General features: G+C 53.2%; 54 protein-coding genes, 1 other RNA gene and 2 pseudogenes (2 of these 57 only partly in view). 18 read left to right on the top strand and 39 right to left on the bottom strand.

What is annotated here, in order from left to right:
- From bapA to ssrA, 5 genes are all read left to right on the top strand, one after another.
- On the top strand, nt 1–10,704 hold the 3' portion of the coding sequence (gene bapA, locus QEN31_RS05845; RefSeq protein ID WP_001237668.1) for a biofilm-associated protein BapA. It extends 771 nt beyond the left edge of the window; 10,704 of the gene's 11,475 nt are visible here — the last part of the coding sequence; its start codon lies off the left edge, out of view; it ends in the stop codon at nt 10,702–10,704.
- Nucleotides 10,705–10,768: 64 nt separating this feature from the next.
- Nucleotides 10,769–12,178 (top strand): TolC family outer membrane protein, encoded by a 1,410-nt coding sequence (locus QEN31_RS05840; RefSeq protein WP_000533858.1) that lies wholly within the window; start codon nt 10,769–10,771, stop codon nt 12,176–12,178.
- Entirely contained in the window at nt 12,175–14,355 is a 2,181-nt protein-coding gene (locus QEN31_RS05835) for a type I secretion system permease/ATPase (RefSeq protein WP_000196159.1), read from the top strand. Before QEN31_RS05840 ends, QEN31_RS05835 begins: the two co-directional genes overlap by 4 nt.
- Before the next feature lie 7 nt (nt 14,356–14,362).
- A complete protein-coding gene (locus QEN31_RS05830) occupies nt 14,363–15,526 on the top strand; it encodes an HlyD family type I secretion periplasmic adaptor subunit (protein ID WP_010989057.1) in 1,164 nt (387 codons plus the stop codon).
- A gap of 71 nt (nt 15,527–15,597) precedes the next feature.
- Nucleotides 15,598–15,960: a transfer-messenger RNA gene (gene ssrA, locus QEN31_RS05825) on the top strand.
- A 70-nt stretch (nt 15,961–16,030) separates the two neighbouring features.
- Here the strand turns inward: ssrA and QEN31_RS05820 are convergent.
- From QEN31_RS05820 to QEN31_RS05775, 10 genes and pseudogenes are all read right to left on the bottom strand, one after another.
- Nucleotides 16,031–16,621: an ORF6N domain-containing protein gene (locus QEN31_RS05820; RefSeq protein ID WP_001668082.1), complete on the bottom strand. Its 591-nt coding sequence runs from the start codon at nt 16,619–16,621 to the stop codon at nt 16,031–16,033.
- A 284-nt stretch (nt 16,622–16,905) separates the two neighbouring features.
- Nucleotides 16,906–17,124 (bottom strand): ogr/Delta-like zinc finger family protein, encoded by a 219-nt coding sequence (locus QEN31_RS05815; protein ID WP_000972388.1) that lies wholly within the window; start codon nt 17,122–17,124, stop codon nt 16,906–16,908.
- A gap of 66 nt (nt 17,125–17,190) precedes the next feature.
- Nucleotides 17,191–18,291: a phage late control D family protein gene (locus QEN31_RS05810; RefSeq protein WP_080087206.1), complete on the bottom strand. Its 1,101-nt coding sequence runs from the start codon at nt 18,289–18,291 to the stop codon at nt 17,191–17,193.
- A complete protein-coding gene (locus QEN31_RS05805) occupies nt 18,288–18,773 on the bottom strand; it encodes a phage tail protein (RefSeq protein WP_099949622.1) in 486 nt (161 codons plus the stop codon). The genes QEN31_RS05810 and QEN31_RS05805 overlap by 4 nt, the downstream gene beginning before the upstream one ends.
- On the bottom strand, nt 18,770–21,577 hold the full coding sequence (locus tag QEN31_RS05800) for a phage tail tape measure protein (RefSeq protein WP_001677191.1): 2,808 nt from the start codon (nt 21,575–21,577) through the stop codon (nt 18,770–18,772). Before QEN31_RS05800 ends, QEN31_RS05805 begins: the two co-directional genes overlap by 4 nt.
- On the bottom strand, nt 21,570–21,689 hold the full coding sequence (locus QEN31_RS05795; protein ID WP_000763316.1) for a GpE family phage tail protein: 120 nt from the start codon (nt 21,687–21,689) through the stop codon (nt 21,570–21,572). Before QEN31_RS05795 ends, QEN31_RS05800 begins: the two co-directional genes overlap by 8 nt.
- 14 nt (nt 21,690–21,703) lie before the next feature.
- Entirely contained in the window at nt 21,704–22,006 is a 303-nt protein-coding gene (locus QEN31_RS05790) for a phage tail assembly protein (RefSeq protein ID WP_001280963.1), read from the bottom strand.
- Nucleotides 22,007–22,060: 54 nt separating this feature from the next.
- A complete protein-coding gene (locus QEN31_RS05785) occupies nt 22,061–22,576 on the bottom strand; it encodes a phage major tail tube protein (protein WP_001207651.1) in 516 nt (171 codons plus the stop codon).
- Nucleotides 22,577–22,585: 9 nt separating this feature from the next.
- Complete coding sequence (locus QEN31_RS05780; protein ID WP_000046109.1) at nt 22,586–23,758, bottom strand: phage tail sheath protein; 1,173 nt, start codon at nt 23,756–23,758, stop codon at nt 22,586–22,588.
- 102 nt (nt 23,759–23,860) lie between these two features.
- Nucleotides 23,861–24,082, bottom strand: a pseudogene (locus tag QEN31_RS05775) (helix-turn-helix domain-containing protein); the annotation flags it as partial.
- Between the two features lie 210 nt (nt 24,083–24,292).
- Here QEN31_RS05775 and sopE point away from each other — a divergent pair.
- Nucleotides 24,293–25,015 (top strand): SPI-1 type III secretion system guanine nucleotide exchange factor SopE, encoded by a 723-nt coding sequence (sopE, locus tag QEN31_RS05770; protein ID WP_000161708.1) that lies wholly within the window; start codon nt 24,293–24,295, stop codon nt 25,013–25,015.
- A gap of 197 nt (nt 25,016–25,212) precedes the next feature.
- Here sopE and QEN31_RS05765 read toward each other — a convergent pair whose 3' ends face one another.
- From QEN31_RS05765 to QEN31_RS05685, 17 genes are all read right to left on the bottom strand, one after another.
- Nucleotides 25,213–25,620 carry a tail fiber assembly protein gene (locus QEN31_RS05765; RefSeq protein ID WP_000006337.1) on the bottom strand — a complete coding sequence of 136 codons (408 nt, stop codon included), beginning with the start codon at nt 25,618–25,620 and terminating at the stop codon, nt 25,213–25,215.
- A 6-nt stretch (nt 25,621–25,626) separates the two neighbouring features.
- Nucleotides 25,627–27,246, bottom strand: a complete 1,620-nt coding sequence (locus tag QEN31_RS05760) for a phage tail protein (RefSeq protein WP_080087208.1) — start codon at nt 27,244–27,246, stop codon at nt 25,627–25,629.
- Nucleotides 27,243–27,848 (bottom strand): phage tail protein I, encoded by a 606-nt coding sequence (locus QEN31_RS05755; RefSeq protein WP_079970112.1) that lies wholly within the window; start codon nt 27,846–27,848, stop codon nt 27,243–27,245. Before QEN31_RS05755 ends, QEN31_RS05760 begins: the two co-directional genes overlap by 4 nt.
- Nucleotides 27,841–28,749, bottom strand: coding sequence for a baseplate assembly protein (locus tag QEN31_RS05750; RefSeq protein WP_001655641.1), 909 nt, complete (start codon nt 28,747–28,749; stop codon nt 27,841–27,843). The genes QEN31_RS05755 and QEN31_RS05750 overlap by 8 nt, the downstream gene beginning before the upstream one ends.
- Entirely contained in the window at nt 28,736–29,095 is a 360-nt protein-coding gene (locus QEN31_RS05745) for a GPW/gp25 family protein (protein WP_023232920.1), read from the bottom strand. The genes QEN31_RS05750 and QEN31_RS05745 overlap by 14 nt, the downstream gene beginning before the upstream one ends.
- The gene (locus tag QEN31_RS05740; protein ID WP_023232919.1) at nt 29,092–29,670 is read right to left on the bottom strand and encodes a phage baseplate assembly protein V; all 579 of its coding nucleotides are present in this window, start codon (nt 29,668–29,670) and stop codon (nt 29,092–29,094) included. The genes QEN31_RS05745 and QEN31_RS05740 overlap by 4 nt, the downstream gene beginning before the upstream one ends.
- 68 nt (nt 29,671–29,738) lie before the next feature.
- Nucleotides 29,739–30,185, bottom strand: a complete 447-nt coding sequence (locus tag QEN31_RS05735) for a phage virion morphogenesis protein (RefSeq protein WP_079970111.1) — start codon at nt 30,183–30,185, stop codon at nt 29,739–29,741.
- Nucleotides 30,178–30,609 (bottom strand): phage tail protein, encoded by a 432-nt coding sequence (locus tag QEN31_RS05730; RefSeq protein WP_079970110.1) that lies wholly within the window; start codon nt 30,607–30,609, stop codon nt 30,178–30,180. The genes QEN31_RS05735 and QEN31_RS05730 overlap by 8 nt, the downstream gene beginning before the upstream one ends.
- Nucleotides 30,575–30,820 (bottom strand): Rz1-like lysis system protein LysC, encoded by a 246-nt coding sequence (lysC, locus tag QEN31_RS05725; RefSeq protein WP_234826160.1) that lies wholly within the window; start codon nt 30,818–30,820, stop codon nt 30,575–30,577. Before lysC ends, QEN31_RS05730 begins: the two co-directional genes overlap by 35 nt.
- Nucleotides 30,705–31,133, bottom strand: coding sequence for an Rz-like lysis system protein LysB (lysB, locus tag QEN31_RS05720; RefSeq protein ID WP_079970108.1), 429 nt, complete (start codon nt 31,131–31,133; stop codon nt 30,705–30,707). Before lysB ends, lysC begins: the two co-directional genes overlap by 116 nt.
- Nucleotides 31,130–31,645 (bottom strand): lysozyme, encoded by a 516-nt coding sequence (locus QEN31_RS05715; protein ID WP_024242291.1) that lies wholly within the window; start codon nt 31,643–31,645, stop codon nt 31,130–31,132. Before QEN31_RS05715 ends, lysB begins: the two co-directional genes overlap by 4 nt.
- The gene (locus QEN31_RS05710) at nt 31,626–31,841 is read right to left on the bottom strand and encodes an HP1 family phage holin (RefSeq protein ID WP_000171568.1); all 216 of its coding nucleotides are present in this window, start codon (nt 31,839–31,841) and stop codon (nt 31,626–31,628) included. The genes QEN31_RS05715 and QEN31_RS05710 overlap by 20 nt, the downstream gene beginning before the upstream one ends.
- 3 nt (nt 31,842–31,844) lie before the next feature.
- Nucleotides 31,845–32,048, bottom strand: coding sequence for a tail protein X (locus QEN31_RS05705; protein WP_000868175.1), 204 nt, complete (start codon nt 32,046–32,048; stop codon nt 31,845–31,847).
- Entirely contained in the window at nt 32,048–32,512 is a 465-nt protein-coding gene (locus tag QEN31_RS05700; protein WP_079970107.1) for a head completion/stabilization protein, read from the bottom strand. Before QEN31_RS05700 ends, QEN31_RS05705 begins: the two co-directional genes overlap by 1 nt.
- A 93-nt stretch (nt 32,513–32,605) precedes the next feature.
- Nucleotides 32,606–33,259 carry a phage terminase small subunit gene (locus tag QEN31_RS05695; RefSeq protein ID WP_023184685.1) on the bottom strand — a complete coding sequence of 218 codons (654 nt, stop codon included), beginning with the start codon at nt 33,257–33,259 and terminating at the stop codon, nt 32,606–32,608.
- A 3-nt stretch (nt 33,260–33,262) separates the two neighbouring features.
- Nucleotides 33,263–34,345: a phage major capsid protein, P2 family gene (locus QEN31_RS05690; RefSeq protein ID WP_079970106.1), complete on the bottom strand. Its 1,083-nt coding sequence runs from the start codon at nt 34,343–34,345 to the stop codon at nt 33,263–33,265.
- Between the two features lie 16 nt (nt 34,346–34,361).
- Nucleotides 34,362–35,195: a GPO family capsid scaffolding protein gene (locus QEN31_RS05685; RefSeq protein WP_000216276.1), complete on the bottom strand. Its 834-nt coding sequence runs from the start codon at nt 35,193–35,195 to the stop codon at nt 34,362–34,364.
- 142 nt (nt 35,196–35,337) lie between these two features.
- On the opposite strand from QEN31_RS05685, the gene QEN31_RS05680 reads away from it, so the two are divergent.
- Nucleotides 35,338–37,104: a terminase ATPase subunit family protein gene (locus QEN31_RS05680; protein ID WP_079970105.1), complete on the top strand. Its 1,767-nt coding sequence runs from the start codon at nt 35,338–35,340 to the stop codon at nt 37,102–37,104.
- Nucleotides 37,104–38,156 (top strand): phage portal protein, encoded by a 1,053-nt coding sequence (locus QEN31_RS05675; protein WP_080087209.1) that lies wholly within the window; start codon nt 37,104–37,106, stop codon nt 38,154–38,156. The genes QEN31_RS05680 and QEN31_RS05675 overlap by 1 nt, the downstream gene beginning before the upstream one ends.
- Before the next feature lie 361 nt (nt 38,157–38,517).
- Here QEN31_RS05675 and QEN31_RS05670 read toward each other — a convergent pair whose 3' ends face one another.
- The 8 genes from QEN31_RS05670 to QEN31_RS05635 form a co-directional block, all read right to left on the bottom strand.
- Nucleotides 38,518–39,237, bottom strand: a complete 720-nt coding sequence (locus tag QEN31_RS05670; protein WP_060633252.1) for a hypothetical protein — start codon at nt 39,235–39,237, stop codon at nt 38,518–38,520.
- Between the two features lie 126 nt (nt 39,238–39,363).
- The gene (locus QEN31_RS05665) at nt 39,364–39,597 is read right to left on the bottom strand and encodes a DinI family protein (RefSeq protein ID WP_001217581.1); all 234 of its coding nucleotides are present in this window, start codon (nt 39,595–39,597) and stop codon (nt 39,364–39,366) included.
- An 11-nt stretch (nt 39,598–39,608) separates the two neighbouring features.
- The gene (locus tag QEN31_RS05660; protein ID WP_001154443.1) at nt 39,609–39,797 is read right to left on the bottom strand and encodes a hypothetical protein; all 189 of its coding nucleotides are present in this window, start codon (nt 39,795–39,797) and stop codon (nt 39,609–39,611) included.
- A gap of 161 nt (nt 39,798–39,958) precedes the next feature.
- Nucleotides 39,959–42,367, bottom strand: coding sequence for a replication endonuclease (locus QEN31_RS05655; protein WP_080087210.1), 2,409 nt, complete (start codon nt 42,365–42,367; stop codon nt 39,959–39,961).
- Nucleotides 42,358–43,215 (bottom strand): DNA adenine methylase, encoded by an 858-nt coding sequence (locus QEN31_RS05650; protein ID WP_080087211.1) that lies wholly within the window; start codon nt 43,213–43,215, stop codon nt 42,358–42,360. Before QEN31_RS05650 ends, QEN31_RS05655 begins: the two co-directional genes overlap by 10 nt.
- A complete protein-coding gene (locus QEN31_RS05645; RefSeq protein WP_000785509.1) occupies nt 43,212–43,439 on the bottom strand; it encodes a TraR/DksA family transcriptional regulator in 228 nt (75 codons plus the stop codon). The genes QEN31_RS05650 and QEN31_RS05645 overlap by 4 nt, the downstream gene beginning before the upstream one ends.
- Complete coding sequence (locus QEN31_RS05640; RefSeq protein WP_080087212.1) at nt 43,439–43,672, bottom strand: DUF2732 domain-containing protein; 234 nt, start codon at nt 43,670–43,672, stop codon at nt 43,439–43,441. The genes QEN31_RS05645 and QEN31_RS05640 overlap by 1 nt, the downstream gene beginning before the upstream one ends.
- A gap of 67 nt (nt 43,673–43,739) precedes the next feature.
- On the bottom strand, nt 43,740–44,081 hold the full coding sequence (locus tag QEN31_RS05635) for a DUF5347 domain-containing protein (protein ID WP_000963195.1): 342 nt from the start codon (nt 44,079–44,081) through the stop codon (nt 43,740–43,742).
- A gap of 219 nt (nt 44,082–44,300) precedes the next feature.
- Between QEN31_RS05635 and QEN31_RS05630 the strand changes: the two genes are divergently transcribed.
- A complete protein-coding gene (locus QEN31_RS05630; RefSeq protein WP_000166366.1) occupies nt 44,301–44,759 on the top strand; it encodes a hypothetical protein in 459 nt (152 codons plus the stop codon).
- Here the strand turns inward: QEN31_RS05630 and QEN31_RS05625 are convergent.
- From QEN31_RS05625 to QEN31_RS05615, 3 genes are read right to left on the bottom strand one after another with little or no spacing between them, the layout of a single operon-like run.
- Nucleotides 44,707–44,940, bottom strand: a complete 234-nt coding sequence (locus tag QEN31_RS05625; protein WP_000957775.1) for a phage filamentation protein Fil family protein — start codon at nt 44,938–44,940, stop codon at nt 44,707–44,709. The genes QEN31_RS05630 and QEN31_RS05625 overlap by 53 nt on opposite strands.
- 7 nt (nt 44,941–44,947) lie before the next feature.
- Nucleotides 44,948–45,457 (bottom strand): phage regulatory CII family protein, encoded by a 510-nt coding sequence (locus QEN31_RS05620; protein ID WP_001749756.1) that lies wholly within the window; start codon nt 45,455–45,457, stop codon nt 44,948–44,950.
- 32 nt (nt 45,458–45,489) lie between these two features.
- The gene (locus QEN31_RS05615) at nt 45,490–45,738 is read right to left on the bottom strand and encodes a hypothetical protein (protein WP_023225961.1); all 249 of its coding nucleotides are present in this window, start codon (nt 45,736–45,738) and stop codon (nt 45,490–45,492) included.
- A gap of 119 nt (nt 45,739–45,857) precedes the next feature.
- Here QEN31_RS05615 and QEN31_RS05610 point away from each other — a divergent pair, with 119 nt between their 5' ends.
- The 5 genes and pseudogenes from QEN31_RS05610 to QEN31_RS05585 all read left to right on the top strand — a co-directional run bounded on the left by QEN31_RS05610 (nt 45,858) and on the right by QEN31_RS05585 (nt 51,316).
- A complete protein-coding gene (locus QEN31_RS05610; protein WP_001749755.1) occupies nt 45,858–46,490 on the top strand; it encodes a phage repressor protein CI in 633 nt (210 codons plus the stop codon).
- Between the two features lie 3 nt (nt 46,491–46,493).
- Nucleotides 46,494–47,519, top strand: coding sequence for a site-specific integrase (locus QEN31_RS05605; protein WP_001585446.1), 1,026 nt, complete (start codon nt 46,494–46,496; stop codon nt 47,517–47,519).
- Nucleotides 47,520–47,847: 328 nt separating this feature from the next.
- Nucleotides 47,848–49,093 (top strand): annotated as a pseudogene (locus tag QEN31_RS05600) (integrase domain-containing protein).
- 1 nt (nt 49,094) lies between these two features.
- A complete protein-coding gene (locus QEN31_RS05590) occupies nt 49,095–49,733 on the top strand; it encodes a hypothetical protein (protein WP_000203581.1) in 639 nt (212 codons plus the stop codon).
- 389 nt (nt 49,734–50,122) lie between these two features.
- A complete protein-coding gene (locus tag QEN31_RS05585; protein WP_000248794.1) occupies nt 50,123–51,316 on the top strand; it encodes an SEC-C domain-containing protein in 1,194 nt (397 codons plus the stop codon).
- A gap of 334 nt (nt 51,317–51,650) precedes the next feature.
- Here QEN31_RS05585 and QEN31_RS05580 read toward each other — a convergent pair whose 3' ends face one another.
- Entirely contained in the window at nt 51,651–52,478 is an 828-nt protein-coding gene (locus tag QEN31_RS05580) for a hypothetical protein (RefSeq protein ID WP_001161781.1), read from the bottom strand.
- A 450-nt stretch (nt 52,479–52,928) separates the two neighbouring features.
- Here QEN31_RS05580 and QEN31_RS05575 point away from each other — a divergent pair, with 450 nt between their 5' ends.
- The 4 genes from QEN31_RS05575 to QEN31_RS05560 form a co-directional block, all read left to right on the top strand.
- Nucleotides 52,929–53,144: an AlpA family transcriptional regulator gene (locus QEN31_RS05575; protein ID WP_000701821.1), complete on the top strand. Its 216-nt coding sequence runs from the start codon at nt 52,929–52,931 to the stop codon at nt 53,142–53,144.
- A gap of 35 nt (nt 53,145–53,179) precedes the next feature.
- Nucleotides 53,180–55,249: a DUF927 domain-containing protein gene (locus tag QEN31_RS05570; RefSeq protein WP_001520307.1), complete on the top strand. Its 2,070-nt coding sequence runs from the start codon at nt 53,180–53,182 to the stop codon at nt 55,247–55,249.
- 502 nt (nt 55,250–55,751) lie between these two features.
- Nucleotides 55,752–57,035: an AAA family ATPase gene (locus QEN31_RS05565; protein WP_001520831.1), complete on the top strand. Its 1,284-nt coding sequence runs from the start codon at nt 55,752–55,754 to the stop codon at nt 57,033–57,035.
- Nucleotides 57,036–57,079: 44 nt separating this feature from the next.
- Nucleotides 57,080–57,671, top strand: the 5' portion of a protein-coding gene (locus QEN31_RS05560) for a DUF4435 domain-containing protein (RefSeq protein ID WP_010989064.1). Its footprint extends 227 nt past the window's final position; the window shows 592 of its 819 coding nt (coding positions 1–592); it begins with the start codon at nt 57,080–57,082; the stop codon falls past the right edge of the window.

The raw sequence follows: 57,671 nt of genomic DNA, 5'->3' as shown, positions 1-57,671 counted from the left end.
GATGCCGGCAATACCGGCCCATCGGCAACCATTGATGCGCCCAACATTCCTCTCCCCGATACACCGGTTATCACCGCCGCTATCGATGATGCCGCTCCCCTCACCGGCACGCTGAGCAATAATCAGTTTACGAACGACAATACCCCCACTCTGGAGGGCACCGGCAGCGCAGGCACAGTCATCCATATTTACGCCAATGGTCAGGAAATAGGCTCAACAACGGTTGATACCAGCGGAAACTGGCATTTTGCCATTACCAGCGCGCTAGCGGATGGGGAAAATCATTTCACCGCCATTGCGACTAACGTGAAAGGCGAAAGTAGCGAATCAGCCCGCTTTACGCTGACTATCGACACACTCATCCCCGATGCCCCACGTGTTGAACTGATTGCCGATAACACCGGTTTGCTCACCGGGCCGCTACAGAATAATGACCGAACTGACGAGGCAAAACCGCTATTTTCCGGGCAGGGAGACGCAGGCAATACCATCACGATTAAAGAAGGTTCAACCGTTATCGGCAGCGCTACCGTAGACGAAAATGGACGCTGGACCTTTACGCCGACTACGCCGTTAAGCGATGGCGAACATACCTTTACCGTCGAACAAAGCGACAAAGCCGGAAACACGAGCCGCGTGACGACAACGCCTACTATCATTGTGGACACCACGCCGCCTGACGCCGCTATCATTGATAATGTTGCGAAAGACGGCACAACCGTTAGCGGCACCGCTGAAGCTGGCAGTACTGTGTCGATCTATGACCCGGCGGGAAATTACCTGGGCTCCACGATTACCGGAGAAAATAACCACTTCAGCATCACGCTGAATCCGGCTCAGACCCACGGCGAGCGTCTGGAAGCGCGTATTCAGGACGCCGTCGGTAACATCGGCCCCGCCACGGAGTTTACCGCTTCTGACTCACAGTATCCTGCCCAGCCGACTATCCTTACCGTGACGGATGACGCTGGCGCCGTTACCGGGCTGCTGAAAAATGGCGATGCCACAGATGATAACCGCCCAACCCTCAGCGGTACTGCTGAACCAGGCAGTACGATATCGATTAACGATAATGGCTTTCCTGTAGCGACCTTTCCGCCCATTGTCGCTGACGCTGACGGCAAATGGAGCTTTACCCCCTCGCTGGCGCTTGCCGATGGCGACCATGTCTTTACCGCTACCGCGACCAACGATCGCGGCACCAGCGGGCAGTCCGTCTCCTTTACCATTGATATCGACACGCAGCCGCCGGTGCTGGAAGGCCTGGCGGTTAGCGACGTCGGCGACAGACTCACCGGCACTACGGAAGCTGGCAGTACTGTGGTTATCAAAGACAGCCTGGGAAATACGCTCGGGAGTGGAACGGCAGGCGACGACGGTACCTTCTCAATAGGTATTAGCCCGGCGAAAATTAACGGCGAAACATTAAGCATTAGCGTTACCGATAAAGCCGCGAATAGCGGTCCGGTAGAAACGCTGAACGCGCCGGATAAAACTGCGCCTGCGGCACCGGACGGTCTTACCGTGGCGACCGACGGTCTGTCCGTAAGCGGTCAGGCGGAAGCCGGGGCAACGGTCACTATCCGCGACAGTAGCAACACCGTACTTGGCAGCGCCGTCGCTAATGGCAACGGACAATTTATCGTTCCGCTGAATACGGCGCAGACTAACGGCCAGGCACTTATCGCTACCGCCACCGATGTCGCGAAAAACGAAAGCGCCGCCGCGACGGTTATCGCGCCGGACAGTACCGCGCCGGAAATGCCGAAAAACGTGGTAATTAGTGAGGATGGCACCAGTATCAGCGGCACCGCCGAACCGGGTAGCGCCATCACGATCGCCACGCCGGACGGCAAGCCGCTTGGCAGCGGCAAAGCAGATGGCGAAGGCCATTTTACCCTTCCCCTCGTCCCCGCACAGACCAACGGCGAACAGGTTACCGTCACCGCCACCGACAGCGCCAACAACGTCAGCCCGCCAACCACAGCGCAAGCGCCCGATATCACCGCCCCGGATAAGCCCATTATCACTCAGGTACTGGACGATGTTGAAAGCTTCACCGGGCCGCTGGTTAACGGACAAACCACCAACGACAACCGTCCCACCCTTAGCGGTACGGCGGAGGCCGGCGCGCGTGTCGAAGTCTTTGATAACGGCTTTTCACTGGGACTCGCCACGCTACAGCCCAACGGTGCCTGGACGTTTACGCCGTCGCAAAATTTAGGTGAAGGCGCGCATCGACTGACCGTAATCGCAACCGACGCTAAAGGCAATGCCAGTCAGGCCGCGTCATTCGACCTGGTGGTCGATACGCAATCGCCGCAGCAACCGGTAATCACCTTCATTACAGATGATGCGCCGGGTATTCTCGGTAGCGTCGCGCATCTGGGGCTCACTAACGACAGCACGCCAACGATTAATGGTACAGGTGAACCGGGTTCCACAGTACACCTGTATCAGAATGGCGCCCGGATAGCAGATATTATCGTCGGTAATTCCGGCGTCTGGAGCTACGCTTACACCACGGCCTCGCCACTGGCGGACGACACCTACACCTTTACCGTGACGGCCAGCGACAGTAACGGCAACACCACGCCTTTTTCGACCGATTTTACGATTACCATTGATACCCAGGCCCCTGCCGCCCCCGGCGTTATCGGCGTAGCTGACGGCGACGGAAATACGATTGATACCAATCAGATTACCCAGGAATCCCAGCCCCGGTTGAGCGGTAGCGGCACCGCAGGCGACACAATCATCCTTTACGATAATGGCAATGCCATAGGTCAGGCGCTGGTCGGCACGGACGGGCGCTGGCAGTTTACGCCGCCTGCCGCGCTGGGCGACGGCGACCACCTTCTGACCGCTCGCGCCAACGATCCGGCGGGGAACGAAAGTCCCGAATCCATCAGCTTTACCCTACGCATCGATACCCAGGCGCCGGATGCGCCGCAGATCGTGTCAGCCGCCATCACCGGCGGAGAAGGCGAGGTGCTACTGGCAAACGGCAGTATTACCAATCAGCGTATGCCGACCCTCAGCGGCACCGGCGAACCCGGCACCATCATCACCCTGTACAATAACGGCGTAGAACTGGCTACCGTCCAGGTCAATCCACAGGGTAGCTGGACCTATCCGCTAACCCGTAATCTGAGCGAAGGGTTAAACATCCTGACGGCCACCGCCACGGATGCCGCAGGCAATAGTAGCCCGACCTCCGGCGTTTTCTCCGTTACCCTTGATACCCAGCCTCCAGCGCAGCCTGACGCGCCGCTAATCAGCGATAACGTCGCGCCGGTTATTGGCAACATCGGCAATAATGGCGCAACGAACGATACCACGCCGACCTTCAGCGGCACGGGAGAGATCGGCAGCACGATAATTCTCTACAATAATGGCAGTGAAATTGGTCGCACAACGGTAGGCGATAACGGTAGCTGGAACTTTACGCCTGCGGCACTGACGCCAGAAACCTATACCATTACCGTCACGGAAACCGATAGAGCGGGCAATATCAGTCCACCTTCCGCCTCAGTCACTTTTACGCTAGACACCACTGCGCCCGCCAATCCGGTTATCACTTTTGCCGAAGATAACGTCGGCGAAGTCCAGGATACTATTGTCAGCGGCGCAACCACTGACGACAATACACCGGTCATTCACGGCACTGGCGACATCGGCAGCATTATTACGCTCTATAATGGCAGCAGCGTTTTAGGCGTAGTCACCGTCGATGAGACCGGCACCTGGACGCTGCCGGTGACCAGCGCGTTGCCGGATGGCGTCTACACCCTGACTGCCATTGCCGCCGATGCCGCCGGAAACAGCAGCGGCGTATCGAACAGCTTTACCTTCACCGTCGACACCGTTCCGTTGCAGCCGCCCGTCGTCAATGAAATCCTTGACGATGTTGCACCAGTGACCGGGCCATTAACCGATGGCGCCTTTACTAACGATCGGACGCTGACTATTAACGGCAGCGGCGAAAACGGCAGCACCGTCACGATTTACGACAATGGCGTGGCAATAGGGACGGCGCTCGTCACCGACGGGGTCTGGACATTCAATACGCCCGAATTATCAGAAGCCAGCCATGCGCTAACCTTCAGCGCGACTGACGATGCTGGAAATACCACGGCGCAAACCCAGCCGATCACTATTACCGTGGATATCACCGCCCCGCCCGCGCCAACAGTCCAGACGGTGGATGACGATGGCACGCGCGTCGCCGGAATTGCCGACCCTTACGCTACCGTTGAAATTCATCATATCGATGGCACCCTGGTCGGCAGCGCTGTCGCTAATGGCACCGGTGAATTCGTCGTTACGCTCAGTCCGGCGCAAACCGATGGCGGTACGCTGACGGCAATTGCTATCGATCGCGCGGGGAATAACGGCCCGGCTACGAATTTTCCCGCTTCCGACAGCGGTCTGCCCGCCGTCCCGGCCATCACGGCGATTGAAGATGATGTCGGGAGCGTACAGGGGAATATTGCGGCGGGCGGCGCCACGGACGACACCACGCCGACGCTGCGCGGCACCACGGATATCGGCTCTACCGTTGAAGTTTTCATTGATGGCGATTCGGCAGGCTTTGCCACCGTTGACGCCAGCGGGAACTGGATCTTTGAGATCGCGACGCCATTAAGCGAAAGCACACATTACTTCACCGTCCAGGCAACCAATGCGAATGGCCCGGGCGGCCTGTCCGCACCGGTCGGGATCACTGTCGATCTTAGCGCGCCGGCGCAACCGGTTATTACCAGCGCAACGGATGATGTCCCCGGCATGACCGGTACGCTGGATAACGGCGCGCTCACCAATGATTCACGCCCGACGCTCAACGGAACGGGAGAAGCTGGCGCCACGATCCGCATTCTGGATAACGGCGTAGAAATCGGTTCCGCCACGGTAGATCAAAGCGGCAACTGGCGCTTCACCCCGAACGCGCCGCTGGAGAGCAACGCGCACATCTTTACCGCCGTAGCGACCGATCCCGCCGGCAATAGCGGCCAGCCTTCGGACGGCTTTACGCTGAACATTGACGCGCAGGCGCCAGATGTGCCGGTTATCACCTCCGTGATTGACGATAACAATCAACCGACCGTTCCGGTGTTACCGGGGCAATCCACCGACGATCGGCAGCCAATACTGAACGGAACTGGCGAACCTGGCGCGACAATCACCATTTTTGATAACGGTACGCCGCTTGGCACGGCTCAGGTAGGCGAAAACGGTAGCTGGACCTTCCCGGTGCCCCGCAATTTGTCAGAGGGAAGCCATAATCTGACGGTTAGCGCTACCGATCCGGCGGGCAATACCAGCGCGGTCTCCGCGCCGTGGACGATCGTGGTCGATATTACGCCTCCGGCGATCCCGGTTCTCACCTCCGTCGTGGATGACCAGCCCGGAATTACCGGCAACCTGGTTAGCGGGCAGCTAACGAACGATGCGACGCCCACCCTGAACGGGCGCGGAGAGGCAGGCGCGACGATTAATGTCTATCTTGACGGTAATCCCGCGTCCATCGGTACCACGACGGTGAATAGCGACGGCACGTGGAGTTTCACGCCGCAGACGCCGCTTGCAAACGGTAGCCACACGTTCACCCTTAGCGCCACCGATCCGGCGGGTAATAGCAGCGCGGTGTCCAGCGGATTTGTGCTGACGATTGACGCCACACCGCCCGCCGCGCCGGTTATCGCCAGCGTGGCAGACAATACGGCGCCGGTAACGGGCATCGTCCCCAACGGCGGCTCGACGAACGAAACCCGACCAACACTCTCGGGTACCGGTGAGGCGGGTACAACCATCTCGATTTATAATGGCAGCGCGCTGGTCGGCACGGCGCAAGTTCAGGCCAACGGTAGCTGGAGCTTTACACCGTCTACCTCGCTGGGCGCGGGCGTCTGGAACCTGACGGCGACAGCAACCGATGCGGCAGGCAATACCAGCGCCGCGTCCGAAATACGCTCGTTTACTATTGATACCACGGCTCCCGCCGCGCCTGTTATTGATACGGTCTACGACGGTACGGGCCCCATTACCGGCAATCTGAGTTCAGGACAGATCACAGACGAGGCGCGCCCTGTCATTAGCGGCACCCGTGAAACCAACACAACTATTCGTCTCTACGATAACGGCACGCTGCTGGCTGAAATTCCCGCCGACAATAGCAGTAGCTGGCGCTACACGCCCGACGCCTCGCTGGCGACGGGCAACCATGTAATTACCGTCATTGCCGTTGATGCCGCAGGCAACGCCAGCCCCGTTTCGGACAGCGTTAATTTCGTCGTCGATACTACGCCGCCGCTGACGCCGGTAATCACATCAGTCAGTGACGATCAGGCGCCAGGCCTCGGCACGATCGCGAACGGCCAAAATACCAACGATCCTACGCCAACCTTCAGCGGCACCGCAGAAGCCGGCGCCACGATCACGCTCTATGAAAATGGTACGGTCATTGGCACGACAACGGCTCAGCCTGACGGCGCGTGGAGCGTCTCCACCTCAACGCTGGCAAGCGGAACGCACGTCATCACCGCCGTCGCCACCGATGCCGCAGGAAACAGCAGCCCGAACAGTACGGCTTTCACCCTGACGGTCGATACCACCGCGCCGCAAACGCCAATCCTGACGTCCGTGGTGGATGACGTCGCGGGTGGGGTCACAGGAAATCTCGCTAATGGTCAGATAACCAATGATAACCGCCCCACGCTGAACGGCACTGCCGAAGCGGGCAGCGTGGTCAGTATCTATGATGGCGACACTCTGCTTGGCGTCACCTCGGCTAACGCGAGCGGCGCGTGGAGCTTCACGCCGACGACAGGGTTAAACGACGGCACGCGCACATTAACAGTGACCGCCACCGACCCGGCAGGCAACGTTAGCCCGGCCACCAGCGGTTTTACTATCGTGGTCGATACCCTTGCGCCAACGGTTCCGCTTATAACCAGCATCGTTGATGATGTCCCGAACAACACCGGTGCCATTGGCAATGGACAATCGACCAACGACACACAGCCGACGCTCAACGGTACTGCGGAAGCCAACAGCGCGGTAAGCATCTTCGATAATGGCGCGCTGGTCGCGACCGTGAACGCCAATGCCAGCGGCAACTGGAGCTGGACGCCAACCGCCGCGCTCGGCCAGGGAAGTCACGCCTATAGCGTTAGCGCCGCCGATGCGGCTGGCAACGTTAGCGCCGCTTCGCCATCGATAACGATTATCGTGGATACCATTGCGCCCGGCGCGCCCGGCAACCTGGTCATCAATGCTACCGGTAATCGCGTGACGGGCACCGCGGAAGCAGGCAGTACAGTGACGATTACCTCTGAGACTGGTGTGGTACTGGGAACCGCCACCGCCGACGGTACAGGCAGCTTCACCGCCACACTCACGCCCGCGCAGACCAATGGTCAGCCGCTACTGGCATTTGCCCAGGATAAAGCAGGCAACACAGGCATTGCCGCCGGATTTACCGCGCCCGATACGCGCGTGCCGGAAGCACCGATCATCACCAACGTAGTGGATGATGTGGGTATTTATACCGGCGCTATCGCCAACGGCCAGGTCACTAATGACGCACAACCCACATTGAATGGTACCGCTCAGGCGGGCGCCACGGTGAGCATTTATAACAACGGGGCGCTGCTCGGCACCACCACGGCGAACGCCAGCGGAAACTGGAGCTTTACCCCGACAGGCAATTTGACCGAAGGCAGCCACGCCTTCACCGCCACCGCGACTAACGCCAACGGTACAGGCAGCGTCTCCACCGCCGCGACGGTGATTGTCGATACGCTGGCGCCCGGTACGCCGTCAGGTACGCTCAGCGCCGATGGCGGTTCACTTTCCGGGCTGGCAGAGGCAAACAGCACCGTAACCGTCACGCTGACGGGGGGCGTGACGCTCACCACCACCGCTGGCAGCAACGGCGCATGGTCTCTCACCTTGCCGACAAAACAAATTGAAGGTCAACTCATTAACGTGACGGCGACTGACGCTGCGGGTAACGCCTCTGGCACGTTAGGCATTACCGCGCCGGTTCTGCCGCTGGCGGCAAGGGATAACATAACCAGTCTTGATCTGACCTCTACCGCCGTCACCAGCACGCAAAACTATTCGGATTACGGCCTGCTGCTGGTTGGCGCGCTTGGCAATGTCGCCTCGGTTTTGGGTAACGATACCGCTCAGGTTGAGTTCACCATTGCTGAAGGTGGTACGGGCGACGTCACCATCGATGCCGCCGCAACGGGAATCGTGCTTTCGCTGCTCAGTACTCAGGAGATTGTGGTACAGCGCTACGACACCAGCCTCGGCGCCTGGACGACGATCGTCAACACCGCCGTTGGCGACTTCGCGAATTTGCTTACCCTGACCGGGAGCGGCGTTACCCTGAACCTGAGCGGCCTGGGCGAAGGCCAGTACCGGGTACTCACTTATAACACCAGTCTGCTCGCTACCGGGTCATATACCAGCCTGGATGTCGATGTACACCAGACCAGCGCAGGTATTATTAGCGGGCCAACCATCAGTACCGGCAACGTCATGGCTGATGATACCGCGCCGACGGGCACCACGGTCACCGCCATCACCAACGCCAACGGCGTCAGTACGCCGGTCGGCGCGGGCGGCGTGGATATCCTGGGGCAATACGGCACGCTGCACATTAATCAGGATGGCAGTTACACCTACACGCTGACTAAGCCCACGGCGGGATACGGACATAAAGAGAGCTTCACCTACACCATCACCCAGAATGGCGTCGGTAGCAGCGCCGCGCAACTGGTTATTAATTTGGGTCCCGCGCCTGTACCGGGCAGCGTGATAGCGACAGACAATAACGCCTCGCTGGTCTTTGATACTCACGTTAGCTACGTCAACAACGGCCCCTCGACACAAAGCGGCGTCACGGTATTAAGCGTCGGACTTGGTAATGTACTGAACGCGAATCTGCTTGATGATATGACTAATCCGATCATCTTTAACGTTGAAGAAGGCGCTACGCGAACCATGACGTTACAGGGAACCGTCGGCGGCGTCTCACTGGTTTCCACGTTCGATCTGTACGTTTATCGCTTCAACGATGCCATTCAACAATATGAGCAGTTCCGGGTTCAAAAGGGCTGGATTAACACCCTGCTGTTAGCCGGACAGTCCCAGCCGCTGACCCTGACGTTGCCTGGCGGCGAATACTTGTTCGTGCTGAATACCGCCAGCGGCATTAGCGTCCTCACTGGCTATACGTTGGCGATTTCCCAGGACCACACCTATGCCGTTGACAGTATCACCGCCAACACCACCGGCAACGTACTGACCAATGATGTCGTCCCTACGGACGCCCTCCTCACTGAAGTAAACGGCGTGGCGATTGCGGCGACCGGCACAACGGAGGTAAACGGGCTGTATGGCTCGCTCATCATTGACGCAAGAGGCAACTATACCTACACGCTGAAGAACGGCGTCGGCGCCGACAGCATTAAAACGCCGGACAGCTTTATCTATACGGTCAAAGCGCCAAACGGCGATACCGATACGGCCTCGCTCAATATCACGCCAACCGCCAGGGCGCTGGATGCGATTAATGATGTCAGCGATACCCTCAGCGTCGCCACGCTTCAGGATACCGCTGCCTGGCTGGACTCCAGCGTCGGCAGCGCCAGTTGGGGGCTACTCGGCAAATCGGGCAGCGGGAGCGGCACCTTTGACGTTGCAACGGGCACCGTACTTAAAGGCGCGTCACTGGTTTTTGATGTCTCCACGCTCATTACGCTGGGCAATCTGAATATTAGCTGGGCCATTCAGGAGAACGGGACCGTCATACGCAACGGAACCGTTCCGGTGGCGAATATCACGCTGGGCAGCGCGACGGTGACCGTTAACCTGAGCGGCCTGGAGCTGGATGCCGGAACGTACACGCTTAACTTTACCGGCACCAATACCCTGGCCGGGGCGGCGACGATCACGCCACGCGTCATCGGCACCACCGTCGATCTGGATAATTTTGAAACGTCCGGAACGCATACCGTTCTCGGCAATATTTTTGACGGCAGCGACGCGGCGGGGGCGATGGATCAGCTTAATACGGTGAATACCCGCCTGAGCATTAGCGGGTATAACGGCAGCGCCGCCACGCTGGACGCCGCGGCGAATACCACCAGCGCCACGATTCAGGGACATTACGGCACATTGCAAATTAACCTTGATGGCGCTTACACCTACACCCTGAATAATGGCGTCGCGATGTCGTCCATCACCAGTAAAGAGGTCTTTACCTATCAACTGGATGACAAGATGGGTCATACGGATAGCGCCACATTGACCATTGATATGGCGCCACAAATCGTCAGTACCAACCAAAACGATGTTCTCATCGGCTCCGCCTATGGCGATACGCTGATTTACCACCTGTTAAACGGCGCGGACGCGACCGGCGGCAACGGCGTCGATCGCTGGCAAAACTTCTCTACCGCGCAGGGCGACAAGATCGATATCCACGAACTGCTGACCGGCTGGGATCACCAGGCGGCGACGCTGGGTAACTTTGTTCAGGTTCATACCAGCGGCGCCAATACGGTGATATCCGTCGATCGCGACGGCACCGGCAGCGCGTTTAAATCAACCGACCTTGTCACTCTGGAGAATGTGCAGCTCACGCTAAATGATCTGTTGCAGAACAACCACCTGATAACCAGCGGTTGATAAAAAAGCCCCGAACGCCACGACGTTCGGGGCAACAAGCGGTGATATTTAAAAGGGATAAACTATGGGAAGAGTCGCGCCTGTCGCCATCGTACTGGCATTTGCTTTGTTTCATCACCAGCCCCGGGGCGCAGAAGCGCCGCCAATGATTACATCCGAAGGATTAGCAACGGACCAGATGCTTCCTTCGCTGGATGGCTCCGCCGCTGAGTTGCCGCTCAGCGCCGCCGCGCCGGGCAACCTGACGCTCAATGACGCGGTCAATCGCGCCGTTAACTGGCATCCTTCTATTCGCGAAGCCATCGGCAAACTGCTCGCACAGAATGAACAAATAGAGGTCGCCAAATCGAAATATTATCCGCAAGTCAGCGCTGGCGTGAACAATGGGTACAGCAATACCTACACCGATCACGGGTATAGCCCCTCGCTAGTGCTGTCGGTATCGCAAATGCTTTATGACTTCGGCAAAGTGGCAAGCCAGGTTCGCGCCGAAACCGCAGGCGCAGCGCAGCAACAGGCCAATGTGTTGCTCAGTATTGATACCGTCGCGCACGAAACCGCCAACGCCATTGTACAAACGCAGAGCTGGCAGCAAATGGTAGAAGCGGCGGAAGAACAGCTCGTCGCGCTGGACAGCATCGGTAAACTTATCCGGCAGCGCAGCGATGAAGGCGCTACGTCGCTCTCTGACGTGGTGCAAACCGAAGCCAGAATCGAATCCGCCCGCTCGCAACTGGCGCAGTATCAGGCCAATCTCGACAGTGCGAAAGCCTCACTGATGAGCTGGCTGGGCTGGAATTCGCTTAACGGCATCAATAATGACTTCCCGGCGAAACTTGCTCGCAGCTGTGAGACGGCGACTCCCGACGATCGACTGGTGCCCGCGGTACTGGCCGCCTGGGCGCAGGCCAACGTTGCGCGGGCGAATCTGGACTATGCCAGCGCGCAAATGACGCCGACGATTTCGCTCGAACCTTCTGTACAACATTATCTTAATGATAAATATCCCAGTCATGAAGTGCTGGATAAAACCCAGTATTCCACCTGGGTAAAAGTTGAGATGCCGCTTTATCAGGGCGGAGGGCTGACTGCCCGACGCAACGCCGCCAGCCATGCGGTAGACGCGGCTCAGTCGACCATTCAGCGCACCCGGCTTGATGTCCGCCAGAAACTGATGGAGGCGCGCAGCCAGGCAATGAGTCTTGCCAGCGCGTTACAAATCCTTCGTCGGCAACAGCAGCTTAGCGAACGTACGCGCGAACTGTATCAGCAGCAATACCTTGACCTCGGTTCCCGCCCGCTGCTCGACGTGCTTAATGCGGAGCAGGAAGTTTACCAGGCGCGTTTTGCCGAACTGCAAACGGAAAGCCAGTTGCATCAGTTGCAACTGAACTGTCTGTATAACACCGGCGCGCTTCGTCAGGCGTTCGCGTTAAATCATCGCAGCATTCAATCCGTGGAGATCCAGCCATGACCCGCGCCGCCCCCGATGTAGAAGAGGTACTCAGTGAGCGCGCGCTAAGCCAATGGGCGCAGGCCATCAGCTATGTCGCCGGTCATTATCGCGTTGCCTGTTCTCCCGGTTCAATTCAGGCCAACGCCCCGTGGCTTAGGGGTAAAAGCAGAACGACCGCCTTAACGCAGCTCGCGCGGCAGGCGGGTTTATCCTTTCATGCGCCGGACATAGACAAAACGGCATTTAGTCAGTGGCGATTGCCGTTGGTTGTCGAGCTCCGGGACGGGCAGTTATTGGTCATCGAACATGTTAATGGCGAAGAGGCGGTAGACGTTTTTGTGATTGAAGAAGAGGGTCAGCGTAACCGCCTGACGCTCAGCGAGTTATTGCCGGAGATCCTCTATGTTGCCGCGCTACGCCCGCTATCGGCGCTCAAGGATAGCCGCGTCGACCGCTATATCTCCCGCTTTAAACCCGACTGGATGCGCGAGCTGGTTCTGCAGGATATTCGCCCTTATTTACCGGTAATGGTCGCCGCCTTTCTGATTAACGTGCTGTCGCTGGCCGGGATTGTGTTCTCTATGCAGGTTTACGATCGGGTGATCCCCGCTCAGTCATATCCTACCCTGTACGTGCTCTCCTTCGGCGTGCTGGTAGCGGTGCTGTTCGGTTTTCTGCTGCGTGAAGCGCGTACGCACATTATGGACGTGCTCGGTAAACGCGCCGATATGCGCATTTCCGATCGGGTATTCGGTCACGCGTTAAGGCTGCGCAACAGCGCTATTCCCCGTTCCACCGGCAGTTTTATCTCGCAGTTACGCGAACTAGAGCAGATCCGCGAGATGATTACCTCTTCAACGCTGGCGACCATTGTCGATCTGCCTTTCTTTTTCCTGTTTATGATAGTCCTGGCGATTATTGCCCCACCGCTGGCATGGATAGCGCCCGTGGCGGCTCTGCTGATGATCCTGCCGGGCGTCGCACTGCAAAAAAAACTGGCTGTCCTCGCCAACCAGGCCGCCCACGAAGCGACGCTACGCAATGCAGTCTTGGTCGAAAGCGTTCAGGGGCTGGAGGATATTAAACTGATGCAGGCGGAGAACCGCTTTCTTCAGCAGTGGAATAGCTATATCCGTATTACCGGCGAGTCGGGTCTACGCACCCGCAAACTCACGCAAGGGCTTATCAGTTGGGGGATGTCGGTACAAAGTCTGGTGTATGCCGCAGTGATTATGTTCGGCGCGCCGATGGTTATTGAAGGCAGTATGACTACCGGCGCCGTGGTCGCCGCGTCGATGCTCGGCTCGCGGATGATCGCGCCAATGGCTAACCTGTGCGGCGTGCTGGCGCGCTGGCAGCAGGTGAAAGCGGCGAAGATGGGTCTCGACAACATTATGCAACTGCCCACCGAGACACAGCATGACGATAGCCTGATACACCGCGACATCCTCCACGGGCATTACCTCTTTGAAAACGCTCAGTTTCGTTACCATAACGACGATCAACGCATACCGTTGCGCCTCGTGCGTCTGGAGATCATGCCAGGCGAGCGGATTGCGATACTGGGGCGTAACGGTGCGGGTAAATCCACACTTTTACAGGCGATGGCGGGCGGCCTGGAGATGATTCAGGGAGATGCCCGGCTTGATAATCTCAGCTTGTCGCACATCGATATGGCGGATTTACGCCGCAACATCGGCTTTCTTAGCCAGAACGCGCGGCTTTTCTTCGGCACCCTACGAGAGAACCTGACGCTCGGCGCGCCGCACGCCAACGATGAACAGATTTTTGACGCGCTCGAAGTCAGCGGCGGCGCCGTCTTCGTCAGGCGGCTGGCAAAAGGGTTGGATCATCCCATTATGGAGGGTGGTAACGGCCTGTCCGGCGGGCAGCGTCAGTCCCTGTTGCTGGCGAGAATGCTGCTGCGCTCCCCCAATATTGTGCTACTTGACGAACCCAGCGCCTCGCTGGACGAGCATACGGAACGAGAGTTTATTCAGCGGTTACATCAGTGGCTTGGCAATCGAACCCTGGTCGTCGCGACGCACCGGGTACCAATACTGGAGCTGGTTGAGCGTGTCGTTGTCCTGAAAGAAGGACAACTGGTGATGGATGCGCCAAAAGCGCAGGCGCTTAACGCGGATCGGATGCAAAGTCACCGTCGGGAGTGGAAAAATGAAAATCAATCAGCATGATGCCGCGATGGACGATCCCGATATTCAGCGTGAACGGGCGTTTTCCGGCGCGGGTCGTATTGTTCTGATCTGCTCACTGTTATTTCTCATTCTCGGCATCTGGGCGTGGTTTGGCCGACTGGATGAGGTTTCCACCGGCAACGGGAAAGTGATCCCCAGTTCACGCGAACAGGTTCTGCAGTCGCTGGATGGCGGCATTCTGGCGCAGTTGACGGTGCGGGAAGGCGACAGAGTTCAGGCTAACCAGATTGTCGCCCGGCTTGATCCGACGCGTCTGGCGTCCAATGTTGGTGAAAGTGCGGCAAAATATCGCGCTTCACTCGCCTCCAGCGCACGGTTAACCGCGGAAGTCAACGACTTACCTCTCGCCTTCCCCGCTGAGCTGAACGGCTGGCCGGATCTGATTGCCGCAGAGACGCGTCTCTATAAAAGCCGCCGCGCGCAGCTGGCCGATACCGAAGCCGAGCTACGGGATGCGCTGGCGTCGGTTAATAAAGAGCTGGCCATTACCCAGCGGCTGGAGAAAAGCGGCGCGGCCAGTCATGTTGAAGTGCTGCGCCTGCAACGACAAAAAAGCGATTTAGGCTTAAAAATTACCGATCTGCGCTCACAATATTATGTGCAGGCACGCGAAGCGTTATCAAAAGCGAACGCTGAGGTCGATATGCTCTCCGCCATTTTAAAAGGACGCGAGGATTCCGTCACCCGCCTTACCGTGCGTTCACCGGTACGCGGCATTGTTAAAAATATCCAGGTCACGACGATTGGCGGCGTGATCCCGCCTAACGGCGAGATGATGGAGATAGTGCCGGTAGACGATCGTCTGCTGATTGAAACCCGCCTTTCGCCGCGTGATATCGCCTTTATTCATCCCGGCCAACGCGCATTGGTTAAAATTACTGCTTACGATTACGCCATTTACGGCGGGCTTGACGGCGTGGTGGAGACCATTTCACCGGATACCATTCAGGATAAAGTGAAACCGGAAATTTTCTACTATCGCGTATTTATCCGCACCCACCAGGACTATCTACAAAATAAATCAGGACGCCGTTTTTCGATTGTTCCAGGCATGATCGCCACGGTAGATATCAAAACCGGTGAAAAAACCATTGTCGACTATTTAATCAAACCGTTTAATCGCGCGAAAGAAGCGCTGCGCGAGCGGTAAATCGTTGAAGATAAGAAGATACGGGGGCTGGTCACGCGTGTCACAAGTCTGTTATACTTACCTTACACATTGGGGCTGATTCTGGATTCGACGGGATTTGCGAAACCCAAGGTGCATGCCGAGGGGCGGTTGGCCTCGTAAAAAGCCGCAAAAAAATAGTCGCAAACGACGAAACCTACGCTTTAGCAGCTTAATAACCTGCTTAGAGCCCTCTCTCCCTAGCCTCCGCTCTTAGGACGGGGATCAAGAGAGGTCAAACCCAAAAGAGATCGCGCGGATGCCCTGCCTGGGGTTGAAGCGTTAAAACGAATCAGGCTAGTCTGGTAGTGGCGTGTCCGTCCGCAGGTGCCAGGCGAATGTAAAGACTGACTAAGCATGTAGTACCGAGGATGTAGGAATTTCGGACGCGGGTTCAACTCCCGCCAGCTCCACCAAATAAAACAAGGGGTTACGTGAAAACGTAGCCCCTTTTTCTTTGGTAGTGGCGGCAAAATGGCGGCAGCCTTAGTGACCGCTTAAGATTTTCTCAGCTTTTCGCTTGCACTCCGCTCTCTCTTTCTTTAATAAAGAAAACATCATCGCCAATTTTACAAAAGTCTTATGATAGTCACTGTTCAGCCCGGGCAGAACAGCGCTAAGGTGGGGCCACATATCCAAGCGAAGATGCTCAACGCACGAGAACATGAGGTTAAGCTGCGTTATGGCCTCTCTCTCAAGCACCATAGTTTGCATCGCATGTGATTGGTTTCTATTGAAGTAGCAATCTTCCAGTTTCTCGAACACTTCCCACGCTCGATCGGTTTCAAGCATCTTCGCGTGACGAGCTGCCCCGCGTTCTGTCCAGAGAATTAGAGAGCGGGCACGTAAGCCAACTAACCCGAAGTTATCGGGTCTGTTCTTAAACTCACGCAAATCGTCTTTTTCAAGCTTAAAGAAGTGCTTCCCCACAACAAAGCGGCAAGTGTTGTTGAGATAGTTATCAGATATGTTTTTGGCTTTCGTGCCGTACAGATTAGCGAGGAAATCAGTTGTGATAACAGGGATATTATTGTGAGTTAGCAGAGAAAGATTTTCTGCAGAAATTTGAGTAGTCATAGCGTCACCTCATTAGGTTAACCATCACCACCTACGACGCCAATCGACTGGTGGTGAACTGTGTAGGGTTGGCGTAACCGGCTACTCAAACCCGGCGCTTCCGAAGAAGCCCCCACACAGCCCACCATAATATGAATGTGCTCGTGCTTAGCGCATAAAAAAAACCGCTAACGCGGCTATGCGTTGAGTAGTTAGCCGGGACGCCAATCCCGTGTGCCGATTTTGCGGCAACGATGAGAATATAGCCCCGGCATCATTAATAAGTCAAACAGAGATGTCTCGCGCTAAAAATTCATATGCCCCTGCCCACCAGGGCCGGGATGTGGCTGTACACTATTTATCTGGACCGGAGTGACAATATACCGCACTACCGTTTCGTGGGTTACAAACGTGCTACCGCAATTGATATTCTGGCACTGGCAGTAACGCTCTTTTGTGGTATCAGTGACCTGAAAACTGCTCCTGGTATGAGCTGCATGTCCACACTTTGGGCAAATCATCATAGTTATTATTCCATCACGACCTGTTTTCTCCATAATGATACATGCAAATACAAAATTGAGAACCACTCATTCTATTTCGAGATCATCAATTTTCACTTCCAGCTCCATACTGGTCGTAAATCCATTATCCGGGCTGACAGAATGCGTCAGGGTGGTAATGGTCCATTCTGCATCATCAATCGGCTGCTTAAATCCCGTCACCTTCACCGGCATTTCCGTATAGAGATCAGCCCGCCCCTCAGCGAGCTGCAGGGAAAATGAAGCAACCCCGCGCTGCAGACGTTCCCACTGCATTTTTGCTGCGCGCTCTGCATTGCTGCGGTTAGCGTAGGTACGATTAAGAACCAGCACGTTTTCATCCGTTCCCACCAGATAATCCCCCTGTTTTGCTTCCGGCTCTTTAGGTTTGGTGGTTTTCTTTCGGCGACGCTTAACTTTGGTTGTCTCTTTTTTCCTGGGTTCACGGGTATGCAGCCAGCTGGCGATAACGCCGGTATAGGCGCCACGATCAGCCAGGGTAAAACGATGACCGTCACCGGCTTTACGCTCAATAGTGATAACCGGCAGCGGCTTACCGCTCGCCGTTCTTCCCTGCCCCTGGCGGATAAACAGCAGGTTTCCATCCTTAACGGAAGCAATCGCCCCATACTGTCTCGCCAGTTTCATCAGAAAACTTGCATCACTTTCATTGGTCTGGTCCATATGATCCAGCGCCTTATCCGTCAGGTCTTTACCCAGCGCCACTTTGAGGTTATGCCGGGCGGCGATGTCCTTGACCACATCCCCCACCGTTGTCTGATGCCATGATTTTTCGCGCCGTGTATTGAGGGTTTCACGGAAATCTGCGCTACGCGCCCTGATGGTCAGCCGGTCAGGGGCACCGCTGTGTTCAATTTCATCTACGGTAAAAGCCCCTTTAGGGAAAAGCGGCTGGCCTTTCCAGCCCAGCGCCAGCTGAATCACAGCCCCACGTCGCGGCAGGGCGATCAGCCCGTCGGCGTCGTCCAGCTCCAGATCAAGCTGGTCCGCTTCAAAGCCCCGGTTATCCGTCAGTGTCAGACTCATCAGGCGGGTATCCAGCACGGTCGTCACGTCCTTACCTTCAATGACGATACTGAAAGCCGGGCTTTTGCTGTTCAGATTCAGGAGATCAGAATTAACGTTCACTGCAGCAATCCTCCAACCGTGTTTTTAATCTCCCCAATAGCAGAAGCTGCAGAGTCCTGCAGGTTGCTGAGCTGGTCACTCAGGCTCCCGAACATGTCAGAGAGCGACTCATCAACCCGTTTGAGGGTGATCGTAAACTCAATGCGCCTGGGCATTCCGCTGGCAAAAAACTCCGTCTTTGTCTGGCTCAGACTCTCAATAACAAACATGCCGTAAATGGTTCCACTGCCTTGAATCAAAGGCCATGCCTTGCCCAGTTCAGCCATTTGTTCAAGCGCCAGTAATGACAGTCTGCCGCCGGTCACTTCCGGCAGCAGACCCCCGGATAGTGTCAGTGAGTCGTTATCCGGGCCAAGAAACTGCGTTGACGGACGGCGGTTCACCCGGCTGTTGGCGGCGTGTCGCCAGCTGCGCTGATACTGCAGTTCCTGATAAGGGACAGTGCGCAGCATAAATACATATAAACCCAGTACCATCATCATGATTCATACCCCCCCTGATCGCTGAAATTGCTGCGCGCTTTTGCCCTGGCCCGGCGCTCCCGTTCGTCAAGCTGGCGTGCCACTTCACGGGCAATATCCTGCGCGTTCTGCCCAGGCTGAGCGACAATATGAATGGGCGCATTTATCTCATAACGAATAACCGGCGGCGGGCTATCTGCCTTAGCAAGCGGGGGCTGGTATGCCCTCGCAGGCAAACTGAACGGATGAAGCGGAGCCGCTTCTGCAGGTGTCGCAGCTACCCCCATCACGCCAGCAACGACAGAGGCCAGCGCAGCAGTACGCCGCCTGCTGGTAACATTTGCCGGTCCGTTCACAATTTCAGGACCATTTTCTCCGACAATGCCAAACTGCCCGCGTGGAATGATCCCGCCCGTGTCGTACATCCCCGCGTAAGCCGGGAACCCGCCTGGCGGAAGCACCACTTTGCCGTCACTGTTCACTGTGGCGGACTGCTGCTGCGTAACCTGCGCAGGTAGTTTCGCCTTTGCCGCCTCCTTACTAACAATACCGAGCTTTTCCAGCAGCCATGACACACCGGATTTAAGTGACTCAAGTGGGTGCATCACCATATTCAGACCTTCCGCCAGCGCCTCACCAAACCGACGCCCCATTGCAGCTGCGCTGTTCAGTTCTTCGGCAGTGGATTTAACCGGGGTAAGTAAATCATTGAACCAGCCCCACAAGGCCTGCACCCTGTCACCAATCCACTGAAACACGGGTCTGAGCGGCTCAAAAGCGGCGCTGATGGGCGCAGCAGCGGCTCTGAACCCTTCCACCACGCCCCCCAGAAATGCACTGATGGGCTGCCAGTATTTCCAGATAACCAGCGCCACGCCTGCCAGTGCAGCCACAACCAGCCCTACAGGACTGAGCAGCGCACCCAGCAGGCTACCAACAGCAAATAATGCCACGCGCAGCAAAGCCAGCGGACCAGAGATCAACAAACGCAGCACGCTACCTGTACGTGTGGCAGCGGCGGCTGCAGAAGGTAACGCTTTAACTGACAGCATGGACAGGCCAAACCGGATAACCGCCAGCGGTCCCAGCACAGCAGCCACCGCCACTGCCAGCGCCCCCAACCCAACAGTAATGGCTGCCGTAGCTGCCGCCACTTTCATCAGCGTGCCAGCCAGCACGGGATTCTGCTCAACCCAGCGACGCAACGCCCCGGTCACGCGCTTAACCATGCCCATAATATCCATCAGCGGCTGGCGCAGCGTTTCCCCCAGGCTGCTGAAAGCGTTTTGCGCGCCCGTCTTAACCAGCAACCACTGCGCAGACAATGAATCCTTGTTAATGTCGGATTCTTTCTGCATGGAGCCATTAGCACCACTGCCTGATGTGAGTTTCAGCTGGCGCTGCAGCTCCGGCAGGTTGTTAGCCAGCTTTGCCGCATCATCGCCAAACTCTTTGCCAAAAATCATTGTCATGGCTGACAGGCGTTTATCCTGCGGCAGATTGTTGACCTTCTCCAGAACCCGCTGAATTGTGCCCATGGCATCGGTGGTCATCTGCTTTTCAATCTCCGCCGGATTGAGTTGCAACAGATTCATGCCTTCAAAAAATCGTTTACTTTGCATGGTAGCAATGGACAGTTCACGCACCATGGCATTAGAGGCGCTGGCGGCGATTTCCGGGGCAGCCCCAAGAGAAAGGAATGTTGAACCCAGCGCCGCGGCCTTTCGGAAGTCAAGGCGGTCAGCCACGCCCCCCATACGCTGCAGGACGTTGATAATGTCCCCACCCTTTGACATGGCGTTATCGTCCAGGTAGTTCAGCGCATCGCCCAGTTGTTCAATATTGCGCGTCGGAACTTTATAGAGCTGCGCGATTTTCCCCAGTCCTTCTGCCAGTTCATCTGCGGGCAGCTCAAAGGCCGTTGCCGCTTTTGCCGCCGTGGATGCAAAAGCCAGCAGGTCACGTTTCTGCTCTTCGTAAGGATCGTCCTGATTGGTCACCCCCATGCGAGCACCACCTTCAACCAGCGCGGCATAGTCTATAGCGCCGTTCTCCATCGGCAGCTGTTCGCTGGCGGCCTTGATGGCATCCTGCATGTCATAAAACTGTTTTGTGCGGTTGCCATTATCGTCCCGCAGCCCGTTTACCTGCTTTGCCACGCCTTTCATGGCATCTTCCATGCTGGCGTAACTCTTAACTGCTGCCACAACAGGTGCGCCCATTGCCACCCCCGCAGCCGTAGTGGTAGCCCCTGCCCCGGCGATGCGATCCCGCACCTCAAGACGGCGTGAATACTGATCGCGGACGGCGTTCATTCGCGCCTGCTGTTCGCCCAGGCGTTTAAGGGATTTCTGCTGCCGGTCCAGGGCCTGCCGGGTTTCGTCGGCATTCTGCCGCAGTTCCCGCTGCACACTACTGAGTTTTTTCGTGTCCAGTCCGGCTTCATTGAGCGCAAGACGCTGGCGCTGCACCGACTGACGTAGACCGTTATATTTGCTCTGTAACTCCGTAACGCGGTTTTTTGCCTGCTCAAGCAGCCGTGCCTGCGCCGCCGTCGGGCGATTGGTAGCAGAGAATTGCGTGGCAAGTTTCGCAGTTTCTTCGCGTGCGGCTTTCAGGCTGTTACCGGTGACTGCCAGCTGCGCGCTGGCCTTGCGGAAACCGTCAATACGGCCCGCCTGAGCATCTAATTCTTTTAAACGGGCGCGGCTTTGCTGAATGGCTGCAGCCAGCTCTTTTGAGCTGGCCTGCGCGGATCGAAATGGGCGGGTGAGCTTGTCAACCGCATTAAGAATCACCTGCAGACGCAGGTTGTTGTCACTCATCGCTGGCCCCGCTTCGCTGAATTGCCTTATGCCGCCACGCCAGCACCTCAGTCAGCGGCATAACGTCAGTGATGGATGGCGACCAGTGAAAGATGGTGGCGATGTCCGCCACAAGATCATCAATCGTCAGGCTGTCGGTAAACCGGCAAGCACCGACCTCGGCAACAAAAAAGTCACCACCTCTACCGACAGCGCGGTGAGATCGGCGGGGTCCAGCTCTGCCATTTCCTGCGCGGTCAGCGTCGGGGTGGAGATTCGTGGGATCACAGTCATCATTGCGCCCACGTCCATATCCATAATGGCCTGCAGACGGGTGCCACGCAGTGCGCCGGACTGAGGCTTGCGCAGCACAATTTCGGTAATTTCAGCTTTACCGCGCATGATGGGAGTATCCAGTTTTACGGTCTTTTCAGTCAGCTTGTCGCTCATGTTCGTATCCTGTTAATGAAATACTGGCGCGGCTGCCCGCGCCGTTAAGGTTAATCAGAGGCCGAGGGCATTACGGTGTTCTTCCATCAGGTCCATGCCGCCAACGATTTCTACCATGTTGACCAGATCGACCTCATAGAGCACCTCACCATTAATGGTCAGCTTCGCGTAGCTGTTGGTACTGCTGACTTTGGTGCTGCTGCTCTCGCCGGTTTTCCACTCGCCGGAATCCACTTCTTTATGGCGCCCGCGCACAACCAGCTCAACGGCCTGCACTTCGCCGGTATCGTCACGCTGAATGGAACCGGTGAAACGCAACTGGATGCCGTCAACGGTTGCCTTGCCCATCTGCTTGAATAACAGCAGTTCGGTGCCGCCGATTGAAAATTCCGTGTCCAGTGCGCCGTCATCCAGCCCCATGTCTACGTCCACCGCGCCCGGCATACCGCCGCCGCGATACTTCTCAAACTTGCGGGTGAATTTCGGCAGGGTCAGGGACTCAACGATCCCCTGCCAGTTGTTCCCGTCGTTGAACAGGTTCAGGTGTTTTAACTTGCGTGGTAAAGCCATGATTCCCCCTTATGCAGCGACACGGCTGGCAAAATCGACCAGGTAACGATCGGTGATGCGCTGGCGCAGCATCAGGTTTTCAAGCGGAGGCACCGGCGTGTAGTCATAATCGATGGTCAGTTTCCCGGCTTTAAGGGTGTCTTTATCGTTAACAGACTCATCCAGCCAGCAGTCACCACCAATCAGGTATCCCTGGTTGACCAGACTGCGCATCTTGGCGCGTAGTCCTTCAATAATGTCGCGGGCCAGCGACGGATTAAGCACGCCATCCACCGCCCACATGTGCGCCTCCGCCATAGTGTCAGCCAGCACCTGCGCCGTGCGGGTGTAGTTCTCAAAGGCAAACAGCGGATCGTCACTGAGACAACGGGACCCCCAGAAGCGGAAACCGTCTTTGCGGATCAATGTGGTGACGTCATTTTTGTTCAGCAGTCCCGCATCGGTTGCCGGGTCCTGCAGATCCCAGAACACATCAGCGGAAATGCCGGTGACACCGTTCACACCCACATTGGACAGGGTTTTATGCCAGCCGATCTGCTCGTCGATTTTGGCACGCAGGCCGAGCGCACGGGCGGAGGCGTAAGCCGTCGCGTCTGCTTTCAGCACGGTGTCAAAGTTGATGAAGTCAGGCCAGATCAGCATTCCCTCGCGCTGACTGAAATTCTCGCGATAGGCAATAGCTTCCTCCACCGTTTTGCAGCCATTAGCAGCAAGGTAGGCAAACCCGCGCAAGCTTTGCGCCACGCCCAGCAGTTCAGTAGCAACGGCCTGAGTGTCATGTCCCGGCACCCCAAGAATGCGCGGCTTGACACCGAGCTGCGACTGCGCCGACAGTAGCGCTTTCATGCCCGTTTTCTTACCGTCGGAAGTTACGCCGCCGATAATATTGGAGGTGGTTTCCGCTTCGGTTTCGCCCTGCGCCACACGCACAACGACAGTCACGGGTTTTGCCTGATCTGCAATCGCGTCCAGCGAGCGGGCCAGCGTGCCGGACTCCCCCGCTTTACCGCTGGCGGTGAGCACATCAGTCAGCAGGACCGGCTTATTGAGGGGGAACACGGACGCATCAGCATCATCGCCGGTGCAGACCATGCCCACGATGGCAGTGCTCACCGTGGTAATAGGTCGGGTGCCCTCGTTGATTTCAACAACGCGCACCCCGTGGTGGTAATCCTGAGCCATAAGGCAGTCTCTCCGGTTGACAGGGATACCTTATGTTCTGGTTGCCAGGCGTGCGGCGCACGTATTTCACGATGTGTCAGTGCTGGTACAATATCGCCACTTTCAACGCGACTGATTTACAGGGAATTTCTTGTAAAGAGTGGAAATGCTAACATCAAAAAGCAATCCAACACGATGACGAGTTTCACCGGCGGCAAGCAACCGTCCGGCCTGCTCCCATTGTTCCGGGGTGAGCTTTGGACGCCTGCCACCAATACGACCTTTTGAACGCACCACTTCCAACCCGGCGCTGGTACGCTCAACGATCAGCTCACACTCCATTTCAATGCCAGAACGGCAAGGCTCCTCCTGAGCGAAAAGGACTTTTTTTGAAAGTTTCTGGAAAATAAAAATAGTACTATTTGTAGCATTAATTGAATCAGCCGAATTTTTCTAATTCATCAATCAGATGGACATAGCATTTGCTATAAAAAATAAAAGTATTCCTGCTATCTATATATAAATGAGTTATGTACATATAAAAGGATCATTACCGTGACAAAAATAACTTTATCTCCCCAGAATTTTAGAATCCAAAAACAGGAAACCACACTACTAAAAGAAAAATCAACCGAGAAAAATTCTTTAGCAAAAAGTATTCTCGCAGTAAAAAATCACTTCATCGAATTAAGGTCAAAATTATCGGAACGTTTTATTTCGCATAAGAACACTGAGTCTTCTGCAACACACTTTCACCGAGGAAGCGCATCTGAGGGCCGGGCAGTGTTGACAAATAAAGTCGTTAAAGATTTTATGCTTCAAACGCTCAATGATATAGATATTAGAGGTAGTGCGAGTAAAGACCCCGCATACGCCAGCCAGACCCGTGAAGCTATACTATCGGCAGTTTACAGCAAGAATAAAGATCAGTGTTGTAATTTGCTCATCAGCAAAGGGATCAACATAGCGCCTTTTCTTCAGGAAATTGGCGAAGCAGCGAAAAATGCAGGTCTGCCCGGAACAACCAAAAATGACGTTTTTACGCCAAGCGGCGCAGGGGCCAATCCTTTTATAACTCCGTTGATTTCATCAGCAAACAGTAAGTATCCACGTATGTTTATCAATCAACATCAGCAGGCATCCTTTAAAATCTATGCGGAGAAGATCATTATGACAGAAGTTGCACCACTGTTTAATGAGTGTGCTATGCCGACTCCACAGCAATTCCAACTGATACTAGAAAACATTGCTAATAAATATATACAATACACTCCCTGAACACAGAAAAACCAAAAAATATGCGGAGCCTCTTCCTGATTAATATGAACCAATAGTATCCATAATTTTCCCCAGGAACTAACTCCGGAGCTAAACCGTCATTTACCAGTGCTAAAATTATACACTCAACCATCAAAAAAAATAGCCATTGCTGCTATATAACATATAGCAGCAGTCTCTACTACATATCTATATTTTTATATCTGAGCTGGTTTCTCCGGCCAGTCTGGGTTAGCTGTATCCACCCGGTTTACCATTACGCTATAAAGTTCCCATGCTTCCAGCCGTTTAATCTCTTCATCTGTGGCAATTTTCAGTTTTACCGCCCGCGCCAGTGGCGCAATAACTGACTCTGCCTCAGCAAGAAGTTCCGCTTTTCTGGCTTCAGCCTGTGCAACCAGCTCTTCAGGCGTATATTCGCGATGCTCAACCAGTACCGGGCCTCCTTTCCTGTGCTCGATATATTTTCCGTCCACCTGGCCCTGCATCAGCTCGCGATAATACTCATCTGTCAGGGGAATTAAATCGTCAGGGTAATTATCGGATTCGGTATCCGGTTGCCAGAAAAAACCTTTTTCTTTAAAGCTGTAATAATATTCGCTCATTGATATTTATCTCCCAATCGCAAACCAGGCTACAGGAAAATTATTGACCAGATTGGCCATTCCTGATGACTTGGTGGCGGCAAAAAACTGACTGTTGCTCACCGGGTATCCGAATGCGTTATCCACCTGGGTGCCCTGAGCGTTGGTATTGGTTACAAAAACGGCAAAGCAACCAACAGGGAAAGCGCGCGGGAAATTGTAGGTTCCGTTTGAGTTACCAAGTGTTCCCCACTGCATTATAAATCCGGTGCTGTCGTCCAGAATCCAGCCCCAGTCCTGAATGCTGCCGGTATTTTTACGGGCGAAAGTCTGGTTAACATAATCAATGGTGGCGCGGGTGTTGATGTTGTTGTCACGAATTGCCAGTTCACTATTGATCCAGTCAATCGTTCCACGGGTATTTAGCTGATTAGTAATCCAGATACTCAGCCAGTTATCCCCCCACACTGAACTAAAAATGTCACCATTAGTGGTCATGCGCGCATTATCGAAATGAATATCAGTGAGCATGTGTAATCCGTTACCATTGATATAACCCACTTTGGCACCGTTACAGTAAATATCCAGTACGCCATCCGCGCTGCCGATAAATCCACTGTCACTGTCACCGATATTTATACACGGTGTGCTGCCGTCAAAAACGCCGGTTCCGATATTGCCTATACTCACGCGTTTTGTCGGGTTCAGGGTTTCTTTTAAACCGATATTTTGTACAAACCGCGGCTTGTCAGGAATGTCTGCACCGTTCTGTGATTTTTGTAGCGCATCGGCGGCACGATTTATCGTTTCTCCTAAACCGAAGTATGCGAGAAGGCCGGCGACATCTTTTCCGCTTAAATTCGTCAGCGTATTGTCCAGCGGCTGCTTTCCACCAAGAGCGTTTAACATCGTTGTGGCAAAATTCGGGTCATTCCCCAGAGCCGCTGCCAGCTCGTTCAGCGTATCCAGTGCTGCAGGCGCAGAATCCACCATTGCCGCAATAGACGATGCCACAAATTCCGTGTTCGCAATCTGTTTAGTGCTGTTACCCGCCGCTGGCGTCGGTACCTTTGGAATCCCTGTGAGTGTCGGGCTGTCCTTCTGCGCATACTGTGAATGCGGGTCCGGCGCAGCAAGATGCTTTGCCATCAGGTCGTCTACATATACCTTCAGCTCCAGCGCCTTATCATCTACATATTTACGGGTTGCCAGCACTACTGCAGGGTCAATTTTCAGGGTGATGTTATCGGTGCTGCTGGTAATCAGTACCATGCGCACGGTCTGCGTACGTCCGCTCCCTTCTGTCAGCTGCGGCTTGTAGCTCTCAGGGCAGTTACCCACAGCGATCAGCGCACCGGTTTCATCAAACAGGCCAACTTCACGAATCCACCACCCGCCCTCAGTTTCCGGGATTACCTGCTCAGCAATAATCTGGCTGTTGTTCTGCGGGTCGATATACAACATATTCAGCGCTGCGCGGCGCCTCTCAGCAACTAACGCGGTCTGTTGTGCGCTGGGTGTGGGCAGCACACCGCCACCGTCGCCCACCGCCATATGGGTAATTTTCAGCGGGACACCGAGCGCGGCGGCGCTTGCCAGTTTCGCCGCGCCGATCTCCGTCAGCAGGGTATAAAATTTTGCGCTCATGGATTCACTCTCATTGTGTCAATAACATGGACTGCCCCGCCTTCATGTGCGGTGCCGCCGGAAATGATGGTTTCGTTGATATACGGATACACCGTGATTTCTTCGCCAAGGTAGCTGGCTGCGCCAACCCAGTAAGGGCCGCTGGTCTGCATATTAATGGACATACCTGTCATGTGGCGGCTGCATGGTTTGGCATCGCTTATCAGGCGCTCAAGCTCCAGATAGGTGTCTTCGGTGATACCATGATCCTGTACGCCAATATCCAGACGGAACGTCCCCGGCGTTTCGCCGGTCTGCCACCACTCAATGATGCGGATCAGGAAGCCGAGCGGCTCAACCACACGCCGCACGGCGCTGGTTGTTCCTTTATGCTGATGGATATAGAAAGCATCCTGCACCACACGGCGTTTGACATTTTCTGTCCAGCTTTCATCCCAGCGGTCAACGGAAAACGCCCAGGCCAGATAAGGCAGGAATCTGATCGGGCAGGTTGCCGGGTTCCACAAATCACGCAGCGATATCTGCAGATCGGAAATCCCGCTGCAGGTCTGCGCCAGTCGGCGCTCAAGCGGCGGCGAACCCGGCGGCAACAGACTATTCATCCGTGCCCCCGTTGGTAACGCTCCATTCGGTACAGGATGCCGCCTGTGTCTTATCCAGCACCACATCCTCCAGAGGGGACGTCAGCTCCACACGCTGGACGCCCTCCACGTGCAACGCGGCATAAATGGCGCTGCGGCGGATATCACGTCCCAGCCGCGTCTGACTGGCGATGTACCTCTGCAGGCTGGCTTTTGCCGCCACCATAACAGGCTCCGCTTCCGGCCCCGGATAAAGAAAAATGGTAGCCTCCACCCGGTACGGGATGATCTCCGCACTACGAACCGTCAGACGGTCAGCCACCGGGCGTACACTCTCACTGTTCAGGGCTTTTTCAACCACATCCAGCAGGTCTTTTACTGCTGTACCGTCACCCTCCCGGCTCAGCACGGTAAGTACCACCTCTGCAGGGGCCGGACTGGTTGCGCTGGCATCTGCCACACGTCCGTCCGCACTTCTGGCGTGAAATTCATAGGCTCCCGTAGGGCCAGCAACGGACAGTCCCTCAAATGCTGCAGGGATGCGCTGGCGCAACGCCTCATCATCTTCCATCACTGCGGCGACCGGCGGTACTGCATCATTATCAGCAGGCACTACCGTCAGACGTTTCACGTTGCAGTTGGCTGCCAGCTGCTCAAGATCATTTCCCATCGAATAGGCCACCATCACCGCCTGCGCAGCCTCGTTAATACGCTGGCGCAGCAGGATTTCGCGGTATGTGCTTTCCTGCAGCAGCTTGGTGACGGGTTCAGATTCCAGCGCCAGCGTGCGCCGCACCGCGTCCTGTTCATCCACAGGATAAAGAGCCACAAAAGCGGCCTTGCGCTCAGCCAGCAGCGTCTCAAAATCCGGCACGTCCACTATCTGCGGCGGCGGTAACCGGGAAAGGTCAATGACTGCCATTGTCTGCTCCTGTTGATACCGAAAGGGAAACCGGTGCTCCGTTATTACTATGTCCCGTAAGCTCAACCACCATAGAGCCGTCAAAATTGCCGTTGATGGTGATGGAGTCCAGCGTAAGGCGCGGCTCCCAGCGGTTCAGCGCCACATAGACTGCAGACATAATCTGCAGGCGCAGTGCCGGGTTCTGCGGCTGGTCAATCAGGGCTGACAGTAGGGAGCCATATTCCCGGCGAGCAAGACGACTGCCCTGCGGCGTCAGCAGAATATCCCGCACCGACTGGCGCAGATGGTCGGTATCTGCAATTACCTGCCCGTCATTCCTGCTCATACCGATATACAACGTCATACCGGACCTCCCGATGTTTCCCCGCCTGACTTAACGCCAGTGTGACCGTGTTTATCCATCACGACCCCGTTAGAACTCATTGCGCCGCCGCCCTGGGTGACGCCGCCGTTGATCACCACCTCGCTGTTAATGCGTGTTGTGTCAGCCTCCACCACAAACTCACCGGTTTTGAGGGTGATATTGTCCGCCGCCTCGATCACCATGGATTTGATACCCCGGACATGCCACCGCCCGGTGGCGGGTTCGTACTCAAACCAGCCCCCGTCCGGGTACTCCGTCACGCAGCCGTCCACAGAATCCGACGGCGGCGCAAACTGATTGGAGTAGATGGCGGGCAGCACAAAAGCGGTTTCCAGATTGCCGCCCATGCTCAGTACCACCACCTGCTCATCCGGCGACGGGCACCACCATGTACGGGCACCACCGGCACGCAGCGTCAGCCAGTTAATCCAGTTAGTTTCAAGCTCGCCCACTTTCACCCGGCACAGCCAGTTTTCCCGGTCCACTTCGGTCACGGTGCCGGTGCGGATCAGGTTGGTGATAAGGCGCATGATTTCGGTTAATTGTGCGTTCATAGGGAAAGGTTGCCATCAGGGGAAGAAAGGCGGCAGTGCTGCAACTTGTATCAGTGCTGATACAAAGATCACCCCGCCAGCCATTGCAGAATCATGTCGCGGGTCATTGCCTCAACATCATCATTTACGCCCAGAAGGCGACGCTCTGAGTAACGGACCTCAGGTCCTTTGCGACTGACGCGATCACGCAGGCCGTAGTGATGAACACGGGCAATACGCTGTACCTTACCTTCAAACTGCACGCTGGCAGAATCGGTGCTGGCGGCAGTTTTCAGGTATTTTGTGGTGCGCAGCTTTGCAAACATCTGACGTTTGATGCGCCCCTTTTTGCTGCGTGCTGTTACCCTGCGCGGTTCATAACTGCTGCCATCTGGATTGCGCTGCATTCTGATATTCTGCTGCTGTGTCCGGCGCAGTTCCTGCGCCAGCTGACGCATCATGTGGCTTCTTGCGGCTGGTTCCAGATTTGCCAGCAAGGCACTCAGCCAGTCGTCCACCTTCTGCAATTCAGCCACGTTTCACCGTCCACATTTCTTCAGGTTCATCGGGTTCCGCTACCGCTTCAACGCTCGACACACTGCCGTCAGTACTGACCAGCACGCGCTCCGTCAGTTGCAGGTTAAGGCTGATATCACAGACATCGTTGCGCAGAATATCCACTTCAAAAGTGAACACCTTTTCCCGTAACACCGGGTTATTGATGGCATCAGGCTGGTTATCCCGCAGCCACAGCAAAACCGGGGCCATCAGCAAATTCTGGTCGCCGCTGAAATCCTCAATCACCACGTTCAGGGTGTAGCGGTACTCCCATGACATGGAGCTGGCCCCGGTGGCAAGCAGCGAACCGTTATCCACAAACAGATGCAGTTTGTCCGGGTTATTGCGGACATAAGGCACTGCTTTATTAAGGGCGTGGCGCAGGGATTGTGGTTTGTTCACTGTTTCGCTCCTGACACGTAATAATCATGTCCACTTTGTCTGCACAGACCGCCCAGGCGGCCTCCGTTTCATCCAGCAATGCGTTCAGACCACCGTTAGTGCGCGGCGCTGCCTGCTCCAGCCGACACGGCGTCACTCGCGGACAACCACTGACGGTAAGCTGCACCTCCGGTGAGTACCGGACGTTCCCGCAGCCGGATAATGTCAGCAGGCAAAGGAGTATCAGCCCAGCGGCGTAAATCCTCGTTCTCACGTTTCAGTTCCTCGATCCGGCGTTGTCGTTGTCTCAGCAGTGCGCTGGTCTGTTCTGCTTCGGCATAGAGCCGCGCCTGCTCCCGGTTATTGGTTTCAGCCAGAATGGACAGACCGATCAGCTGGCTGTTTTTCTTCGTCAGTTCCTGCGCTTTACTTTTCAGCGCCGCGCGCTGCGTTTCGATGGTGTGGCTGGCGCTGTTAAGCCGCCACGACTGCCAGCCCAGCGCAACGAGTGCCAGCGCCACCACTACTGCCAGTGCACGCGTCATAGTCCAGCTCCTTTAAGGCACCAGGCCATCTCCCGCGCACGGCGGTTATCCAGCCCCTGATTAAAAACACCTTTCACATAAACCCAGCGCGGCAACTGTCGGCACGCATCCGCCCAGCGCCGCTGATTGAGTAATTTCACCAGTGTGGAACTGCAGGCATTGCCCGTTCCCACGTTGAAGGCAAACGACACCACCGAGTCATACACCTTCTGCGGCGGCTGTTGCTTCACACACCTTTCCAGCGCCCGCTCCACACGTAGCACGTTGGAGATCAGCCCTTCCGCTGCCTGTCGTTCCGTAATGGTTTTGCCTGGAATGACGCCGGATGTATTACCAATGCCGTCGGTCCAGACGCCCGCGCTGCACTGATACGGCTGCAGGCGACAGCCTTCGTAATCTGCAATCAGTTTCAGTCCCTCCACAGAGGTGTGAAGCTGCTGAAAACCCGGCAGCGTGGCAGCAATAGCCAGCACGGCCCCGACAAGGCAGCGTTTAACGATTGATGGATTCATAGTCCTCCCGCGAGATCTGCCCGTCGCGCAGAAGCTGGTAGGCTTTGTGTTTGTAGTACCAGTTGATAGCCAGCATCAGCACACCAATCATCAGGCCGCCCAGCGTTGAGGCATCCTTGATGGACAAATCGCCCAGCCAGGCCAGCACGACGGCGATGCAATAAGTGATAAAGGCGCTGATTCGCTCAAGCGTCATAATTCAGTCCCATAGCTGGACGGTTTGCACGGTGGTGGTTGTCGGAATGTCCGGCAGCTCCACCTGCAGCCCGTGAGGTAAAAAGGGGCCGTATTCGGCAAGCCCCGGATTTGCCTTCAGTACCTGCTCCGTGACACCCTGCGTGCGCCCGTAATGACGCCAGCAAAGCGCGTCCACCGTGTCATACTGATGCGCACGCACTTTCATCAGATAAGCTCCACTGTGCAGTGCGGCGCATCCTGTACCCGGCTGATGGCCCAGCGGGCGTCACGCCATAAATCACCGCTGGCTTCCGCCAGTTCCTCGCCCCGCTTCACACCGGATGCCGTGGCGTCATAGTCCTGGTATCGTTCGTTGAGCATGGCGCGTGCCCAGCAGTAAACCGCGTTGAAATAGTGCTGAATGCGCTCACTTTTTCCGTCCAGCTGTTCTGCAGGAACCTCTGCCAGCGAGGCATATCCCAGCATCTGCTGGCGTCTGCGAAACTCATACAGCTCTGCGTTGACCTCCGAGATCGCCGTCAGCACGACCTGCTTTAAACGCGGCTGCGTCACCGTACCGTCAGTGCGCATCACACTGCGAAATTCCGACAGATCCACATCAGGCCAGAACGGCGTATTTTTGATGACCTCCGCCTGTTCCGGTGCCTGTTCGGGCGCAACAAACTTCATGCGGCTTTCTCCTGAATAAGTGGGCGGTGGACGGAATTTTGATGTGGCAGTGCCTTTCGCCATCCCGTGCCGCCCGTGCGCGGGGCACGTTCGTTAGCGGCTGTCATTGCGCAGCCTGCGCTCCAGCTGCTGCTTTTCTTTTTTCACACCGCAGCGGGGATCAAGCTGCAGCGCATGGGTAAGGTGATTCAGGGCAGACGCCGGGTTGCTTTCGCTCAGTACAGCGCCGATGGCTTTATGCAGACGCGCCCGCGACTGGTCCGGCATATCCAGATCGGTTGTCAGGTCCAGCGTCTGCAGAAGCAGATCGGCATCAAAACCGACAGCGGCCAGCAGAGCGCTTTGCGCCGCGTCTGCCATTTCTTCTGCCAGCACGGTCTGCACGTTACGGTTGCCCAGCGGCATCACCCAGCCATGGCGCAGCGCATGGCGCCCGATTTCCAGCGCACCGGCATAATCACCGGCATCGATACGCCACAGCATCACGTACATCAGCACGTCATCCTGCTGCGCACCTCCGGCAGCCAGCACGCCCTCCGCCCAGGCGGAATATTTCGGCAGCAGCTCCACCTTGATTTCCGCCTTTTTCACCGTGGACTGGATGCCTTTAAGGCGACGGCGATCTTCTGCCAGTTGCAGCAGCATCAGGTCATAGCCAGACGCATGGCGGCGAACACTGCCGCCCTCACGGGCGGCCTGTTCGGCCTGAATGCGCAGGCGGTGCTGCCGTGCGGGACTCAGGCTCATGCGTTACTCTCCATTTCCTGACTCTGCGGCTACAACAGGTGCGGCAGGCGGAGTGAAATCACTCATTTCGATGTTTTCCACCAGTGCCGCGCAGCGGTAGTCCTCGACCACATACGCCTCGTTAACGGATTCAAAGTTTTCAATCCGGTCACGTTTCGGGTTGTCGATAACATAACGGCGGCGGGTGTCTTCCTGCCAGTAGATGGACAGGTTATCCAGTCTGGTGATTAACAATGCATTTGCCGGGAAGAAAGGCGCACGCACAGCCTGCAGGCCGCCCATACGTTTCTGGCTGATGATCATATCGGCGGCAATTTTTTCGCTGTTGTCCTGCTCTTTGTTGACCAGCGGGAAATACTTGTCAGACAGCAGTTCACGACCACAGACAACAACCAGCTCGTCATCATCCTGATACTCCACATCGATCAGCTCGTTGACTGCATCCATCACCACCGCGTCAAGGTTTACATACTTACCACCCGGACCTACTTTTACCGGCTCCGCAGTAGTGGTGCCGTCTTCTGCGGTTTTACTGCCCATAACATGATCCGGCGCGTCTTCGCGGATTTTCTGTAACCAGCCTTTATTGACGTCCTGCAGCAGCGGGTTTTCAGCACGATTTGAGGTTTTGGCGCGCTTCACGCCGTTAAAGCCGATCATGATGCGATCCATCGCCTGACGCTTGACGATGGCGTTGCGGATACGCACCTGGAAGTCCTGGAACTTGGCCCACAGGTCCAGTTTTGCGTAGGTCAGCACCGTATCAAAGTTGGTCTGTTCGCATTTGTATTCCACGTCTTCCATCAGCGTCGGATCGGTAGGCTCGCGCTCTTTGGTGGTGGTATCGGTGGTTCCGGCAATGGTGCTGCCCACGCCCAGCCCCAGCAACTGTCCTGACTGTTCAGTGACCGGCGTGATGTTAATCAGCGTCAGGAAAGCGGCGGACTGCTGGATCTGGTCTTCCAGCGTCTGCTGCACGGACGGCTCCACGGTAAACTTGCTAGAGAGTTCTTCAACCTCCACACTGTTCAGGCGCGCCAACTGCTGCAGGTAAGCGTTAAAGGCAAAGCGGGTTTTCTTTTTCATCGGGTTTTATGCTCCATCAGCAATTGGTCAGGGTGCCTGCCGGTGCGTCACCGCCCGGCGCGCGCTGGCGGTAGTCTTTACGGCTGTCTTCGCTGCTAAGCTTCTGCTCAAGCTCGGCAAAGGCGGCCAGCTGTTCCTGCAGGGAGGACTCCAGCTCAGAAAGGCGCTTGTCCTGTTCGGACAGGGATTTATCAGTGCGCTCGCTCAGGTTCTGCTGCTCGGAGGCGACCAGTTCCACGGCTTTATGCACATCGGAGAAACGCGCCTCATCGGTCTGCTCTTTTTTGGTGAACAGCGCGGTGACGCGGGCAAAGAGGGACGGCTTTTCGTCCTGGACCTCTTCCAGTTCGATCAGCGTTTCGACAGCTTCCGAAAACAGGTTTTCAGGGTTCTGCTTACGGTTTGCCAGCGGGTTATGTGCGGCGCTGGCGCTGAAAGCCAGCATTTCGGTGCCAAGGCTCGCAGGATCGTCCGTCGCACCCAGCCCCACAAGGTAGGCTTTGCCGGTGTCGGCAAACTTCGTGCTGACCTCCATGGAGGTGAAAAGCTTCTGGCCTTTTTTCACCAGTTCCACCAGGGCGTCAGTGGGTTCGATATCGGCATAAAGTGCCATCTTGCCCGCCAGCGGGCCGTCCTGGATTTCTTCTGCAACCAGCCCCGTCACCCTGCCATAGCGGTTAAAAGTGCTCTCCGGCAGATAAGACTTGATGTGCTCAAGGTTAATCAGCGCGGTATAGACCGTCGGGTTGTAGCTGGCAGCCATCTGTACCAGCCATTCACGCTGGATCTCGCGCCCGTCAGTGGTGGCACCTTCCACCCCGATGCGGAAACGCTTTGCTTTCACTGTCATGAGCCGTGCTCCGTTAGAAATAACTTACTGGAGCCTTATGTTTGCGGTGATAGGGGGAGTGAGACAACGCGCTGTATTTGTACGGTAAACCACACAAACCGCAGCCGGGGAAAGCCGCCATCCAAGGCCGTATGTTTGGGCCATGAACACGACACTGACCCCCGCAGACCTCGATCCCCGTAGGCAGGCCATGCTGCTGTACTTTCAGGGATACCGCGTAGCCCGCATTGCTGAAATGCTGGGCGAAAAAGTTGCAACCGTTCACAGCTGGAAAAAACGCGACAAGTGGGGCGACTATGGGCCGCTGGATCAGATGCAGCTCACCACCGCCGCACGTTACTGCCAGCTCATCATGAAGGAGCAGAAAGAAGGGAAAGACTTCAAGGAAATTGACCTGCTGGCGCGCCAGTCAGAGCGTCACGCCCGGATCGGAAAATTTAACGACGGCGGGAACGAGGCAGATTTAAACCCGAAAGTAGCCAACCGTAACAAAGGTCCGCGCAGGCAGCCGGAAAAGAACGTTTTCTCCGACGAACAGATCGAAAAGCTGGAAGAAGTCTTCCACGCCTCAATGTTCGACTATCAGCGTCACTGGTTTGAAGCAGGAAAAACAAACCGCATCCGTAATCTGCTCAAGTCGCGCCAGATTGGCGCCACGTTTTATTTTGCCCGTGAAGCATTGATTGACGCCCTGCTGACCGGACGCAACCAGATTTTCCTTTCTGCCAGTAAGGCACAGGCGCACGTCTTTAAGCAGTACATCATCGACTTTGCCAAAGAAGTTGAGGTGGAGCTGAAAGGCGATCCTATGGTGCTACCCAATGGCGCAGCATTGTACTTTCTCGGCACCAACGCCCGTACGGCGCAGAGCTACCACGGCAACCTGTACCTTGATGAATATTTCTGGATACCGAAATTCCAGGAGCTGCGCAAAGTGGCTTCCGGTATGGCTATTCACAAAAAATGGCGACAAACCTATTTTTCCACGCCATCCAGCCTGACACACAGTGCTTATCCGTTCTGGTCCGGTGCGCTGTTCAACCGTGGGCGCAGCAAAGCCGACAAGGTGGACATCGACCTGTCCCACAGCAATCTGGCCCCCGGCCTGCTGTGTGCAGACGGGCAATATCGCCAGATAGTCACCGTGGAAGATGCAGTACGCGGCGGCTGTAACCTGTTCGACCTCGACCAGCTGCGCATGGAGTACAGCCCGGACGAATACCAGAACCTGCTGATGTGTGAGTTCGTGGACGATCTCGCGTCCGTGTTCCCGCTCAGCGAGCTGCAGGCGTGCATGGTGGACAGCTGGGAAGTCTGGACCGACTTTCATGCTCTGGCCCTGCGCCCGTTTGGCTGGCGCGAAGTGTGGATCGGTTATGACCCAGCAAAAGGTACGCAGAACGGCGACAGCGCCGGATGCGTGGTGGTGGCACCGCCAGCCGTGCCAGGCGGTAAGTTTCGCATTCTTGAGCATCACCAGTGGCGCGGGATGGACTTCCGCGCCCAAGCTGACGCCATTAAAAAACTGACGCAGCAGTACAACGTGACCTATATCGGCATCGACTCGACCGGCGTCGGTCACGGTGTCTACGAGAACGTGAAAGCGTTCTTTCCTGCCGTGCGGGAGTTTGTTTACAACCCCAACGTCAAAAATGCCCTGGTGCTCAAGGCATACGACATTATCAGCCACCGCCGTCTGGAGTTTGACGCGGGGCACACCGACATTGCGCAGTCCTTTATGGCTATCCGCCGGGCCACCACCGCCAGCGGCAACCGCCCTACCTACGAAGCCAGCCGCAGCGAAGAAGCCAGTCACGCAGATTTGGCCTGGGCAACGATGCACGCACTGTTTAACGAACCGCTGCAGGGCGAAGCCGCCAATACCAGCAATATTGTGGAGATTTTTTGATGAGTGAACACGACGACCTGACCAGCACCGTGCCTGTGCAGGAGGCCGAACTGCAGAAGAATACAACTCACGCCGAAACGTTCAGCTTTGGCGATCCGCTCCCGGTACTGGACCGCCGCGAGCTGCTGGACTATGTAGAATGTGTACAGATGGACAGATGGTATGAACCGCCGGTCAGTTTTGATGGGCTGGCTCGCACCTTCCGCGCAGCCATACATCACAGCTCACCAATTGCGGTGAAATGCAACATTCTGACCAGCACTTACATCCCTCACCCGCTGCTCAGCCAGCAGGCTTTTTCACGTTTTGTGCAGGACTATCTGGTTTTTGGTAACGCCTACCTGGAGAAACGCACGAACCGGCTCGGCGGCGTTCTCTCACTTGAGCCAGCACTGGCGAAGTACACACGGCGAGGCGTTGACCTCAACACCTACTGGTTTGTGCAGTATGGCCTGACCACACAGCCCTATGAATTTACGCAGGGCAACATCTTTCATCTGCTGGAGCCGGATATTAACCAGGAGATTTACGGGCTGCCCGGCTATCTCTCCGCCATCCCGTCAACCCTGCTCAACGAGTCCGCAACGCTGTTTCGCCGGAAGTATTACATCAATGGCAGCCATGCAGGCTTCATCATGTACATGACTGACGCCGCGCAGAACCAGGAGGACGTGAACAATATCCGCCAGGCAATGAAAAGCGCCAAAGGGCCGGGCAACTTCCGCAATCTGTTTATGTATTCGCCCAACGGCAAAAAGGACGGCATCCAGATCATCCCGTTATCAGAGGTTGCGGCGAAAGATGAGTTTCTGAACATCAAGAACGTGAGCCGCGATGACATGATGGCAGCGCACCGCGTACCGCCGCAAATGATGGGCATTATTCCCAACAATACCGGCGGCTTTGGTGATGTTGAAAAGGCCAGCCGCGTCTTTGTCCGCAACGAGCTGATGCCGCTGCAGAAGCGGCTGCAGGAGCTTAACGACTGGCTGGGCGAAGAAGTGATCCGTTTTGAGCCTTACGACCTAGGTTTAAAAAGCAAGCGCAACTAACCCACCTCAACACCACTTCAAAGAGATGCCCATTCATAGCGCCCCAGCAGCATTCTGCGGGGCGCTTCTTTTTTGCTGCTGATCCCTTCCCCTTAGAGATTGAATCCGCTAGCGTGCCTGATATTGTGCCGGATTTTCACCATTTCACCCCGTTGCGCGCGCTCGTATCCCCGCCACGCCTGCCCGCTTTGTGTAGTGGTTTTCATGCACCTGCATGACATAAGCAAAAGCCCGCCAGTTCTGGCGGGCCTCAGCAAAACGATCCACAAACGATCATGCGATTTCATGCGGCATAGACATGCGTTGACTAAAACGTACGAAAAATTTAACTTTTAGGAAATAGCCTTTTGATCAACCTTGGTTATCCGAAACAGAAACCAACATTGCAATTTGAAGCCCCACAGTTGTGAAATTGATGTGAACCTACTCTTAGCTTGTGTTCATCTCCTACAATCCTTGTCCCCTTAACCAACATATCTAATCTTTCCACAATCAATCTCTCAGGTGCATCAACTTTAATAATTAAACGAGGACCTTTCTTTTTTTCTATAATAGTTATTCTTGGACCCACGACCTGAACATCCCAATGTTTTGCACTACAAATCCACTCATTCTTAACTAATTCAAGATTAACAACACCTTGACTATCGTAAAATCTACCCGAAATAAGAAAGGCATTATTTTCTTTTTCAATAGTTAACAATGGCTCATTTTTAAACATTATCGGTACAGTACAGGATTCAAAAGTCGCACCACCAAATATTATTGTTGGATGCCTATCAGAAAAATCCAATATATCAGCAACCTTTCCTTTTTGTAAGGCTGCAGGAGACTCCATTGCTTTGATTATTTTCTCTTTTGAGTAAAGACGTTTAGTTACTTTTGCATGGCACGTGGGACAAAGTAGTGCTATTGCATTTGGACAGTGCTCCTTTGCATCAGCGTATGTGGGAATTACGTGTTCATACTCAACAATGGGAGAAGCACAAACAACACAACCGAACCCACAGCGCTGTCTTACTTCCAATTTGACTGGTTCTGGAATTGTTCTAGATAACCCATGCTTGTTAATAGTTGTCATAACCTTACCTTTAAACTTCGGGAAGCCTATTTTTATATGCTGATAACTATATCAACTAACGCCTCGCACAGCTCGTTGTTCAACCTTGCGGACGGTAAAAACCAGTTTTATCATCCGCAACGTTCGCTAATGTAACCAGCTGTCGTCCTCCCAGACCTGCTGCATAATTTCCATCACTCGCTTTTTATCTTCATCCAGCTTTAACCCGCTCAGCTCAACGCCGTTGGCGCTGCCCTTACGGATACGAATTGCTGTTTTTGGGTACAGAGGGCGCAAATTACGGTAAAGCTCGGTTTCAAGGGCGTCCAGCGTGGACTGGCTAATCTTCTGCTCTTTATCGATCATTATTTCAATGCGCATACAGATTCCCCCTAACTGGTGACGTCCATGGACCGGCAGTATTCATGGCTGCGGATTTTCGCCATGAGTTCGTCAGTCAACTCTGATACCCACTGAATAGCCAGCCGCTTCTCTTCGTCACTGCACTCACTAGCCGCTACAAGCTTAATAAAAAAATCAATGCGCTGGAGCTTCAACGACTCCAAAAGATAGTCCTGCATCTTCCCTCCTATCACGACCTCGGACACACATTAACTGTATGTATATCCACTGTTTATGCGTACAGTATACCCCTGATATCCAAAAGTAAAATATTTTTTATCCGTCAATGAGAACGCTCTTACGAAGGTCGTTAAGAGCATGAATTGTTAAAGCATTGCCGTCAGTACCACTGACGCCATTTGTCATCTTCCTGCAGGCGGTGGTTGCGGTAAAAAATACGCAGCCCGGCACCTGACGGAATGCTGCCGCCGCGCAGAAGCAGGTCAATCTCTGGCTCGCTGCCATCGAACCCTCTGGAACTCAGTTCTGCCTCAAGCTGCAGGCGCTGCTGATCCGAAATAGTCTGTTTGTATGCTTTTTTCCGCTTCGGTTTTACCAGCCTTAACCTGGCTGTCAGCTCCCGCCGTTCCTTCTGGCCCATGTTGTGGAGATATTCCTGCAGCTCCTTCTCATCCATGGTTTTAATATCGGGTAAATCACCCCCTGATTCGTTCAGATTTTCAACAGGGGGACAGTTATTGCCACGAGTCCAAGGGGCGCAAGCGCCCTGGTCGGCTGCCGCCTCCTGAACGTCAACGGCCTTACGAACCTTTTTCCACTTCATCGCGTGCGTGCAAATTTTGCCCTCTACAATCGGGGACCAGATGCCATAGATACGGATACCGTGATCGCCGTAGGCGCTCGGTTCGTCGTTACGCTCATAAGCTGTGCGGACAAGGTGATGTTTGCGGGGAACCAGTACACCGCCCTGTTTCATGATGTAGGTGGCAAAGCAACCCGCATCTGCAGCTGCCAGTACCGCATCCAGACGCGGATTATCCAGTACCGGCGCACCCGCTTTGCGTTCGCCCTGCACTCTCGCCGCCTGACCAGCCAGCAAGCGCAGCTCACGGTATGCCTGACGCCCCGGAATACCAAAGAAACGGAATTGCTGGACACGGTGCAGTGACGCCCAGGCGCTGACATGCTCGGCGCTGTCACGCAGTGATCTGCCGGTTTCTTTGCTGATTTCTTTAGCCAGCCCGCGCCCGTCGATGTTCTTACTGATGTATTTGGCGATGTAGCTGGTCGGCGTGCCCTTGCGCGGGTTGATTAGCTCGGACTTGAAGCGCGGCCCGGTATTGGTGCCCAGCTCCTCGCGGTCTTCACGGATGGCAAACTTACGCAGCAGCGCGGTGATGGAACGGCGGTCTTTTTTGCGCATGAAGCACAGAAGATGCCAGTGCACGGTGCCGTCATGGTGCGGCTCTGCAACGCGGACGCCGTACCAGCGCAACCCGGCCTTGTACATTGCCTTGCGGAAAGCGGCGAACGTATCAACCAGATAGTCACTGCTCTGCCGGACAGTGGCACTGGTCCACTTCGGATTAGGTCTGCCGTTGTTGAGGGTTGCGTGGAAGCGTGACGGGCAGGTGATGGTATAAAACACCGCGCAGTCTCCGCGCATTTCCGCGATCAGCTCCAGCCCCTTAACACAGGCCATCATTTCATTACGGCGGTGCGCCGGGTTGCTGTTGCTGGCGTTCACCACGTCTTCCATGTCCAGCGTGTCGCCGTCTTCGTTGATCAGCTCATGCGAGCGGAAGAACTCCAACGATTTGCGGCGCTGCTCGCGTTTGTGGATCACGGCTTCGTAGCTGACATACGGTGAGGCTTTCTTGTTGACCAGGCAGACGGCGCGCAACTGCTCCTCCCGCCACTCGCAGCGCATCTGCCACAATTTGCGATACCACCAGTCCGCGCACAGCATACGGGCCAGCGACGGTGGGATCAGTTCATAAGGCACCGGCTTACGGCGGCGCTTTTTGCGGCGCAACTGCTCAAAGGCTGGCGGGATGACCTCAAGGCGCATGGCTTCTGCAGCAACCCTTTCCCATGCCTGGCGGATTTCTTCTGGTTTAACATCGTCACTGACAAACAGATCACCGCAGGCCGCATCAAGACACATGCTCATATGTGCCGCAACCAGCGTGGATAGGCGTTTGACCTGATCCTGATTAATTTCAGGGAGTACCAGCAGCCCCTCCAGCCCGTCGTGGCTCGCCATGAACCGGAAAGACGCAGATACCTGGCTGTCACGCACGCGCTCCAGCCGCTCAAGACACGGCCTGATTGTTTCGCGCAGGTAGCGGGAATAAGCTTTTGCTCTGCCCAGGCTATGGAAATATTTAATCCGTTCAAGTAGCGGCTTGCTGATATGCGCCGGTTGGGCGCCCACATCGGCAATAATGACCAGATCGGGATTAAAACGCTGCTGCTCACGCGCCGTTTTGGCATGGCTAATCAGCCGATCCTGCTCCATTTCACGCTGGACAGGATCACGGGATTCATTGAAGAAATAGCGTTCCCAGACCTCATCGCTCAGCCTCTCACGGCGCAACTGCTCCTGCTCGTTATCCGCAGCGTAAAGAGCGATCAGGTTTGAAAGCGCAGACTCCGGCGCAACTTCCGCCGTGTCCAGATACGGGTTAACCGCTTTTTTTGGGGTATTCCATGGAAAGGCTGCGGCGGCCTCATTCGAGCCGCCGGTGGTTTGTACATAATGTAATGTGATTTTACTCACTGCCACGCCCGCACCTCAGTTTCCACCGAGATATCAGGACCAGACGCCAAATCAACACCAAACCAGCATGCTGATTTTGTGGCGATGATTTCTACTGCAGTTTTACTATCACCGGCATCCACGCCCATGCTGCGCTTAGAGGTTATACGATGGCGAGTAAAATCACGATAAAGCGAACGGGTCAGAGACGTATCGCTGTTGGACACGATAACCGGATGACCTTCTGATGACCGGCGTTCAAGAATAGACGCCAGATGGAACTGATCATTCTCTGTAAAACCAGCTGTGTGATATCCGTTAAACGTGCCGTCATATGGTGGATCGCAATAGACAACATCACCCGTTTGCAGCAGTGCCAGTGTCTCGTCATAGCTGGCGCAGATAAACGTTGCGCGTTTTGCTTTTTCTGCAAATGCACGTATTTCGTTTTCAGGGAAGTACGGCTTTTTATAATTACCGTAAGGAACATTAAAATAACCGTCCAAGTTATAGCGACACAGTCCGCGATAACCATGGCGATTTAAATATAAGAAATACAATGCCCGTTCAATTGCGCCACCATGGCGCAAGTTAAACTCCTGTCTCGTCTTATAATATGCCTCTGGATCATTACGGGCTTCAAAAAGATATCTGCCCTCTTTGATGAAGTATTCAACATCATTCTTAATCACCTGATAGAGATTAATCAGGTCTGGATTAATATCCGCGACAAGATAATGAGGATAGTCTGTCTCTATCATCACAGCGCATGAACCCGCGAAAGGTTCAACCAGTCGCGGGCCTGCTGGGAGGTGTTTTTTCAGTTCTGCCATGATGGCGGTTTTATTACCCGCCCATTTCATGATGGTGCTCATACAGCACCTCCGTTGTAGTGTTTGCCTTTCAGCTCTGCGATTTCCTGACAGGTGATGCAGCACTGCACGCCCGGAATGGCGCGGCGGCGTGCTGGCGGGATCGGTGCATCGCAATCAATGCAGAGAACACGGGAAACGCCCGGCGTTTTATTGCGGGCGGTATGGATGTGGCGCTGGCGTTCTTCTTCAACGCGCTGCTGTACGAGGTCCATTGAATCAGCCATCAGTGGATCTCCTGCGCTTCGTTCTGAATCTTCACCGCTTCTTGACGCAGCAGCTCAGCCGCTTCCGTGTGGTTAAGCTGACGTGACACGATATGGTCAGCCAAAGAGTCCAGACGTGCTGCCATCAAATCAGCGCGTCCACGGCGTTCTTCCATGCGCGCATCAGTCAGCAACTGATTAAGGCCAGCATCATCTGGTCCGGTTTTAGTGATACGGGTTTCAATATTTCGCATTGTTGTTTCTCCTGAATTTGGGCAATAAGAAGCCCGGCGGGTTTACGCCATTAATTTCTGTTGTGGGTTAATTCGGCATGGTTAGCCGTTTTGGAAATAAGCTCACCACTGCACGAAAATGATTCATTGCTTTAATCAGTTCCCGCTTTTCGTCAGTAGTCAGATCACTAATATTGACGCTATGACGTTCTGCTGGAATCTTTGCCATATAGAATATGGCTGCCAGTGCCCTCTCATTTTGTTTATTGTTAACATCCCTTTGGTCGCGCATATCTTCAATGAACCTTTCAAGCTCCGACTCAATATTCAGGCCGAACACTTTTGCGCGTAATTCAGCAATATGATTCAACCCATCCAGGCGTTTGCCGGGGCTTAATGGAACTGTCGCCACCGGGCCATCAATAGCCATTCCCCCTCCTATCTCGTCGTACATATACCTATTTGAAGTTGTGCCGGGAATTTTTTCACACGCCCGGCGCGTGCCTTAGTGGTAGACTATTTGCGCCAACAATCACCTACCCCTCGAAGGAGAAACCTGATGTCAGACTCTGACAACTTCCATGTATTGCCTCGTCCTGCCCCTGCACCTAAGCCAGAACCGGGGCAAGATAAAAAATAGGAATCCGGCATGACTAAACAAAGCTCCGAATATTTCCAGTTGCATTACTGCTATTACCTTGAGCTTATGACGGCGACACTTCACGGTAGGGCTGACAAATTGATGACTGCTATTCAGATTATTAGCGGTACTGCTGTCATAGCCGATACCGGGCTGGAATGGGTATTCGCTTTGCCTGTTGTTGTAATCGCAACAATTCAACTTGTGTGGCAACCCGCAATTATTTCCGAGCGTGCTAGCGTACAAAGCCGTCAGTACGGTGAATTGCTTTATGCTGGGGATGAATTGACCCCGGAACTGATTGCACAAAAATTGAAAACACTGCATCACTCTGATTCCGCACCTTTCGGTTCTTTGTTAAATCCAGCCTACAAAAGAGCAGCTATTGCATGTGGTCGGTCTGACGACACTAAGCTCAGCTTCCAGGAAAAGCTTTTCGCCTGGTTTGCAGGATGCCTGCCACGTTAAAACTTAGACGTTGTAGCAATCTCTTTTTACCTATTCCCCGGACAGCCTGCTGCCGGGGAGACAGTTCAATACATGGATGCCACTTTTTTCCGCAAGGTAAATAAATCCAGCCGTGACCGTAGTGCATTGCTGGGCTTTGCTTAACGAGAAGTGATGCAAAAGATGGTTCTCTAGTCAGCATAGCCACCTCAGATCAGACCGAATGAAGCGCCGAGGCCAGTCACGGTATCCACTGTGCTTGCCATCGCCGGGTTAGCCTGCAAACGTGCCTGTATGGAAACGGCAGCCAGTGCCATTAGGCGAGTAACAGAGTTGATGCTACTGATAACATCGCGGCGGCCTGCAGTAGTTTTCACATCACCCGATACAGCACCGGCAGCAATACGTCCGATTTCAGCAGTAGCGCTCATGACGTAGTGTGGCAGCTTCTCTTTTGCCACTTCGTTCATCGGCACACATGGCAGGCAGTGAATTTGTGCCAGGAAGCCATCAACCAAGGTAGAGTCCTCAGTCAGATCGGTAAGCAGCCAGATTTCAGGCGGCGTGAGCTGATGCGGCTGCTCCGGGTTCAGTTTGTTGCGCAGAGTCTGGACGTTCATTCCCGCGCGTTCTGCCAGCTTTGCCATGTTGTGATGCAACGCGAAAGCCCGGCAGGCTTCGTCAAAGTGCGGATGTTTGGAAATCTTGTAATCAAACATGATACCCCCTCAGAAAGTTCGCATAATGGAACTTACTGACCAACAACAACGTTGTAATTGAAGGCTGACTGTTCCATGTTCTTACGCGCCTGATCTCTTTTGTATTTGAGATAAAGAATGAAGACACGGCCTTTATTTTTTTCTTTTTTTTCAATGTAGTTAGCAAGTTTACCGTGATGAATCATCTGATAAACCGAGCCACGGGAGTACCCCTCCCATTCTGCGAACTCTGCTGGCGTAGCTATGACTTTTGGTACACGAATTGAAATCTCAGTACTCATAGTGCACTATCTCTTAGTTTTTTAAGTTTTAGCTGGTTTTAGGTTACTTTACGGGATTCCCCAATTCGGGAGTTAGCTGATACTACGATCACTTTATGTGGTCGTCAATGGAGTATTTGATGATTAACATACACGCAGGTCCCAATTCGGGAGGAAGAGAAGCAATTGAAAGATTGCTGAAAGCGTATGGATTTACCACTAAGCAAGCCTTGGCTGATCACTTAAAAATATCTAAAAGTACAATGGCAAACAGGAACTTACGCGATAGCTTCCCTGCAGAATGGGTAATTCAATGTGCTTTAGAAACAGGCGCGTCATTGCTATGGCTAGCAACAGGGCAAGGAGAAATGTTCGCCTCACAAGACCGTGAAAAAAATCCCGTAAACGAATCATCGATCACACTTCGTCCGCTTTCGAAGATTGTGGCTCCAAGTCTTAAGCAAGCAGAGCTGAAGAATGGCGAATTGAAAGCAGAAGGTGAGATTTTGCTGGATAGGAGCTTGGTGGATGGAGAACCAAATGATTCATTATTCATTAAAACGCAAGCCGATTGGTTTGTTGTAGATACATCTGTGAAACAAATTAGCAACGGCTACTGGCTTGTTGATATGGATGGGGTTAAAAGCATCGTCAAGATTGCTCGCGTTCCAGGCAATAAGATTGTGGTTCACCAAGATGAAACATCCTTTGAGTGCTCCGTGGATGATATTGAAGCCATCGGTCGCGCAGTTAAAGTGATCAAGAACCTTTAAACCATGACGATCAGAAAGCAGCCTAACGGAAAATGGTTGTGTGAGTGCTACCCAAACGGGCGTGACGGCAAGCGAGTGCGCAAACAATTTGCGACAAAAGGCGAGGCCATAGCATTTGAAAATTTCACTATGGACGAAGTGAACAAAAAACCATGGCTGGGGGAAAAGGAAGATCGGCGGCGTTTATCAGAATTGATTGAGCAGTGGCACTCCCTTTACGGCCAGACGCTCGCGGACCCCAAACGCCTGATGGCGAAACTGCACATTATCTGCAATGGGCTGGGCGATCCCATCGCCTCTGAATTAACCGCCGGTGACTTTACGAAATATCGTGAAGCACGATTAAAAGGCGAGGTGCGTAACGAAGATGGCGCGCTAATGTCGCCAGTAAAGCCCCGCACGGTAAACCTTGAACAACGCAACCTATCATCCGTTTTTGGCACACTGAAAAAACTGGGCCACTGGTCAGCCCCTAACCCGCTCGCCGGGCTGCCAACGTTCAAAATCGCAGAGGGGGAACTGGCGTTCCTGGCCCCGGACGAAATTAAACGCCTGCTTGATGCCTGCGCAGATTCTCAAAGCCCCAGCCTGCTGATGATCACAAAAGTTTGCCTGGCTACCGGTGCACGATGGAGTGAAGCCGAAAATCTGCAGGGCCATCAGTTATCAAAATACCGGATCACCTATACCAAAACCAAAGGCAAGAAAAACCGAACCGTACCGATATCTCAGGAACTGTACGATGAACTCCCCAAAAACAGAGGGAAGTTATTCACGCCATGCAGAAAAGCCTTTGAACGCGCAGTAAAACGAGCCGGTATTGACCTGCCGGAAGGCCAATGCACTCACGTACTGCGCCATACGTTTGCCAGTCATTTTATGATGAACGGCGGAAACATACTGGTATTGCGCGATATTCTGGGTCATGCAGACATAAAAATGACGATGATTTACGCCCACTTTGCGCCCGATCATCTGGAAGATGCCGTGACAAAAAACCCGCTTCATAACCTCAACTGGAACCGCTAATTGATGGCGGCACTTTGGCGGCAAAGACTTAAAATCGCATAAAATCTGACAAACACAAAAACCAATAAGATAATGATTTTAAAAGTAAATATCTGTTTTTGTTAGTGTGAAAATGGTATGTAGGAATTTCGGACGCGGGTTCAACTCCCGCCAGCTCCACCAAACATTCATTCATGATGCATCATGAACCTTAAAAAAGCCTGTAACTTCAATGAGTTGCAGGCTTTTTTGTTGCATGTGTGGTCATGATCTCTGTATGAATCTTGAGCTTTTGGCACCATGTTTAGCACCACGGTATCGTGGGGCTAAAAAAGCGTGGTGCTAAAACATGCCTAACCAACTGAAACCCTTAACAAATGTGGAGATCGCTGGCGCGAAGCCCCGTAGCACAGACTATGAGCTACGGGACGGTGAAGGCCTGTACTTGCTGGTTAAGACTTCAGGGAGGAAGGCCTGGCATTTCGAGTATTATCATCCCGTCACCAAAAAGCGCACCAAAACCAGCCTTGGCCCTTACCCGGTCGTTACACTGGCCATGGCTCGCGAAACTCGCACGAAATACAGACGACTGCTCTATCAGGGCATCGATCCCCGTCAACACTTAGCAGGAATAGCTGAAGAAAAACGCATCCAGAATGAATGCACGCTGGAAAAAGTTGCGGAACAGTGGCTCAAAGAGAAGAAACGGACCAGCGATCTTAGCGAAGATCACGCCAAAGATGTCTGGCGCTCGCTGGAGATGCACGTCTTCCCCTCTCTGGGTAACACACCCGTTACCGAGATCCGCCCGAAGATGCTCAAGGAACACCTCACCCCGCTGGAAGAACAGGGCATCCTCGAAACGCTGCGGCGAGTCATCTCACGGCTTAATGAAATCTTCCGTTTTGCCATCTCCGAAGAGCTCATCGAATTCAATCCGGCTGACAACCTGGTCGCCCGCTTCAAGAAACCAAAAAAGCAGAACATGCCCGCCCTTCACCCCAGTGAACTGGGCAGGCTAATGCTGGCGCTACAGAACGCTTCTATCCGCAAGGAAACCCGCTGCCTTATCGAATGGGAGCTACTGACCTGGGTTCGCCCCGGCGAGGCCGTCAGCGCCCGCTGGTGCGACATCGACATGAAAAAAGCAGAATGGCGCATCCCCGATACCTTTATGAAGATGAACCGTTCGCACACGGTGCCGCTTAGCAAACAGGCGCTGCGCGTTCTTCAGATCATGGAGCCCGTCAGCCGCCATCGTCCGTGGGTCTTCCCCAGCATCCGCAAACCACTGGAGCATATGCACCAGCAGACCGCGAACGCCGCGCTTATCCGCATGGGGTTCGGCGGCGAACTGGTCGCCCACGGCATGCGCAGCCGCCAGGACCGCAGGCGCAGGTCATTTTCCCCGTGAAGTCCTGGAATCTGTGCTGGCACACCAGAAAGAAGACGAGATCGAAGCGGCCTACAACCGCAGCGACTATCTGGAACAAAGGCGACCGCTGATGCAGTGGTGGGGAAACTACGTTGATGCCGCCAGACGGCAGGCGCTGCTCGGTGCAGAAGAACCGCTGCAAATCGTGGAAGGAGAATAATGTGACCAGTCCCATTCGTCAGAATCTGTTTGAACGGGAATGTGATATGCCGCTTCTGGAAGCGCGGCATCTCGCCCTTCTGCTTCTAGGCCTCGATGCTTCCCAACCTGCAAACGCCCTGCCGGAAGAACATCAGGAAAACTACCGTATCCTGCACGACGCCATCAGCCGGACCATTAAGGCAACAGGCATGGTCAGTGCCCCGGCGAACAAGCGCATGTTCTATGCCGATGAGATGTTTGCCCTGGCCTGGCGGCTTATTGATGACGAACTGACGCCGTCAGAAGTAAAAGACCGTAGCCTGAAGGCGGTGATGAAACTGTCGCGTAATAGCCGTGGCCGCAAGTGGCTGAAGACGCTCGGCGACGACGCACTACCGGATCTCACGGCTTCAACACAACCTTCCCTGCGTGGAATGCATAAGCGCGACAAAGCACGGGAGAATACTGCCCGACTCTGCTGGCTGCTGGTTCAGCTTCTGGTTGAGGAGACTGATGGGCGTTATGGGACGTCGGATAAACCGGCTTCTGACCAGATACTTCGAAAGCTGAAGACGCTGGCTAAGGAACAGGAATTGCCGTCGGATGGGCTTGGACGGGGGACATTTTATGAGGTGTTGAAGATGGAAAGAGAAAAGTGAGTATAGGTAATTGATATCTGTGTAAGATGCAGCGAACCGAATAAAATCTGAAAGCTCAGACGTATAGTCTGCTTCGTCCTGTGAGTTCAATAGGTTGATGCAACGCTATCCTTAATCAAGGGGGACGTTGCTTGTGTAACATTTAATCTACGGATATTGGTCATTAATGCGGGTTGATGTTGTACTGTCATGATTGAGCGACCTCAGGTTGAGGGTGGGGCTCACTTATATACGTGTATCCATTATTAGTAGGTAAATTCATGTATATTAGCTACCTAATTTAGCCACTCCTCCGCACATAGTTAACTCCTGATTTGAGATAGAGAGGGATTATGATGCTAGGAAGATTTATTGCTTAGCATATAGCAGGTGATCTTTTACCTACTGGAGTGGTAAATTACCCCTATTTTTCAGTGAATGTTTTGTCAGGGAGTATTAATTTCGTGGAAAACGATAAGGTGAAGTTAGGAAGAAATGATAAATGCTGGTGCAAATCAGGACTTAAGTATAAAAAATGCCATCTCGATCGAGACCGTGAAATGCCGGTATCTAAAGCCGAAGCCCTGAAATTTTCAAAGTCTAATTCGCAGAGAAAGGCGTGTTATGCACCAGCATCCATGCACGAAGATTGTGACAAACGTATCGTTCAGGCGCACACGCTTTCTAAGAGCAGTAGCCTTAAGGCGATCGCCGACTCTAGTAATCATGTTATGGGAGTGGTAATGAACCTGCCGAGCCTGATAAAAAACAACGGAAGATGGGTTCCAGAGAAGATTGGTATCAATCAGGCATCCACTTTTACCGGATTTTGTGCAGTTCATGACAGAATATTATTTTCATGTCTAGAGAACGAAAAATTTACAGGCACGGATGAGCAGTGTTTTGCCCTAATGTTTCGTTCGTTATCTAAAGAAATTTACGCCAAGGAGGGGGGAAGACGGTCTTCCGATTTTGCTAAAAATGCCGATAAAGGAAAGTTACAGGCCGAACAAGTCTATATTCAGGAATTTGTCAGCCTGCATCAAAGCGGTTTGAATGCAGCAATAACTGAACTAAATAATCTTAAAACTAGCCTCGACCGCATTCTGCTTAACAGACAGTTTTCAGAAATTGAAAGTGTTGTCTTCACGTTTTCAGAACCATTACCCATTGCGGTTTCGTCAATTCTTTCACCGGAGAGGGATTTTGATGGGACCAAAATTCAGGATTTGAACGATCTTACCGTGTCGGCGGAACAGGTCTGCTTCAATGCTTTTTCCAGCGAAGGTAAGGGATATGTAGTGTTCAGTTGGCTGGGAACTTCAGCAATTATCAGACGTTTTGTGCGATCACTAATTAAGGTTCAAACTGACAGGATTTTCAACACCCTCCTGTATTTTTTCTTCACAAAAGCTGAAAATACATACTCATCTCCTGAGTGGTGGGACAGCCTCAGTGACAAACAGCGAGAGAATATCGGCAATATGATTATGTCGGGTGTTGACTTTTTTGATAATTCTACATTACGCGTCGATCATTCAGTTGATTATAACTCTGCTGCGCTTGCAGAGATAAGATACAGCAACAGCGAGATTTCCAGTTGAATGCTTTAATGCCATTAGAAAAAACGGGCCAATCAGTTGTACCGAAATTGTAACGATAAGATGTCACCGCCTTTTGCTGCCAGATCGGCATCTTTCGACAAACTGATGTAGGCTGCTGATTTCCGCTTAAGCGGAGGTTATCAGGTTAGGGATGCTATCTGCAGATAGGCTATAGTAACTGGGTACTCTCCCCAATTGTAATTGACCTGCTCTCCGTTAATGAACAGGTCACAATCGTTGTAATGCGGCCATTAGGAGTTTCCATCGTAGTATTTTATCCAGTCACAATCGGAGTAAAAAATAAACATATATTCTATCAATTCACTCATTAAATTTAATCTAGCCTACATACACCAGCTGGTTTTATTTTTTCAGTAATGAAAATTAACATATCGATTTCATTCTTCTTAGGGACTAACATCGAAACCCCATGTACAAGACTATTTCTAACCTCAGTAATTTTTTTAATAAAAGTTGCATCTTGCCTAGAAATTATTTTGTTTTTTACTAAAGCATTGACTACTTTCCCTATAAAAAGAGGGCGATTAGGTTGTTTAGCCGAAAAAACCTTATGCCTTGCAATTTTTTCAAAATTAATCCAAGCAGAGATGAAACAAGTAAAGCCAGATACAAACATATATTCTTCATGATCAATGTCTGGCAGGTGCCCAACAACTGAACGAATCATGTCATCTGGTAAGTTGAAAAGTTCACGTTCAAGATCTTTCGCTACAATAACTCCAGTATCAATTAAGTTAAAATCACTTTGCAAAACAATTAATTCCTTGTGCAACTGCGGTAAGGAACCCTTATATTTATCATTTAAGACAAAGTAATATTTTTTAATAGGACATATATCATGCCAGTAATCCCTTAACCCTTCAAAATCATCTTTTATTTTATTAACAGCAGCTAGTACATTATTAGATGCATCTTCTGGTGCATACACCTGATAATATACCCCCTGCCCCTTAATAAAACCATCATTCTTTCTGTCTCCAATATTTCCATAAGGCTTCACCTGCTGAAAATCTGGCGACTTATAGTACATTATTTTTGAAAACAAGTCCTCAAAGCGAACTCCGTCAGACTCATAGACTTGGAGATGAAACATGTTTCTAGCAATAGATAATGAGATATCATCCATAGTCAAACCTTGCATAATTAGAGTAAATTCAACAACATTTACTTATCTAAGTTATATGAAACTTGGCGTTACCACAATAACAGAAAATATTAAATTGTTAGTTCTTCTGACTGCCCCTGTTGATTAACACACCGCAACTTAAGTAATGCCATCATCAGTGGTTAGAACAGTTAACAGCTTCCTCGCTTACAACTGACGATGAGATAGCGGCAGCTATTGTGAAGTGTTTGTAGTCGTGCGTTGCCATTCGTTAACCATAGCAAATATTATCTCGACGGAGCTCAACTGGATAAAAACCATTTATTTTCAATAAATTAATCTAACACCATCAGTTTTGATGGCAAAGAAAATCTTCCCGGACTCTTTACTTTCTATCCGGACTTAACTTTTTCACCCGGACCTATACCTCCCCTCCCCGTTCCGCGCTATAACCGCCTCGACACTCTGTTCCCGTGAGGTGCAATCATGAAAATCCGTGCTGACAGTAACGATGCTTTTCCCGAAAGCGGCAACGTGCGTATGCGGCAGGTGGTCCAGTTTCTGGCGATGAGTGAATCATCGGTTTACCGCCTGATTAAAGACACCGACTTTCCCCGCCCCGTCCACCTCTCTTCCCGACTGGTGGTCTTCGATGCTGCGGAAATCCGTCAGTGGCAACAGCGCCGCACCGTCATCCGTTAATCCACGCTCAGGGATGAGTCGACTGATACCCCATCATGAAACGCGCGCCCTTTCTCTGTAAGCAGTCTCCGGACCGCACGCTCGAAGTGGTGATCCTTGCCGGAAGCCTGGCATGGGAAACCTCACGCGTGTGGCGAAAAGATCCCGACCGGGAAGATGATGTTCCTCCGATGGTACTCGGCCCGAATGAACTGGCCGATCTGAGCAATCTGACCATTATCAGGCCCGACACGCTCTACGTCCGGGTACTTCGCACCGGCGATATCAGTGAAGAAGATCTGCTGAAAATTGCCGTAAAACTGGCGCACGCGGGTGTGCAGATGGCCCGGCTGATGAGCCCTGACGGTGAGTTACTGGAGAACTGGACCGGGCAGCTTGAACGCCTGCGACAGGAAAGGCCTTCCGATATCCTGCCGGATCACTTCCGCCTCGATGAAGAGGCGCTGTGGTTTGACAAGCTCACCGAACGGCGCGACGGCGAAAGCGACGTCCAGCCCCAGCGCATCTGTTCCCCTCTGCGCGTCACCGCCATCACCTGCGACAGCCATGACGGCAGCTATGGCCGACTGCTGGAATGGCACACCACCACCGGGCAGTTGCGGCGCTGGGCCATGCCGATGGCGATGCTCAGCGGCAACGGCGAGGAGCTGCGGCGCATCCTGCTGGAGAACGGTCTGACCAATATCTCCACCCGCCCCGCCCTGCGCAGCCTGCTGTGCGAATACATCTCACGGTCACTCCCCGGACGCCGGGTCACCTGCGTGGAGAAAACCGGCTGGCACAACGGGGTATACGTGCTCCCGGATGAAGTTATCGGTCCCGATGGCGACAATGTCATCCTTCAGGGCAGCCACTACCTGACTGGTGGCTTTGCGCAGGCAGGGACGCTGGCAGAGTGGCAGGAGCAGGTCGCCGCACTCTGTGCAGGCAACTCGCGTCTGGTCTTTGCCGTCTGCTGTGCGCTGGCCGCCCCGCTGTTGCGCCTGACCGGAACGGGTGGCGGGGGTTTCCACCTGCGCGGTGAGTCCACCGATGGCAAGACCACGGTGATGAAAGTGGCCGCTTCCGTCTGCGGTGGCACGGATTACTGGCACTCCTGGCGGGCCACCGGGAATGCGCTGGAGGGAATTGCCAGTCGCCACAATGATGCCCTGCTGCCGCTCGATGAACTGCGCGAAGTGGATCCGCGTGAAGCCGGGATGATTGCCTATATGCTGGCAAACGGCCAGGGCAAGGGGCGCGCCCGCACCGACGGCGAGGTACGCAACCGCAGGCACTGGACGCTGCTGCTGTTCTCCACCGGGGAGCTGTCGCTGGCGGAACACACCGAACGCGCCGGGGAGCGTATCTACGCCGGGATGGACGTGCGCATGGTACAAATCCCCAGCGACACCGGGCAGCATGGCGCGTTTGAGCAACTACACGGCTTTGCCAGCGGCCAGCAGTTCGCCGATACCCTCTGCGACAGGGTGGCCCGCTTTCACGGCACCGCCTTTCGTGCCTGGCTGGCCTTCCTCACCCACGACCAAGACGCCAGCACCACGCTAGCGAGAGAGTTACTTCGCCGCTACCAGAACGCCCTGATGCCGGACAACGCTGGAAACCAGGTGCAGCGCATCGTGGCCCGTTTTGCCCTGCTGGCGGCGGCCGGAGAGATAGCGACGCTGCACGGCATCACGGGCTGGCAGAAAGGCACGGCGTATGAGGCGGTGCAGATCTGCCTGCACGCCTGGCTGAACGAGCGCGGCCATATTGCCAACCAGGAAGATGAAGGCGTGCTGGCGCAGATCAAACGGTTTATCACCGCGCACCAGTACAGCCGCTTTGCCTCGTGGGATGGCCCGGACCGCCCGCTGAATATGGCAGGCTTTCGCCGGGTGGAAAAAGATCCGCTGACGGGCGAGGAACACACACTGTTCTTCATCCTGCCGGAGGGCTGGCGGGAAATATGCCGGGGATTCAGTCCCGCCAGGGCGGCCAGATTATGCCAGGAAGCAGAATGCCTGCAGCCCGGCAGCGACGGGAAATACCAGTCGCAGGTTCGCCTGCCGGAGATCGGCAAAACCAGGGTTTACCGGCTTACCTCCCGCATCCTCAGTATCTGAGTGCAGTCTAACGTGTCTTAAAAAAAGGTGGTACAGGGTGGGACAAGTGGTACACGCAGAGCTGGCGAGGGTTACAGCGTCCCACCTTAGAGAATTTGATTAAAAAAAAGTGGTACAGGGTGGGACAGCCGTTGCTAAATCTGTCCCACTTTTCCGACTGGCATTTTTCAGGTGGTACAGCGCAAAGCCACGGCTGGCGCGGTTGTACCACTTGTCCCACCTGTACCACCTCAAAAACAGAATGAATGAAAATGGCGAAAAGGGAGTGAAAAGGCAAAGGCTGAAAGGAAGGGAGAAGAAGGGGAACGGACTTGCCCGAAAAATTCCGAAACATAAACAACATACGAAGTTGAAGCAATAACAACAACGTACATTTCAAGCGCTTAGAAGCGAGATTTCACGTTACAGTAACAATTTAATATATTGATATCATTAACTATTCCCCTTATCTTATATTCATAATATAATCATTGCTAACATTAATAAAAAGTCGAGAACTGCAATGGAACTCAGAAGAATATCTGTAAATAATTTGTTCGGAATTTTAAACTATGATATTGATTTAGGGAACTCAGAAACAATTATTATTACCGGACCAAATGGTTACGGAAAAACCATGCTTTTAAAGATAATTGACAACATTTTAAATAAAAATATAGATTTTTTCTTTGATTTGCGATTTGAAGAAATAAAATTTGAACTTGACACCATATTACTATGTATAGAGAAACAAAAAAATAAGAATGTTGCAGTTACGGTAGTCGATTATGTAAACGATAAAAAACGACAGGAAGTATTCACTCTAAATAAAAACAAAGAACTTGACGTCGATTATTTTGATGAAATATATAATAAACTATTAATCTGTGACAACATAGATTCTGATCCTATACTAAAATCTTACAATCATGAGGAAATATTAAATTACTATAAAATTAAAAAAATAAAACTTCATAAAGAAAAGCATCATAAAAGTGATTTCTTGGATAAATCCATTCCTAATGCAGAGTTAACTTTTATCAAAGCGCAAAGGATAGAGAATATAAAAAATGAAAAATCAGCAATCGAGTCACAAGCAAATTTCCTTCTTGAGTTGATAAAAAGAGCTGCTGAGGAATCAGCACAAATAAGCCAAAGACTTGACTCCACATTTCCAGCAAGATTATTTGATAGCATTAACGAAAATATATCTTCAACTTCTATCAATGACAGATTGATAGGCATTCAGAGAAAAAGAGAACTTTTTATGAAGTTCGGGATAATAAAGTCTGAAGATACTTTTATCCCTAGAAAATTCAGCAATGCAACATTAGGAAAAGAGTACTCAACCGTTTTAAATCTGTATATTTCAGATGCTTTAGAAAAACTATCACCTTATGAAGAATTATTTGAAAAAATAAATTTATTTGTTAATTTATTGAACGAAAAAATGCTTGCATTTAAAGAAATCAAGATCAGTAACGAGCATGGATTTTATTTTCAAAGTGATAATGGAGAAAGAATATCATTAAGTAACTTATCTTCAGGTGAGCAAAACCAAATAGTCATCTATTTTGATCTTATATTCAAAGCTAAACAAAATTCAGTAATTCTTATTGATGAACCAGAAATCTCTTTACATGTTGCTTGGCAAAAAGAATTTCTTGATTCAATAGCAAGAATACAAAAACTTAATGAGTTCTCTAAAATAATTATTGCTACACACTCGCCTCAAATAGTTAATAATAATTGGGATATAACTTACGATTTATTCGAGAATAACAATAAAAACATGGAGGGACAATGAACAGCCTCCGTGATATCACCGGTGTTTCAGACTGGATATCTGGAATGCTTTTGCTTTTTAGATCACCAAAATATAGCAGGAAGATTTTTTTCACTCTAGAAGGAGAAAGTGATATTAGATTTCTTAATACTCATTTTGCAGATGAGAGAATCCATTATGATTCGCCGTGTAGTGGTAAACCAGAAGTAATAAATGCTGTGCAATTATTGCGCTCTCATGGAAAACAAAACGTATATGGTTTATGCGATGCTGACTTTGATATTTTAGAAGGTAACAGCTACGAAAACATTCATTTTACGGACTGTCACGATCTCGAAATGATGTTAATAGAAGGTGGTTCATTTGACAAATTTATTTCTGAGTTCTTAAAGACAAGTATACTTAGAATACATACTCTTGAAGATATACGAAATAATCTTAAAGAATCTATAATTGACGTGACTTACAAAATAGGAATACTAAAATGGCTTAATTTCAAAAATAATTTATTGTTAATGTTTAAAGGAATGAAATACGATAACTTCATAACCTTTGTGGACTTTAGTGCGAATATAGACATAGATAATTACATTCAGCACATCCTCGACAGAAGTCCTCGAAAACCTCCACACTGTGATTTCAATTTTTTGAAAAAAG

Source organism: Salmonella sp. SA15303 (genome assembly GCF_029962125.1).
Taxonomy (GTDB): Bacteria; Pseudomonadota; Gammaproteobacteria; order Enterobacterales; family Enterobacteriaceae; genus Salmonella; species Salmonella enterica.
This window is presented reverse-complemented; position numbering and strand designations above follow the sequence as displayed.

What these genes read in the sequence shown, in the direction of transcription:
- QEN31_RS05840 (WP_000533858.1), top strand. Translation starts at nt 10,769, where the DNA reads ATGGGAAGAGTCGCGCCTGTCGCCATCGTACTGGCATTTGCTTTGTTT.
- QEN31_RS05835 (WP_000196159.1), top strand. Translation starts at nt 12,175, where the DNA reads ATGACCCGCGCCGCCCCCGATGTAGAAGAGGTACTCAGTGAGCGCGCG.
- QEN31_RS05830 (WP_010989057.1), top strand. Translation starts at nt 14,363, where the DNA reads ATGGACGATCCCGATATTCAGCGTGAACGGGCGTTTTCCGGCGCGGGT.
- QEN31_RS05820 (WP_001668082.1), bottom strand. Translation starts at nt 16,621, where the DNA reads ATGACTACTCAAATTTCTGCAGAAAATCTTTCTCTGCTAACTCACAAT.
- QEN31_RS05815 (WP_000972388.1), bottom strand. Translation starts at nt 17,124, where the DNA reads ATGATGATTTGCCCAAAGTGTGGACATGCAGCTCATACCAGGAGCAGT.
- QEN31_RS05805 (WP_099949622.1), bottom strand. Translation starts at nt 18,773, where the DNA reads ATGATGATGGTACTGGGTTTATATGTATTTATGCTGCGCACTGTCCCT.
- QEN31_RS05800 (WP_001677191.1), bottom strand. Translation starts at nt 21,577, where the DNA reads ATGAGTGACAACAACCTGCGTCTGCAGGTGATTCTTAATGCGGTTGAC.
- QEN31_RS05790 (WP_001280963.1), bottom strand. Translation starts at nt 22,006, where the DNA reads ATGAGCGACAAGCTGACTGAAAAGACCGTAAAACTGGATACTCCCATC.
- QEN31_RS05785 (WP_001207651.1), bottom strand. Translation starts at nt 22,576, where the DNA reads ATGGCTTTACCACGCAAGTTAAAACACCTGAACCTGTTCAACGACGGG.
- QEN31_RS05780 (WP_000046109.1), bottom strand. Translation starts at nt 23,758, where the DNA reads ATGGCTCAGGATTACCACCACGGGGTGCGCGTTGTTGAAATCAACGAG.
- QEN31_RS05765 (WP_000006337.1), bottom strand. Translation starts at nt 25,620, where the DNA reads ATGAGCGAATATTATTACAGCTTTAAAGAAAAAGGTTTTTTCTGGCAA.
- QEN31_RS05760 (WP_080087208.1), bottom strand. Translation starts at nt 27,246, where the DNA reads ATGAGCGCAAAATTTTATACCCTGCTGACGGAGATCGGCGCGGCGAAA.
- QEN31_RS05755 (WP_079970112.1), bottom strand. Translation starts at nt 27,848, where the DNA reads ATGAATAGTCTGTTGCCGCCGGGTTCGCCGCCGCTTGAGCGCCGACTG.
- QEN31_RS05750 (WP_001655641.1), bottom strand. Translation starts at nt 28,749, where the DNA reads ATGGCAGTCATTGACCTTTCCCGGTTACCGCCGCCGCAGATAGTGGAC.
- QEN31_RS05745 (WP_023232920.1), bottom strand. Translation starts at nt 29,095, where the DNA reads ATGACGTTGTATATCGGTATGAGCAGGAATGACGGGCAGGTAATTGCA.
- QEN31_RS05740 (WP_023232919.1), bottom strand. Translation starts at nt 29,670, where the DNA reads ATGAACGCACAATTAACCGAAATCATGCGCCTTATCACCAACCTGATC.
- lysB (WP_079970108.1), bottom strand. Translation starts at nt 31,133, where the DNA reads ATGACGCGTGCACTGGCAGTAGTGGTGGCGCTGGCACTCGTTGCGCTG.
- QEN31_RS05715 (WP_024242291.1), bottom strand. Translation starts at nt 31,645, where the DNA reads ATGAATCCATCAATCGTTAAACGCTGCCTTGTCGGGGCCGTGCTGGCT.
- QEN31_RS05710 (WP_000171568.1), bottom strand. Translation starts at nt 31,841, where the DNA reads ATGACGCTTGAGCGAATCAGCGCCTTTATCACTTATTGCATCGCCGTC.
- QEN31_RS05705 (WP_000868175.1), bottom strand. Translation starts at nt 32,048, where the DNA reads ATGAAAGTGCGTGCGCATCAGTATGACACGGTGGACGCGCTTTGCTGG.
- QEN31_RS05700 (WP_079970107.1), bottom strand. Translation starts at nt 32,512, where the DNA reads ATGAAGTTTGTTGCGCCCGAACAGGCACCGGAACAGGCGGAGGTCATC.
- QEN31_RS05695 (WP_023184685.1), bottom strand. Translation starts at nt 33,259, where the DNA reads ATGAGCCTGAGTCCCGCACGGCAGCACCGCCTGCGCATTCAGGCCGAA.
- QEN31_RS05690 (WP_079970106.1), bottom strand. Translation starts at nt 34,345, where the DNA reads ATGAAAAAGAAAACCCGCTTTGCCTTTAACGCTTACCTGCAGCAGTTG.
- QEN31_RS05685 (WP_000216276.1), bottom strand. Translation starts at nt 35,195, where the DNA reads ATGACAGTGAAAGCAAAGCGTTTCCGCATCGGGGTGGAAGGTGCCACC.
- QEN31_RS05680 (WP_079970105.1), top strand. Translation starts at nt 35,338, where the DNA reads ATGAACACGACACTGACCCCCGCAGACCTCGATCCCCGTAGGCAGGCC.
- QEN31_RS05675 (WP_080087209.1), top strand. Translation starts at nt 37,104, where the DNA reads ATGAGTGAACACGACGACCTGACCAGCACCGTGCCTGTGCAGGAGGCC.
- QEN31_RS05670 (WP_060633252.1), bottom strand. Translation starts at nt 39,237, where the DNA reads ATGACAACTATTAACAAGCATGGGTTATCTAGAACAATTCCAGAACCA.
- QEN31_RS05665 (WP_001217581.1), bottom strand. Translation starts at nt 39,597, where the DNA reads ATGCGCATTGAAATAATGATCGATAAAGAGCAGAAGATTAGCCAGTCC.
- QEN31_RS05660 (WP_001154443.1), bottom strand. Translation starts at nt 39,797, where the DNA reads ATGCAGGACTATCTTTTGGAGTCGTTGAAGCTCCAGCGCATTGATTTT.
- QEN31_RS05650 (WP_080087211.1), bottom strand. Translation starts at nt 43,215, where the DNA reads ATGAGCACCATCATGAAATGGGCGGGTAATAAAACCGCCATCATGGCA.
- QEN31_RS05645 (WP_000785509.1), bottom strand. Translation starts at nt 43,439, where the DNA reads ATGGCTGATTCAATGGACCTCGTACAGCAGCGCGTTGAAGAAGAACGC.
- QEN31_RS05640 (WP_080087212.1), bottom strand. Translation starts at nt 43,672, where the DNA reads ATGCGAAATATTGAAACCCGTATCACTAAAACCGGACCAGATGATGCT.
- QEN31_RS05635 (WP_000963195.1), bottom strand. Translation starts at nt 44,081, where the DNA reads ATGGCTATTGATGGCCCGGTGGCGACAGTTCCATTAAGCCCCGGCAAA.
- QEN31_RS05630 (WP_000166366.1), top strand. Translation starts at nt 44,301, where the DNA reads ATGACTAAACAAAGCTCCGAATATTTCCAGTTGCATTACTGCTATTAC.
- QEN31_RS05625 (WP_000957775.1), bottom strand. Translation starts at nt 44,940, where the DNA reads ATGCTGACTAGAGAACCATCTTTTGCATCACTTCTCGTTAAGCAAAGC.
- QEN31_RS05620 (WP_001749756.1), bottom strand. Translation starts at nt 45,457, where the DNA reads ATGTTTGATTACAAGATTTCCAAACATCCGCACTTTGACGAAGCCTGC.
- QEN31_RS05615 (WP_023225961.1), bottom strand. Translation starts at nt 45,738, where the DNA reads ATGAGTACTGAGATTTCAATTCGTGTACCAAAAGTCATAGCTACGCCA.
- QEN31_RS05610 (WP_001749755.1), top strand. Translation starts at nt 45,858, where the DNA reads ATGATTAACATACACGCAGGTCCCAATTCGGGAGGAAGAGAAGCAATT.
- QEN31_RS05605 (WP_001585446.1), top strand. Translation starts at nt 46,494, where the DNA reads ATGACGATCAGAAAGCAGCCTAACGGAAAATGGTTGTGTGAGTGCTAC.
- QEN31_RS05580 (WP_001161781.1), bottom strand. Translation starts at nt 52,478, where the DNA reads ATGCAAGGTTTGACTATGGATGATATCTCATTATCTATTGCTAGAAAC.
- QEN31_RS05575 (WP_000701821.1), top strand. Translation starts at nt 52,929, where the DNA reads ATGAAAATCCGTGCTGACAGTAACGATGCTTTTCCCGAAAGCGGCAAC.
- QEN31_RS05570 (WP_001520307.1), top strand. Translation starts at nt 53,180, where the DNA reads ATGAAACGCGCGCCCTTTCTCTGTAAGCAGTCTCCGGACCGCACGCTC.
- QEN31_RS05565 (WP_001520831.1), top strand. Translation starts at nt 55,752, where the DNA reads ATGGAACTCAGAAGAATATCTGTAAATAATTTGTTCGGAATTTTAAAC.